Genomic DNA, 56958 nt, shown 5'->3' with positions numbered 1-56958 from the left:
CGGCGTGGGCAAGGGCATCGACCCCGTCGTCTCGGACACCGCCGAGCGCGCGCCCGCGCGCCACGACAGCCACCGTGAGGAGTCACCGGATCCCGGTGAGGGCGGGGAGCGCGCGGGGGAGCATGAATCGGCCCCGGCCGGCGGACTCCAGATATCCGAGGGCGGCTACACCCTCGACCTGCGGACCCCGACCGTCACCGCCGGACAGCGCACCGACCTGCGCTTCGTCATCCGCGACGAGGACGGCCGCGCCGTCACCGCCTACCAGCGCGAGCACGACAAGGAACTCCACCTCATCCTCGCCTCACGCGACCTGGTCACCTACCGCCATCTGCACCCCACCCGCGCCGCCGACGGCACCTGGAGCACCCCCGTCGACCTGCCCGACGCGGGCGGCTACCGCGTCTTCGCCGACTTCACCCCGGCCGGGGAGAACGCCGAGAACCTGACACTCGGCGCCGACCTCGCCGCCTCGGGCACCTACAAGCCGGAGAAGCTCCCGGCGCCGAGCGACACCGCCGAGGTCAACGGCTACGAGGTCGCGCTGGACGGCGGCCTGCGTCCGGGCGCGGCCGGCGAACTCAAGCTCAAGGTCTCCCGCGACGGCCGGCCCGTCACCGACCTCCAGCCCTACCTCGGCGCGTACGGCCACCTGGTCGCCCTGCGCTCCGGCGACCTCGCCTACCTGCACGTCCACCCCAACGGCGAGCCCGGCGACGGCAGGACCGCGCCCGGCCCGGACATCTCCTTCACGGCCACCGCGCCCACCGACGGCACCTACCGCCTCTTCCTCGACTTCAAGCACGAGGGCAAGGTCCACACGGCGGCGTTCACGGTCCGCACCGGTGGCGCCGCCGCATCGGATGAGCCGCACGAGACCGCGCCCGGACATGGCCACTGACCAGCGGCGACACAGCACCCACTGGGCCGCGGGTTCATCACCGTGCGCCCGGCGGAGCGTTCACCACCGGCGGCCGGCGCTCACCCACCCGCGTCGCCCGTTCGAAGGCGTGGCCGGCCTTGAGGACCGACCAGTCCCGCCGGTGCGGGCCGACGATCTGGAGCCCGACCGGCAGACCGCCCGGGGTGAAACCGGCAGGGACGGACAGGGCCGGGCAGCCCGTGACGGAGATCAGGTACGCCGAGCGCATCCAGTCGAGATAGGTCTCCATCGGAGTGCCGTCCACGACCGTCGGATACGCCAGACCGATGTCGAAGGGCGCGACCTGGCTGACCGGCAGCAACAGCAGGTCGTACCGCTCGAAGAACTCGCGGACCCGGTGGAAGAGCGCGCCGTGCAGCGCCTGCGCCCGGCCCAGGTCGGGGCCGCCGAGCCTGCGGCCCTCCTCGATGTTCCAGATCACGTCGGGGGCCAGCAGGTCGCGGTGCTCGTCGAGCAGCGGCCCGTAGGAGAGCTCCACCTGCCAGGCGCGCTGGGCGAGGAACACCTCGTCCGCGCCCCTGAGGTCCGGGCAGGCCTCCTCGACCTCGCAGCCCAGCGCGGCGAACACCTCCGGCGCCGGCCGCAGCGCCTCCCGTACCTCCGGGTCGACGGGCAAGGTACCGCCGAGATCCGGCGACCAGGCCACCCGCAAGCCCCGTAGATTGCCGTCGAGTTGCCAGGCGAAGGTGGAGCCCGGCGTCTGGAGGGAGCGCGGGTCGCGGGGGTCGGGACCGGCCAGCACGGACAGGGCCAGGGCGACGTCCGCCACGGTCCGGGCCATCGGCCCCTTCACCGACAGCTGACCCCAGGGCGCCTTGTCGGGCCAGGACGGCACCCGGCCGGGCGACGGGCGCAGACCGACCACGTTGTTGAAGGAGGCGGGATTGCGCAGCGAACCGCCGGTGTCGCTGCCGTCGGCGAGAGGCTGCATCCCGCAGGCGAGGGCGGCTCCCGCGCCGCCGCTGCTGCCGCCCGCGCTGCGGGAGAGGTCGTAGGGGTTGCGGGTGGCCCCGAAGACGGGGTTGACGGTGTGCGAACCCAGGCCCAGTTCGGGGACGTTGGTCTTGCCGAGGGTGATCGCCCCCGCCTTCCGCAGCCGCTCGACGACCAGATGGTCGTGGCCGGGGACCCGGTCGGCGAAGATCGGCGAACCGGACGTCGTCCGGATGCCCGCCGTGTCGTGCAGGTCCTTGTGCGCGACCGGCAGCCCGTGCAACGGGCCGACAGGCTCCCCGGCCGTCATCCGGTCGTCCGCCTCGGCCGCCTGCTCCAGGGCCCGTTCGGCCACCAGCGTCACGATCGCGTTCACCGCCGGATTGACCCGCTCGATCCGTTCCAGGTGGGCGCTCACCACCTCCCGCGCGGACACCTCACGGCGCGCGAGCGCGACAGCGAGTTCGTACGCGGTCCGGAAGCACAGGTCGTCCGTGGCGTCCACGTCGCCCGTCGGGTTCACGGGGTACGTCGCGGGGTGGTCGACAAGGTCGTTCACGAGGTGGTTCACGCCCCTCCCAGGGAGTCCTTGAGCTGGACGGCCGCGAGCACTCCGAAGAGCACGAAGGAGCCGCCCAGCAGCACGTTCGAGGTGATGCGGTTGCGCAGCGCCGGCTCCACGCTCCGGCGGTTGAGCAGCACCAGCAGCGCGCCGGAGAGCAGCGGCAGGATCAGCGAGCCGACGGCGGCGTAGGTGAGCACCAGGGACACCGGCCGGCCCATGAAGGTGACGGCGACCGAGGTGACGGCGCAGTAGAGGACGAACAGGCGGAACGGACGGCCGTTCTGCGCGATGTGGGGCTCCGCCTCGGCGTCCGGGATGCCGCGCAGCGCCCGCAGCGAGTCGGCGAGCAGGTAACACAGGCCGTTGAAGCCGCCGACCAGCGCGCTCAGCGTCACCAGGAAGAACGTCCCCAGGAACAGCACCCGCGCCACCGAGCCCAGGTCGGCGCCGAGCGGATCGGCGAGCGCGGCGAGCCCGTCGCTGCCGGTGATGCTGCCGCCGGTGCCGTACAGCAGGCCCGTGCCCACCACGGTCGTGCAGAGCACGAACAGCAGGGTGACGCCGTAACTCACCGCCGAGTCCGCCCGCATGATCCGCAGCCGGCTCCGGTCCGCCCAGCCCTTCTCCCGCACCCAGTAGCTGTACGAGGCGATCCCGGCCGTACCGCCCACCCCTCCGATCAACGCCAGCACCGTCACCATGTCGCCCTCCGGCAGTCGCGGGCGCAGCGTGCCGAGCAGGCCGGGCAGATCGTCGGCGGTGGCGAGCGTGGCGACCGCGAGGACGGCCATGCCGAGGAACTTGGCGAGCATGAAGACGCTCATCACCCGCTCGAACACCGCGTACCGCCCGACGTACACGATCGCGGCCGCCGCCAGCGCGATCGCGACGGCGACCGGCCTGACCGGCAGCACGGGGAACAGGGTGGACAGGGCAAGGGACGCCACCGAACCGAGCGCCGCCCCGTACAGCAGCCCGATCACCAGCACGAAGAGCATGAACGCCGCCGGCAGCCAGCGGGCGGCCGACTTCAGGCTCGCGATCACGGTCTGCCCGGTGGCCAGGTACAGCCGGCCCACCGCCTCGGTGAGCGCGTACTTGAGGACGACACCGATGACGATCGCCCACATCAGCGCCATCCCGTACCCGGCGGCGCCCGCGAGTGACGTCACCATGTCGCCCGCGCCCACACTCGCGGCCGCCAGCACCAGACCGGGACCCAGGAGGGCCGGTCGGCCGCGCCCGGTGCCGACGGGCCGGGGGCGCGTCGGTGTGGTGGAGTCGGCGGCCGGGGAGCGTGGGGGACTGCCAGGAGTCACGGTCACGTCAACCATCTCCGTACATCGGGGAGTCACGGGAGTCATGGGTTCGTGCGGCGTGTGCGGGCCTCGGGGGACGGTGGACGCGCCCGCACGGCGGGGAGACCGTGCGGGACCATGCGGTTCCACTTCACGGCAGGCTGGGCCACGGCGACGGAAGGGAACAAGAAGCCCTGCGGAGTTGACGGAATCCGCCATAGTCTGGGGCCGATGGACGCATCGCAGACCGGCCCGGTGACGGATTCGCTGGACCGGCGCATCATCAGCGCGCTGCAGATCGACGGCCGGGCCGCCTGGCACCGCATCGCGGCGGCCCTCGGCGAGCCCGAACGCACCGTCGTCCGCCGCGGCACCCGGCTGATGGAGTCCGGTCTGGTGCGGATCGGGGCCATGGCGATGCGCGGCCGCAGCGTGGTGGTCGGCGTCCGCTGCGCCCCCGGCCGGGCCCGGGTCACCGCGACCGCGCTGGCCCGTCGGCCCGACTGCGTCTTCGTCCACGTCCTGACCGGCACCCCGGACTGCGTCGCGGAACTGCGCTGGCCCCGGGAACGACTGGCGGGCCTCGTCCTGGACGAACTCGCCGGACTGCCGGGCGTGACCGAGACCCGCACCCTCCCCGTGCTGCGTCACGTCCGCACGATCCGTGAGTGGCACGCCGGCCTGCTCACCGAGGCCGAGATCGCCGCGCTGAAGGGTTCGGCCGGCGACGACACCGCGTCGCCGTCGCCCACCGATCGGCCGCAGCTCACCGGCCCCCTGCCGGCCGGTGACACCTCAGCCGAACTCTCCCGCGCCGACCGGCTGTTGCTGCACGCCCTCGCCGAGGACGGGCGCCGCACCTACGACGAACTCGCGCGCGTCGCGGGCGTCTCGGAGGCCACTGCGAGACGCCGCCTCGGTGCGTTACGGCGCGAGGGCAAGGTCCGCATCCGTGCCGTGATCGAACCCGCGGTGCTCGGGCTGCCGGTCGAGGCGGTCCTCTGGGTCCGCACGCCCCCGGCCGAGGCGGACCGCGTGGCGGCGGCCCTCGCCGAGTCGGCCCATGTCCGCTACACCAGCTTCGTCACCGGCGAACGCCAACTTCTCATCCTCACCGCCTTCCCCGACGAAACCGCCCTCCACGACTTCGTGACCCGTCCCCCCTGGCTCCGCGACGTGGCGGCCATCGACGTCTCCCTGGTCCTCACCACCCTGAAGCGCGGCGGGCTGCTCGCCCCTTGGCTGCAGGACTGACCAGCGCCGCAAGGCTCAGACGGCGACGACCCGTACCCCGGCCTCCTCGAACCGCCGTACCGTCTCCGGTGCCGCCGCCGTGTCCGTGACCAGCGTGTCCACGGCCCCGGTCGCGCAGATGCGGGCGAAGGCCCGCCGTCCCAGCTTGCTGGAGTCGGCCGCGACGACGACACGCTCGGCGCGCTCGCACAGCAGCCGGTCCACAGCGGCCTCCGCCTCGTCGTGGGCCGCGGCGCCGTGGACGACGTCGAGGGCGACGACGCCGAGGACGGCCAGGTCCAGGGTGATCTGGCCGAGCACGCCGTCGGCGAGCGGTCCGACGAGTTCGTACGACTGGGCGCGCGCCACCCCGCCGGTCACCACGATCTTGAACTGGGGCCGCACGGCCAGCTCGCTCGCGATGTTGAGCGCGTTGGTGACAACGGTCAGCGCGGGGGCCCCGGACGCCAGATCACCCCGCACGGCCAAGGCCCGCGCCACCTCGGTGGTCGTCGTGCCGCCGGTCAGGCCCACGGCCTCGCCGGGCGCGACGAGATCCGCCACCGCCTTCGCGATGCGCTGCTTCTCGGTCGCGTGACGGGCCGTCTTGTAGCGGAGCGGCAACTCGTACGAGACGCCGTGCACGACCGCGCCGCCCCGCGTGCGGACGAGCATCTGCTGCTCCGCGAGCTGATCGAAGTCGCGCCGGATCGTCGCGGCGGACACCCTCAGCTTGGCGGCCACCTCCTCGACGTCCAGCCGACCCCGCTCGACGAGCAGTTCGAGCAGCGTCTGCCAACGGGCGTCGCGGGACATGCGTCCTCCTCTTGCTTGAAGATGCTCGAAAGCTGACTATATCTTGCATAAACAAGCATCACCCCTGTCTCTTCTGGGGAGAGTGGCCGCATGACCCACGTCGAGGACGAGCTGAACAGCCAGCCCGAGTGCTGGACCCGAGTCGCCGCCGAGGCGGTGAAGCACGCGGGAGCCCTGCCGTCGCCGGGGGAGCGGGTGGCCCTCGTCGGCTGCGGGACGTCGTACTTCATGGCACAGGCCGTCGCCGCGCTGCGCGAGCGGGCCGCACAGGGCGAGACGGACGCCTTCGCGGCCTCGGAGTTCCCCCACGGCCGCGCCTACGACCGCGTCGTCGCCCTCACCCGCTCCGGCACCACCACCGAGGTGCTGGAACTGCTGGGCGCGCTCCGGGGCCGTACGCCTACGACGGCGATCACCGCGGACCCGCACACCCCCGTGATGACGGTCGCGGACGACGTCGTGGTGCTGGACTTCGCCGACGAGGAGTCCGTCGTCCAGACCCGCTTCGCCACCACCGCCCTCACCCTCCTCCGTGCCCACCTCGGGCTGCACACCGAGGCGGCCGTCGCCGACGCGCGCACCGCGCTGCAGCAGCCGCTGCCCGAAGGGCTCGTCGACAGCGTCCAGTTCACCTTCCTCGGCCGGGGCTGGACCGTGGGCCTCGCCAACGAGGCCGCGCTGAAGATGCGCGAGGCCGCGCTGGCGTGGAGCGAGGCCTACCCGGCGATGGAGTACCGGCACGGCCCGATCAGCGTCACCACCCGGGGCACGGCGACCTGGATGCTGGGCGAGGCGCCCGAGGGGCTGGCCGAACAGGTGTGGGAGACCGGCGGCACCTGGGTGGCCGGCGGGCTCGATCCGCTCGCCGAACTGGTCCGGGCCCAGCGGCTCGCCGTCGCCGTGGCCGCCGCCCGCGGCCTCGACCCCGACCGGCCGCGCCACCTCACGCGCTCGGTGATCCTCGACACGAACGACCGCTGAGGCAGGAGGAGTCGTGCCGCTCACGACGACCGGTGAACTGATCACCGGGGCCGCCGCCGCGCACCTGGCGGTCGTCGCGTTCAACGTCATCACCCTGGAGCATGTCGAGGCGGTCGTCGCGGGCGCCGAGTCCGTCGGCGCGCCGGTCGTCCTGCAGGTCAGCGAGAACGCGGTCAGGTTCCACGACGGGGATCCGCTGCCGCTGGCGCGTGCCGCCACCGCCGCCGCCGAGCGGGCGGCCGTGCCCGTCGGGCTCCACCTCGACCACATCCGGAGCGACGACCTGCTGCGCCGGGCCGCCGACGCCGGGTTCAGCTCCGTGATGTACGACGCCTCGCATCTGCCGTACCTGGACAACCTCGCCGCGACCCACGCCGCCGTGGAGTGGGCGCACGGTCAAGGGCTGTGGATCGAGGCCGAGTTGGGGCGTGTGGGCGGGAAGGAGGCCGACCGGGTGGACGGGAGGGACGCGGGCGGCGGGCCCGGCGCGTCCTTCGACGCGCACGCGCCCGGCGCCCGCACCGACCCCGACGAGGCGCGGGCCTTCGTGGCCGATTCCGGCGTGGACGCCCTCGCCGTCGCCATCGGCAGCGCGCACGCCATGACCACCCGGACCGCCGTGCTCGACCACACCCTCCTGAAACGGCTGGCCGACGCCCTGGACGTCCCCCTCGTCCTGCACGGCTCCTCCGGTGTGCCCGACGACGAACTGCGGACGGCCGTCGCGGGCGGCATCGCCAAGGTCAACATCGGCACCGCCCTCAACATCGCCCTGACCGGCGCGATCCGGGAGTTCCTCACCGCCCGTCCCGAGGTGGTGGACCCACGTAAGTACCTGACGGCGGGCCGTGCGGCGATGGTGGAGACGGTGGCCCGGCTCATCCGCGTCCTGCGCACGGACAGTGAGTGTGATGCCCGTCACTGATACTTTTCGGTCATGCGGGAGACGGAGATCCACCTGGGTGAGCCACCTGTCGTCGCCCTCACCGGTGTCGGCGTCCACGGCGTCGCGAGCCGCACGGACGTGTTCCGGCTGCCGGAGCTGTGGCAACTGCACCTCTACCAGTACGAGGCCGAGCTGACCGTCGACGGCACGGCCCACACCATCCGCCCCGGCCGGGTCAGCCTCGTACCGCCCGGCACCACCGTCCGCTACCGCTACCGGGGCCGCTCCGAACACCTCTTCGCCCATCTGCGCATCGCCCCGGCCGGAGCGCCCCGCACGGTTTCGGTCATGCAGGACGCCGGCCCCGAACTCCCCACACTCACCGGACTGTTGCTCCAGGCGATGGCCGCCGCCCCCAGCGAGCCCGATCGCACCCGGGCCGAGATCTGGACCGCCCTGTGGCGCGTCGCGCATCTGACCCCGCCCGCCGCGTCCGGCCCCGGCCCGCACCCGGCGGTCACCACCGCCATCGCCCATATCGAGGCCCATCTCGCCGCCCCGCTCGCCGTCCCGGAGGTGGCCCGCGTGGCCGGCGTCTCCCACAACCATCTGACCCGGCTCTTCCACGCCGAGACGGGCGGCACGGTCGTCGCCTACATCCGCCGCCGCAGACTCGAACGCGCCCACCACCTGCTGCGCGCCACGACCCTCTCCATCCCCGCCGTCGCCGCCTCCGTGGGCATCCCCGACCTCCAGGCCTTCAACAAGGCCTGCCGCCGCGAACTGGGCGCCTCGCCCCGGGCCCTGCGCGGGGCCGGCCCCTGACGTACTTCCGGACGTCCTTCAGCACCACACCTGCTTCCGGACGGCCTTCAGCACCACGAACTTCGCGTCGCTCGCGACGAGTTCGCTGTTGCCGAAGATCCGCCGCAGCGTTATGTGGTAGCCCAGATGACGATTGCCGACCACCCACAGCTCGCCGCCCGGCCGCAGCGCCCGGCGTGCCCCGGTGAACATCCGCCGGGCCGTGGCGTCGGTGGTCGCCTGGTGGGAGTGGAACGGCGGGTTGTTGAGGACGAGATCCACACTCTCCGGAGCGAATCCCTCCAGTCCGTCGCCGACCCTGAACTCCGCCGTGCCCTCGACGCTCGGCCGGTTCGCCCGGTATGTCGCCTCCGCCGAGGCCACCGCCTGGTACGACTCGTCGACGAACACCACCTCGGCGTCCGGATCGGCCAGCGCGACCGCCGTACCGACCACACCGTTGCCGCACCCGAGATCGACGACCCGCCCGCCGCCCCGGCCGCCCGGCAGATGCCGCAGGAAGAACCGGGTGCCGATGTCGAGCCGGTCGGCGCAGAAGACGCCCGCGTGGTTGACGACGGTACGCCCGGCCAACAGGCCGATGCCGTCGGGGAGTCGATAGGTGTACGGCCACGGATCGTTCCCCCGCGACCGCAGGGTCCCCGCGTCCGGCGTGCAGAAGATCAGCCGCGCCTTCTGCTGGGCGAGCGAGGTGCGGGTCGGGCCGAGGATCCGCTCGAAGAGCCTCAGCGTCGAGGTGTGGATCTCCTTGACCATCCCGGTGCCGATCACGACCGTGCCCTCGTGCAGGGCGGGCGCGAGTCGGTGCAGCTGGTCCTCCAGGAGCGCGAGGCTCTTGGGGACGCGGACGAGGAGCACGTCCACCCGTTCCGGTGGCGGGTCCTGGGTGGTGAGCAGCCGTACCGCGTCCGCCTCGACGCCGCCCCGTGCCAGGTTCGCCCGCGTCGCCTCCCGGCTCAGGAACGAGTCGGTGATCTGCGTCGGCCGGTGCCCGGCGAGCGCGGTGGTCAGCGCGCCCCAGCGGTCACCGACGATCACGACCGCCCCGTCCAACGGCGTCCCGCTCTCCGCGAGATGGCGCAGCAGATACGCGTCCGACGCGTCCCAGGCGCGCAGCCGGTCACGGGGGTCCTCGGGAAAGCGGGCCAGGGCGTACTCGCCCCAGGGCGCGGTCATACGGTCGCTCATCGTGCGCCCAGGCTAACCGAGCCCCAGCTCAGCCCCTGCTGCGAGCGACGGTGCGCGACCATGGGACCCATGGACGCCGAACTGTTCCCCCGCCACCGTACGGAGATCGCGCCCGGCGCCGTCCACGTACCGGACTGGCTGGACGGGGAACAGCAGCGCCGGCTCCTGGACGCCTGTCGGGGGTGGGCCCGGCCGCCCGCCGGGCTGCGCACGGTCCGTACCCCGGGCGGCGGCACGATGACCGCCCGGCAGGTCTGCCTCGGCTGGCACTGGTACCCGTACGCGTACGCCCGCACGGTCGTCGACGGCGACGGCGCGCCCGTGAAGCCGTTCCCGGACTGGCTCGGCGGGCTGGGCCGGCGCGCGGTCGCGGACGCCCTAGGCGACGGGGAGGCTGCGGCCCCGTACGACATCGCTCTGATCAACTTCTACGACGGCGACGCCCGTATGGGCATGCACCGCGACAGCGACGAGAAGTCCGACGCGCCGGTGGTGTCGATGAGCCTCGGCGACACCTGTGTCTTCCGCTTCGGGAACACGCGGACGCGGGCGCGGCCGTACACGGACGTGGAGCTGCGCAGCGGTGATCTCTTCGTGTTCGCCGGGGCGTCCCGGCAGGCCTACCACGGAGTGCCACGGGTGCACACGGGGACGGCGCCGCCCGGGCTGGGGCTGTCGGGACGGCTGAACGTCACCCTGCGGGTCAGCGGCTTCGACGTGGGCTGAAGCCCGTCGGGCGGGGTTCGCGGTCGTGCGGATCATGGGAGACTCGCCCTCATGGACGGGAAGGCGGCCCCCAAGGCGGCGGGCGAAGGGACGACGACACGCACTCGGCTGGACCGGGGGAGGGGCGCGCTCGGTCCGGCGCTGGAACTCGTGCACACCGGGCGGGCGCCCACCCGGGCCGTGCTCACCGCCGAACTGGGCGTCACCCGGGCCACGGCGGGCGCCGTCGCCGCCGAGCTGGAGGCGCTGGGGCTGATCCGGGTCGACGCGCACCCGGGAGCCGCCGCCGGTTCGCAGGGCCGGCCCTCGCACCGCCTCGAAGTCGCCGAGGACGGGCCCGTCGCGCTCGCCGCCCAGGTGCACGCGGACGGCTGGCGTGCCGCGCTGGTCGGCCTCGGCGGACGGATCGTCGCCACCGCGCCCGCCTGCGAGATCGTGGACGCGGACCCGGCGAAGGTGCTCGGCTCGGTCGTCGACGCGGGCGCCGAGCTGCTGCGTGAGACCGGCCGGCGGTGCGTGGGCGCGGGTCTCGCCGTACCGTCCGCGGTCGCCGAACCGGCGGGGCTGGCGCTGAACCCGCTGCACCTGGCCTGGCCCGCCGGAGCGCCCGTCCGGGAGATCTTCGCCGAGCGGGTCAGCGCGGCCGGCATCGAGGGGCCCGCGTTCGCGGCCAACGACGTCAACCTCGCCGCCCTCGCCGAACACCGGCACGGCGCCGGGCGCGGCTCCCGCGACCTGCTGTGCGTGGCGACCGGGCACCGGGGCGTCGGCGGTGCGCTGGTCCTCGACGGCCGCCTGCACTCGGGGAGTTCGGGCCTCGCCCTCGAAGTAGGTCATCTCACCGTCAACCCCGAGGGCCGCCCCTGCCACTGCGGCAGTCGCGGCTGCCTCGACGTCGAGGCCGACCCGAGGGCCTTCCTCACCGCCGTGGGCCGCGACCCCGGACCCGAGGGTTCACTGCTCCAGCAGGCCAACGAACTGATCCGCACCCAGTACGCCGACCCGGTCGTCCGCGGGGCCACCGAGGCCATCATCGACCGCCTGGGCCTCGGGCTCGCGGGCCTGGTCAACATCCTCAACCCCGACCGCATCATCCTCGGCGGTATGCACCGCGCCCTCCTCGACGCAGACCCGGACCGGCTCCGCGCCGTCGTCGCGGACCGCAGCCTGTGGGGCCGGCAGAGCGGGGTCGCCCCGATCCTGGCCTGCACCCTGGACCACAACAGCCTGGTGGGGGCCGCCGAGCTGGCGTGGCAGCCCGTGCTCGACGACCCCCTGGCCGCGCTGGTCTGACGACCTTCACCGGGCCTGGGAGCCCCGCAGCATGATCATGCGGGAGACCACGAACGTCACCGGAATCGCCGCCCCCGACGCGAGCAAGGGGGCGAACCGGTTGCCCGCGTGCAGGACGTCCACGATCACATACACACCTGCCGTCGTGATCAGGAAATTGGTGGCATTGGTCAGCGGGAACAACAGGAATTTTCGCCAGGTCGGACGGGTGCGGTAGGTGAATCGCGCGTTGAGGAAAAAAGATCCCGTCATACTCAGGGCAAAAGCGAGAATGTGCGCGGCGAGATAGGGAAGCCAATTGAGGAACAACAGGTAAAGGCCGTAATAGGTCAGCGTGTTGACCACGCCGACCAGGGCGAAGGTGATGATCTGTCCCGATATCCGGCGCTCCGGCACCGGAGGGGCCTCGGGGAGCGTCTCCGTACGCGTCGCCGTCCGCATCAGCGAATGAGGTCCTTCGTCGTGCCGCACGCCGCGTGCCCCTCCGTCTGCTCCACATTGGACGCCTTCACCAGGAAGTGCGGGCGCCCCTTCACCTCGTAGTAGATCCGGCCGGTGTACTCGCCGATCACTCCGAGCATGATCATCTGCACGCCGGCGAGGGCGGTCACGGCCGTGACGATGGTGACATAACCCGGCGTCTCCACGCCGTTGACGAGTGCGGCGCCCACGATCCACGCCGTGTAGAGCCCCGCGCACACGAGCAGGCACAGACCGAGGTGGAGGGCGGCGCGCAGCGGCCGGTTGTTGAAGGAGAGGAGCCCGTCGATGCCGTAGTTGAGCAGGGACCGGAAACTCCAGGAGCTGCGGCCGTGTTCCCGTACGGCGTTCTCGTACTCGAAGGTCGTGCCCGGGAACCCGACCCACGCGAAGAGGCCCTTGGAGAAGCGGTTGTACTCGGTGAGGTCGAGGACCGCGTCGACGACCCGGCGGGACAGCAGTCGGAAGTCCCCCACGCCGTCGGCGAGTTCGACGTCGACGAGACGGTTGACCAGCCGGTAGTACAGGCGGGCGGTGGCGGTGCGCATGAGGCCGTCGCCGGTGCGGGTGCGGCGGGCGATGACCTGGTCGTAGCCCTGTTCGCGCAGGCCGACCATGCGGCGGATCAGTTCCGGCGGGTGCTGGAGGTCGGCGTCCATGACGATCACGGAGTCACCGGAGGCGTGCCGCAGACCCGCGAGCAGCGCCGCCTCCTTGCCGAAGTTGCGGCTGAACGAGACGTACCGCACGCGCGCGTCGAGCTCGGCCAACTCCTTCACGACGGCGAGCGTCCGGTCACGGCTGCCGTCGTCGACGTACACGAACTCCATGTCGTGGCCGAGCGGGAGCAGTTCCTCCGCGACCTTCTGGACCTCCTCGTGGAAGCGCGCGAGGACGGCTTCCTCGTTGTAGCAGGGTGCGACGATCGAGATGAGCATGGTTCTCCCCCAGGGGTGCTGTTCACAGAGCGGTGGTCACGGGCTCGCGTGCGGTCGGGTCGTCGGGCGCGGGTCGGGTGGTGGCCGGGGACACGGGTACGGGTGTCGCCGGGGTCCGACGGCGGCGGAGCAGGCCTGCCGCCCCGATCAGGAGCAGGGCGGTGAGCGAGACGGCCCCGACCGCCGTGCCCAGACGCAGCCCCGGTGGATGGAAGGTGCAGGTCACGCTGCTCGCGGAGCCGTACAGGGGCACGGCGATCAGCCCGTAGTAGTCCTTGGCGGGTACGGCGGGAGCGTTGTCGGCGGCACAGCGCCAACCGGAGATCCGGGGCGCCGCGACGACCGCGACGCCCGTGCTGTGGGCGGGCAGCTCGGCCCGGACGGTCCCGTCGGAGACGCTCACGCTCGTGGCGCCGGTGGCCTTCAGCCCCTCGACGGCGGTGCGCAGACGTCCGGTGTCCAGGCAGCCGATCGCACCGTCCGGGACGAGGCTGGTCCTGTTGGGCGACAGGTCGATCCGGAACCGTCCGGAGTCCCCGACCGTGCCCAGCCGCTGCATGGGTGCGATCTTGGTGACGGGCTGGTCGGACCGGAACCGCCCGGTCAGGGCCTCACCGGAGACAGCACCCTCGGCGAGCCGCGCGGTGCCCGAGAAGTGCGGCGCCCACAGGTACAGCTCGGATCCCGCCGGGCAACTGCCCGTGATCGTCGGCTTCTGCGGCACGCTCGCATACGGCAGCGGGCCCACCCGCACCCCCGGCCGCTCGTCGTCGCTGGGGGACGGTGGCTTCCCGGCGGCGGTGCGCACGGTGAACCGGGGCACGGTGTACACCCGGGCGCCCAGCAGCAGCTCCTGGTTGCGGTAGGGCGACGGTCCGAAGGCGGAGAGGTCCGTACGGCCGTCCGCCCGGTCGGCGGGCGGCCGTACCGTCACCAGCGGCGGCACGTCCTGCCGGGTCACGGACACCTCGCCGCCGTCCTGCGGGAACCAGTTCTGGTGCGGGTCCGGCGGGGAGTGCACCCGGGCGCCGACGGAGAAGAGGACGTCCGTGACGGCGTTGTCCATGCTCTGTACGTTGCGGCCGCGCGAGGTCCAGCCGTCACCGAGAGCGGTGAGCGTACGGCTGAGGACGTCGGAGGTGAGGCTGCTGTAGTACTGGGCGCCCTGACCGCCGACCAGCAGCGGGTCGTTGCCGACGGTCTGCTCCCTGCCCGGGTCGGTCCGATGGCGGGGCCAGCCGTCGGCCCCGGCGATCGCCTCCGCCTGGTCCCGCTGCCGGGCACCCCAGGGCGCGTAGTCGTCCATGTGCCCGAGCCGCAGCCGGGTGTCGGCGGCGGAGGTGACGGCCGTCTCGCCGAACTGCGTGCACACCAGCAGCGCCACGGCGAGGAGGGCGAGGGGCCTGCCGTCCCGGCGTGTGAGCCCGAGCAGGATCAGACCGCCCAGCGCGCCGGCGGCGGCCAGCAGGGCGAGCGGGAGGCTGAAGGCGTGCAGCGTCCGCTCACTGCCGCTCGCCAGGACGATCACCAGCGCGAGCAGCGCGCCCGCCGCGCTCAGCGCACGCGGCTTCGGGGCGCCGTACGACAGGGTGTGCCAGGCGGCGATCACCAGCAGCGCGCAGAGCACGAAGGTCTGGCGGTAGGAGCTGCCCTGCGGGGTGGCGAAGGCGTGCCAGAGCAGATGTGTCGGCTCCCACTGCATCGACAGGGTCACGGCCACCACCAGCAGTGTCCATCCGGCGCGCACCCGCGCCGGAGCCGCCCGGTGGAAGGGCAGGGCGAGCGCGAGCAGCAGCGCGGTGGTGCCCACGAACACGGCCGGCGTGCCGAAGCTGTAGGTCCCCGGCAGCAGCCGGGCGATCAGGTCCTCGGTGGGCACGGGCACGAACTGCCGGACCCGGCCCGGATAGGCGTGCTCGGTGCCGAAATAGACGACCGCGACGAGAGGGGCGGCCAGGCCCATGCCGAGGACGGTGATCAGGGCGGCGCGGCCCGCCGCCCAGAGGCGCTGCCGGCGCGAGAGGTCGCCGAGCCAGAGCCGGAGCAGCAGCACCAGGCCGGCGGCGAGGGTGGCCATGTACGCGGTGTAGAAGTTGGCGATCCAGGCGAGCGCCACGATCAGCACGCCGAGGAGAGGGCGCCGCCCCCGTCGCGCCCATTCGCCGACCAGGCACAGCAGCGGCAGGAAGACCAGGCCGTCGAGCCACATGGGGTTGTAGACCGCGTCCGCCAGGGTCCAGCCGCACAGCGCGTACGACGAGCCGAGCAGACCCGCCGCCCACCAGCGGCCGGGGCGCAGGGCGAGCAGCAGCCAGGCCATCGCGGCGGCCGCCGAGGCCACCTTCAGCAAGGTGATCACATAGACCGCGAGGTCGATCTCGTCCCTCGGGAACACCGCCACGAGCGGGGCGAACGGGCTGCTGAGGTACGTGCCGAGGTCGGGCAGGAAGCTGGAGCCGAACCCCGACTGCCAGTTGACGTACAGCCCACCGTCGGCCCTGCCGTGCAGCAGGTCCCACAGGTGCGCGTGGAACGGCACGTACTGGTTGCCCAGGTCGTTGACGCTCCGGGTGCGCGGTCCGAACGGATAGCTGCGGGCGACGACATCGGCGGCGCAGAGCACGGCCACGGTGAACGCGGCGGCGAACAGCGCGGCTTTTCCTTGCGGCCGGAGTGCCGCCGCGGAACGGGTTGTCGGTTTCACACCCGGTCCCTGTCCGCTCGGCGCACCCAGTTCCGTTGAGCGACCCACTGCATTTTTCGGCGACCCCCACATTCGATTCGTCGAATTAGAGGCTCATGGCTCGTTGAAGGTTGTGCCGCCGACGAAAAGTGAAAGGAATAGTTCCGAATACTGTGGGGAATGGGGAATGGACTATTGATTTCGAGGGTACGGGAGCTGTCCCTAAAGTGATCGGCGGGTTAACTCCGCCGTGAGACTCCACAGCGCCGCCACCAGCGGCCGCCGCAGATCGGCCCGCCGCACGCACAGCCCGATCGGGAACGGCTCCGGAGGTGTCTCGGTGGTGATCGCCGTGAGCCGGTCGCGTACGGCGCTGTGGTCGAGCACCAGCCGGGGGACCACACCGGTGCCGCAGCCCAGCGCCACGAGGGTCAACAGCGCCTCGTGGCCCTCCGGCTCGGCCGCCAGGTCGGGTGAGCCGCCGTGGGCGCGGAACCAGCGGTCGGCGGCGTCCCGGACCAGACCCCGGTGGGGGAGGACGAAAGGGCCGCCGAGCCCGGGGTCCGGGCGGTCGCGCGCGGTCACGAACACCAGGTCCGTCGTCGCGACCGTCCGGCTCACCAGCGCCTCCGGCAGCCGTGCCGGGACGCCCGCGACCGCCACGTCCACCTCGCCCTCGTCCAGACGGGCCAGCGCGGCGGCCGCGTCGCCGGTGCGCAGATCGAGGCGGACCTGGGGATGGGCCGCGCGGAACGGCGCCAACAGACCCGGCAGCAGCGCCTGACATGCCGTCACCGTCGCGAACACGGCCAGCCGCCCGGTGAGTTCGGCCGGGTCCGGGTGCTCCTCGCGGTACGCACGCCACAACTCCAGCGCCTGGCCGGCATATTCACGGAAGCGATGCCCCTCGGCCGTCAACGAGACGCCTCGCGGCCCGCGATCGAACAGGCGATGCCCCAGGTCGGACTCCAGCCGCTGCACGGTACGGGTCAGGGTCGCCGGGCTGACATGGCAGTCCAGGCTGGTCCGGCCGAAGTTCAGCGTCCGGGCCAGATGCAGGAACAACCGAAGCTCGCGATGATCGTCCCGCACGTCTGCCCACCTGGCTCTTTCATCATCTGCAACACCCCGCTGTAAAGGTTGCGCTTGTCGCAACACTCGCCCGGACCCTACAACTCGTCCATGACCACCTCCACTGTCTTCCCCCTCGAAACCATGGACGTGCCCGGCGGCACCGAGACCATCCTGCGCGGCGGCCGCCACCTCTTCCCGCTGCTTCCGCGGGCCCTCGCCGGGGTGCGCCGTATCGGGGTCGTCGGCTGGGGGCCGCAGGGCCGGGCCCAGGCCCGCAACCTGCGTGACTCCCTCTCCGGCACCGGCATCACGGTCGCCGTGGGCCTGCGCCCCGGCTCCGCCTCGGCCGCCGACGCCCGTGCCCATGGCTTCACCGAGGCGGACGGCACCCTCGGCGACTGGCTCGCCGTCACCGCCGAGAGCGACCTCGTCATCCTGCTGATCGCGGACGCGGCGCTCGCCGCCCACCACGAGGTGATCTTCGCCGCCCTGAAGCCCGGCGCCACCATCGGCCTCTCCCACGGCTTCCTCCTCGGCCATCTCAGGCAGACCGGCGGCGACTTCCCGCCCGGCCACGGAGTCGTCGCCGTCTGCCCTAAGGGCATGGGCGACTCGGTCCGCCGCCTCTACGAGCAGGGCGCCGAGGTCAACGGCGCCGGAATCAACAGCAGTCACGCCGTGCACGCCGACCCCGACGGCAACGCGACCGACCGCGCGCTCGCCTGGTCGGTCGCCCTCGGCTCCCCGTACACCTTCCGGACCACCCTGGAGAGCGAGTACCTCTCCGACATCGTCGGCGAGCGCGCCATCCTGCTCGGCGCCGTCCACGGCATCGTCGAGAGCCTGTACACCCGCTACCGGCTCGCCGGGGACGACGAGCCCACCGCCTACGAGCGCTCCTGCGAGAACGTCACGGGCCCGATCGCCCGCACCATCTCCCGCGCCGGGCTCCGCGCGGTCCGCGAGGGCCTCGACGTGGCCGGCCGGGACGTGTTCGACCGTGCCTACACCGCCACGTACGGGCCCGCCCGGGAGATCGTCGCGGAGATCTACGACGAGGTCGCCGACGGCACCGAGCTGCGCAGCGTGATCCTGGCCGAACGACGGCTCGGCGCGCGTCCGCTGAGCGAGATCGGCGGCTCACCGATGTGGTCCGTGAGCGACCGCGTGCGTGTCCGCCGGGACGCACGCGACCTGCCCGTCGACCCGTTCACCGCCGGGGTCTTCGTCGCCACCATGACCGCCCAGATCGACGAGTTCGCCGAGCGCGGTCACCCCTGGTCGGAGATCGTCAACGAGTCCGTCATCGAGGCCGTCGACTCGCTCCTGCCCTACATGCACGCCCGCGACGTGGCGCACATGGTCGACCACTGCTCCCGCACGGCCCGTCTCGGCGCCCGCCGCTGGGGTCCTCGCTTCCAAAGCGCCTACGAACAGATCGCCTACCCGGCCGCCGAACGCCCCGCCGACCAGGCCCTGTTGGCCTCCTTCGACACGCACCCCGTCCACGAGGCCCTGGCCGCCGCGGCGAAGCTCCGGCCGGCGGTGGACATCTCCGTGGCCTGACGCCTACGCGGCCGCCCGGCGGCGAGGCCTGGCCACCAACTCCCCGCCGCAATTGGGGCAGGTCTCGCGCATGGCCTCGCCGCAGGGCACACAGAACGTGCACTCGTACGAGCAGATGCGGGCCGGGGCGTCGACGGGAAGGGGCGTCGTCTCACAGCGCTCGCAGCGGTCGCGCATCTCCAGTGCCATGGGCGGGCCTTTCCTCGGTCAGGGGTGCCGTGATCTGCCACCTCCCATCCTCGATACGCCAGGCGTGGCCGAAAGCCGTCGGCTGGTCAGAGATCAACACGATCGGGCCATCGGGGGCGTCACCACTGCCGGCCCCGTGGCAGCCGGTCGCGTTCGGGAGTGCTCAGGCGCAGCACCTGGAAGACGTCGCCGTCGGCCTTGGGTGTGTCGTGGTCCCAGACCGAGAAGTGGACGATCTCCCAACGGCTGGTGTCCACGGCCGCCGCCGCGAGCACCGCCCCGTCCAGCGAGGCGAGCCGCCCGGTCTCGCGCACCGCGTCCTCGACGACCTCGCCCACCGGCATCCCGGCCGGCACCTGCCGCCGTCTGCGAACCGCCACCGGCGCGGGAGAGCCGACGCCGCCTCCCGCCTCGTACGCCAGCCCCGTCCACTGGCGGGCCGACGGACGCCCGAAGTCGTCGACGATGCCCTGGAAACCGCCACCCCAGAGGAAGGAGTTCATGCCCTCCACGCTGTTCCACAGGTAGAACGGCGCGTACTGGTTCACGGGCGAGCCGTGCACACCCCGCTCACGCATCAGGTACGCCTTGAGGCCGAGGCCTGCCCAGGCGTCGAGCGCGTGCCCGCGAGTCGCCACGCGGTGACGGATGACCTCCATGTCGTAGTCGGCGGGCAGGGTGATCTCGTACTGCATGGCGTGCATCAGGCCTCCACACGGCTGTCGGGCGAACGCGGGGCCTGCCGCGCGGGCCGGAGAAGCGCGAGCAGCCCCCGCACACCGGCGTCGAAGGCCGCCGGTGATCCGGACGCGCGGGCCAGGACGTAACCGCCCTGCACGGTCGCCACGATCGTCGCGGCGATCTCCTCCGCGTCCAGCTCCGGCGCGAACTCGCCCTGCTCCTTGCCCTCTTCGACGAGTCCGGCCAGGCGTTCACGCAGCTGGTCGAGCGTCTCGTCCACCGGCGCCCGAAGTTCGTCGCTCGCGATCACGTCCGGGTCCATCGTGAGCCGGCCGACCGGGCAGCCGCGCAGAACATCGCGCTCGCGCCGCAGATACGCCTCGACGCGTTCGAGGGGAGAGCCCGGCCCGTCGAGTACTCCCTCGGCGGTGGCCCGCATCTCCTCGGCGGTCCGGCGGATCGCGGCGAGGGCCAGGTCCGGCTTCCCCTTGAAGTGGTGGTACATGCTGCCCTGCCCGGCGCCGGAGCGCTCCAGGATGGCCTTGGGGCTGGTGCCCACGTAACCGCGCTCCCACAACAGCTCACGCGTGGACTCGATCAGACGCTCGGGGGTGCTCATGGCCCTACTGTACATACTAGTAGTTACAGAGCGCATCCTCCGATGTGCAGGGCCAGGTGTGACGGTGAAGGGTCAGGTGCGACCAGCGGGTCACCGCCCGGTCAGCCTGCGACGGCCGACCGGGCGGGAGCATGTTCGGACCTGCGGCCACGCGCGGCGGGCCTGCGTCCGGTCTCGTACGTCTGTCCGGTGTCGTGCGGCCGGCCCGCGTCGAACGGCGAGATCTTCGGTACCGCGGCCGAGGACGCCGGCAGGGTGAACCACACGACCTTCCCCGACTCGCCGTGCGGCCGCACACCCCAGCTCTCGCTCACCGCGGCGACCATCGCGAGGCCGCGGCCACTGGTGGCGAAGAGTTCCGCGTCCTGGACGACGGGGAGGCGGGGGTCGTTGTCGTGCACCGAGACCGTGAGCCGGCCGAGGAGCAACTCCATCTCCACGGTGCACATCTTGTCCGGCTCCGCGTGCCGGTGGACGTTGGACAGCAGCTCGGTGACACCGAGTACGGCCCGCTCGATCAAGGGATCCAGATGCCAGTAGCGCAATTGCGCAGATACGATTCTGCGGACCTGGCCGATCCGCGACGGCAGGGCTTGGAGCTCCACCGTGCAGTGCCTGCTTTGCTGGCTGATCACGGCTGCGACTCCCCGAATTGAGTCCGGAAGAAGATCGGAGTACGGATCCAGCGAGGTGGCTGGGCGAAAAACGCCGCCTGCTGTGGTGCGGCCGCCTACGACTGCCGCCTGATGGCGGAAGCCGGGGCTGCCGCCTGCTCGTGGGGTGGCTGCGTACAACCGCCGCCCGCTGACGTGGCCGGCGGGCTGGTTCGCAGCGTTATCGCCGGTAAACCCAGAGTGACGTGAGACCAGAGTGGCTCAGGGGATCCGGTCCCGCAACTCGCGGTTCGTCAGCCGCTGCGCCCCGCCGCCCTGCGCACCGCCTCTATGAACCGGCGCGCCGAGGGCGGCCCGGGCTTGCCCGGAGCCGGGTCGTGCTCGTTCAAGGTGAGCGTGTAGCGGGTGCCGTTGACATCGGCCAACGCCCGGTCCTCGTTGGCGAACCAGGGCTTCGAGGCGCGCACCGCCTGCACCGGGGCGCTGTCGATCTCGCTGCCGTAACTGGTGAGCAACTGCAGCCGGCCGTCCTCGATCCGGACCTGTCCGGCCCGGGTGAGCTGCCGCAGCCTCTTTCCGATCCGCACGCCCGTGGCCGTGAACTCCGGCTCCGCCATGTGCCCCGCCCCCTAGTGCGCTTCGCTGTCCTCTGTCGTGATCCGTATCCGGCGGACCGTGATCCAGTGTGCCCGAGGTCGCCGTCCCCTGGGTGACCCCCCTGGCATCGACCCGGCCCCTGCGGTGAAGTCTGCACGTCCCCCGCGTCGAGCACCAGTGCGCACGGTTGGTCGGGAGCGGGGTTCCGGCGCATGCGCGGCATGCGCCCCCCATGCGCCCCGCGCACCGCTGCCACAGGAGTGTCTTTGAGGTGCTCAAAGGCATGTTTATGCAGGTGAGAAGCGTGCGGAAGGTGTTTATCATCGGGATGTCCGACGCCGCGATCCGCCGTCGGCGCGATGCGTGAGGAGCACGCCGTGAGCACCCCCCACCCCACCTGTCCGGGCGCGACCCTCGACGTCGATCGCAGCGACACCGCGTACCGGACCTGGCTCAAAGAAGCCGTCCGCAAGGTCCAGGCCGACGCAAACCGCTCCGCCGACACCCATCTGCTGCGCTTCCCGCTCCCCGAGAGATGGGGCATCGACCTGTATTTGAAGGACGAGTCGACCCACCCCACCGGCAGCCTCAAGCACCGCCTCGCCCGCTCCCTCTTCCTCTACGGCCTGTGCAACGGCTGGATCCGGCCGGGCCGTCCCGTCATCGAGGCGTCCAGCGGCTCCACGGCCGTCTCCGAGGCGTACTTCGCGAAACTGATCGGCGTCCCCTTCATCGCCGTCATGCCCCGCACGACCAGCGCCGAGAAGATCCGCCTGATCGAGTTCCACGGCGGCCGCTGTCACTTCGTGGACGACTCACGGAAGATGTACGAGGAGTCGGCGCGCCTCGCGGTGGAGAGCGGCGGTCACTACATGGACCAGTTCACCTACGCCGAGCGGGCCACGGACTGGCGCGGCAACAACAACATCGCCGAATCCGTCTTCCGCCAGCTCGGGTTGGAGCGCTTCCCCGAGCCCGCCTGGATCGTCGCCACCGCCGGCACCGGAGGCACCTCAGCGACCATCGCCCGCTACGTCCACTACATGCAGTACGACACCCGCATCTGTGTCGCCGACCCCGAGAACTCCTGCTTCTTCGAGGGCTGGACCACCGGCTCCCCCGACGTCACCTGCGACTGCGGCTCCCGAATCGAGGGCATCGGCCGCCCCCGGATGGAGCCCAGCTTCGTCCCCGGCGCCGTCGACCGCATGATGAAGGTCCCCGACGCGGCCAGCGTCGCCGCCGTACGAGCGCTGGAACGGGCCATCGGCCGCAAGGCGGGCGGATCGACGGGAACGGGCCTGTGGAGTGCGCTGAAGATCATCGCCGAGATGGTCGCGGAGGGCCGCCACGGCAGCGTGGTGACCCTCCTGTGCGACCCGGGCGACCGCTACCTCGACAAGTACTACTCGGACGAGTGGCTGGCGGAGCAGGGCCTGGACATCGCGCCGTACGCGGCGGCCATCGAGGTGTTGCTGGAGACGGGCGTCTGGACGGACTGAGGAGATCCGCGCCCCTCAGAGCTCGGCGTCGTCTTCGTCCTCGCCGGCCACCACCAGCCGTCGCAAGTGCTCCGAGATCTCGGCCCGCGCCTGCGCGGCCAGCCCCGCATCGGTCACCAACGTGTCCACCTGCTCCAACGCGGCGAACGAACTCAACCCCACCGTCCCCCACTTGGTGTGATCGGCCACCACCACGACCCGCCGCGCCGACTGCACGAGCCGCCGATTCGTCTCGGCCTCCGCCAGGTTCGGCGTCGACAGCCCCGCCTCGACCGATATCCCGTGCACACCCAGGAACAGCACATCGAAGTGGAGCGCCGCGATCGCCTGATCCGCGACCGGCCCCACCAACGAGTCGGACGGCGTCCGCACCCCACCCGTGAGCACGACGGTCGCCGCACCCTGCCGGGGGCCGGTCGTGCGCTGGGCGACATGGAAGACGTCGGCGACCCGCACCGAGTTGGTGACCACGGTCAGATCCGGCACGTCCACCAGCCGATGCGCCAGCGCGTACGTCGTCGTACCGCCCGAAAGAGCGATCGCCGAACCCGGCGCGACCAGCTCGGCCGCCGCCCGCGCGATGTCCTCCTTGGCGCTCAGCTCCAGCCCGGACTTCGCCTCGAAACCCGGCTCGTGCGTGCTCGCCTCGGCCACCGGCACCGCACCGCCGTGCACCTTCTCCACCACGCCCTGCCGGGCGAGCGCGTCCAGATCGCGGCGCACCGTCATGTCCGACACACCGAGTTTGCGCGTCAGCTCATTGACCCGGACCCCGCCCCGCCGTCGCACCTCGTCGAGGATCAGGGCACGGCGCTGCTCCGCGAGGAGGTTCTGGTTCTCACTCACGCCCGCTCCGGTCCTCTCGCCCCATCACGCCCGACACGCTCCCATACCCCCTCCGACGAGGACATTCCCCCGTCCCCGGTCCCGAGGACGTCCCATATTCGCACGCCCCACCACCGGTGACGCCACTACCTGCACAGTCGCGTGCACCTCACGGTCCGTTCCGCGCGCCCGTCACTATCACACGGATCGGGGAGATTCCGTGACCACAGGTGTACGAATCCCGCTCAGCGGCGATCATCAGTGCCTGCACATCACATCTGACTTGCGACGCATCACGGGGGAAGCGGAACAGTGGATCGTGCGAGGGAACATACGACACATACGGAACCGAGGGAACATTCGGAACCCGCCGGGGCGGGGGAGCACCGGGACTCCGGCCGCACCACGGCGGACGGAACGGCCCTCGAACTCCTCGTCCACGGAGTAGGCGGCACCACACCCGAACGCATGCTGGACGATCCCCGCACGGTCCGGATCACCGGCGACGACACGGCCGCCGTCTTCCGGCGCATCGACGACGCCGACGCGGAGAGACGACCCGCCGACTACCGAGGCAAACCCGTCCCCGAGGCCTATGTATGGTGCAACCTCACCTCGGGCAACGGCTCCCGCGCCCTGTGGCTGCTGCTCCTGCCGTTCATGGTCGTCAACCTGGCCCACTGGATGCGCCCCACCACCCGGGACCGCCGTCGTACGGTGCGCCTCTACGGCCTCCTCGTCCGCCTGGCCGGCCTGACCCTGACCGTCCTGCTCGTCGCAGCCGCCTGCGAGGTCGCCCTCGACCTGACCGCCTGGCAGTGCGCCGGCACACGCGCGTGCGCCGAGGAGCACACCTGGCTCGGCTTTCTCTCCCCGGCGGTCTCCGACGACGGCTGGTGGAGCCTCCCCGGCCGCCGCCTCGCCCTGGCCTGTCTGGTGCCCACCGCGCTGACCGCCCTCCTCTGGTACCTCTCCCACCGCACCTGGAGCGCGTACGAGTCCCAGCGCCCCATGGACCGCGACGACGCCGAACCCGATGCCGCCGAGGCGGCCGGCGTCGCCCCCGAGGTCGAGGACACGGCACGGGTCGCTCTCGGCCGGCCCGGCTTCTGGTACGGGCGCCGACTGGTGGCCCGGCTGCGCGCGGCCCACGCGGCGGCCGGTTTCCTGACGGTCGCGGCGGCCGTCGGCACGTCCGCGGCCCGCCACGACCGCCGAGCGGGAGGCCCCGCCGTCCTGGAACTCCTGGGCTGGTTGCTGAATGCGGCACTCGTCCTCCTCGCGGTGATCGTGGTCTGGGTGGTGTGCCGCCGGGGCCGCAGCGAGAGGCGTCTCGACAAGGAACTGGACGAGTCCCTGGTACGTCGCCTGCCCGCCTGTTCCCTGGCGCTGCTGAGCCTCGCGATGGTGTACGCGGGATGGTCGCGCCCCGGCTGGAGGTCGGCGGGGCGGCTGCCGGGAGACATGACCTTCGGCGGGATCACCCTGGTCCAGGGCCTGCTCGTCATCGCACTCGGCGTGGTCGCGCACACCCTGTACCGCTCCCGCCCCGACCCGCGCACCGCCATGTACGGCCTGGCCGGCCCCGCCGTCGCGATGCTCGCCTGCGCCCTCGGCGGCGTGATGTCCGCGGGCGTCGCCCAACGCGTCGCGGACTGGCTGGGCGGAACCGACGAGGCCCTGCCCGGCCCACCCGTCCTCCTCACCTGGCAGGCCTCCGTCATCCCGCCCCTCCTCCTGGTCGTCCTCGGCCTCCTCGGCTGGCTGGCCCGCCGGACACGGGTGCTGCGGCGCGCGGAGATGGCCGCGGTGGAGCGCGAGTACGACCTGACGGACGGCCGACCCCACGGGGCGGAGCGACCGGAGGAGGAACGCGAGTCCCAGGACGCCGGCCGCACCCGCCGTATCGCGCGCACCCGAGCCATGGCCGCCCTCACCGACCGGGCGCCCCGCATCGTCGGCATCACCTCGACCGTGACGCTGCTCCTCGGCGCCGGCGCGCTGGCCGGGGCCCTGCTGACGCGCGAGACACCGGCGCAGGCCGCGCACGACTCGTACGACTTCGTCGCGGGTGCCGCCGAGACCGCGCAGGCGCTGGGGTCCTGGCTGATCGGGGTGGGCTTCCTGCTGTTCGTCACCTGGGGCCGCCGGGCCTACAAGGACGCCTCCGCGCGCCGCACGATCGGCATCCTCTGGGACGTGGGCACGTTCTGGCCCCGCGCCGCACACCCGTTCGCGCCGCCTTGCTACGCCGAGCGGGCCGTGCCCGACCTGACCTGGCGCATGGCCACGTGGACCCGCACCACGGGCGGCCGTCTCGTCATCTCCGGCCACTCCCAGGGCAGCGTCCTCGCGGCGGCCGCCGCCTGGCAGCTGACCCCGTCGGTCCGCAAGCGGGTCGCGCTGCTCACCTACGGTTCACCGCTGGAGCGGCTGTACGGGCGCTGGTTCCCCGCCCACTTCGGCCCGGAGCCGCTCGCCTCCCTGCACCGCGAGGTCGACTGCTGGCGCAACCTGTACCGCCTCACCGATCCCATCGGCGGCCCCGTACACCTGACGAGCCGATCCGGGGCGCGGGTCGACGCGGAGCCCTTCACGGACCCGCTCGCCTACGGCCGCACCGGCGCCCACCCGCTGCCCGCCCCGATCCTCGGCCACTCCGACTACCAGGCGGACCCGGCCTTCGTCGAGGAACGCAAGCAGCTGCTGGATCGGCTGGGCACCGAGCTGCCGGGACCACGGACGCCCTAGCCCGGGCAGGGCCCCAGCCCCCGGGCGGAGACACCCTGCCCGGGGGTGCTCCCCGCTCTCCTCGCCCAGCGCACGCCGGAACCGCGCCACGTTCTCGGTGAGGCCGCCGTCCGGCGCCGGCCAGGACCGGAGGGCCTACGGCAGCTCCGGCAGGTCGGCCGCGTACAGCAACGTCAGGTCGTCCGTGTTCGGTTCGTCGACCTGGGCCACCCGGCTCGCGTGCCGCTCCACCATCGCCTCGAACGTCTGCCGCGCGGTACGGCCGTTGCCGAAGGCCGGGCCCTTCGGGAGCGCCGTGAAGTACTGCAGCAGCGCGTCGCCCGCGCCCGGCGCCAGCCGGTACTCGTGCTCCTCGGCCTGCTGCTCCACGATGCGCAACAGCTCGTCCGGGACGTAGTCGTCGAAGGTGATGGTCCGTGAGAAACGGGACGCCACACCGGGGTTGACGGTGAGGAAGCGCTCCATCTCGGCCGTGTAGCCCGCGACGATCACCACGACCGCGTCCCGGTGGTCCTCCATCAGCTTCACCAGCGTGTCGATGGACTCCTTGCCGAAGTCCCTCCCCGAGTCCTCCGGTGACAGCGCGTACGCCTCGTCGATGAACAGCACACCGCCGTGGGCCCGTTGGAACGCCTCCTGGGTGCGGATCGCCGTGGAGCCGATGTGCTCGCCGACCAGATCCACCCGGGACACCTCGACGAGATGGCCCTTCTCCAGGACGCCGAGCGAGGCCAGGATCTCGCCGTAGAGGCGGGCGACCGTGGTCTTGCCGGTGCCGGGGGAGCCCGTGAACACCAGGTGCCGTTTGACCGAGGCCGCCTTGAGGCCGGCCTGCTGGCGGCGGCGACCCACCTCGATCATGTCGGTGAGGGCACGGACCTCGCGCTTGACGCTGTCCAGGCCGACCAGCGCGTCGAGTTCGCCGAGCACGGCCTTCGAGGTCCGCGCCGGCTCGGGCTCCGCCACGGGAGCTGCGGCGACCGGCGGCTGCTCGGTGGTGCGCTGGCCCGGGATCGAGCCCAGCAGGCCGGGCGACGGGGCCGTCGTCTGTGTGGCGGTCTCCTGCAGGGCGGGGGGCCGGACGCCCGCGCTCTCGTCGCTGGTGCAGTCCTCCACGACGGGGCCACCGCCCGCGGCGCCGGGGCCACCGTCCGCGAACTCGTAACCACCGCGCGCGCAACGCTCCGTACGGCACTTGCGCAGCGTCGCCCGGCAGCCGTCGATGATGTGGAAGCCGTAGCCGCCGCTGCCCGTCACCCGGCAGTTGAGGAAGCTGCCGCGGCCCTCGGCGGAGACATAGAAGCCCGCCTCGGCGGGCGAGGACACCGTGCAGCGCTCGATGGTCGGATCGGCGCCCTTGGTGACGATGACGCCGGTCTGTGTGCCGTCGATCGTGCAGCCGTTGAGGGTGCCGCCGCTGCCGTGGTCACGGAACCAGGCGCCCGTGGCGGCGTCCCGGATCCGGCAGTCGTCGAGCTGCGCGGTCGCCCCGTCGCTCACCGACACGGCCGTGTTCCGCACCTGCGACAGGTCACTGTCGACGACGTCCGCGCGCGAGCCGCGGTCCAGCACGAACAGCGCGTCCGGCACATCGTGCACCCGGCACGACTCCAGCACCGCCGTGGCGCCGTCGCTGACCCAGACGGCCGGATAGTCGCCCGTGCTGTCGAAGATCTCGCACTGGTTGGCGTCCACGCGCGTGCCCGGGTCCCACACCGACAGACCGTTGCGCCCGAACTGCCGTACCGACGTGCGGGTCAGGGTGAGGACGGAGCGCGAGCGGAGATCCACCGCGTTCTCCGGGATGTCGTGGATACGGCAGTCCGCCAGGGTGAGCACGGCGTCCGTGTCGAGCGTGACCCCGTCGGCCGTCGTGCGGTGCACATCGCAGTCGGTGAGATGGGCCGTGGCCCGCCCGGTGATCTGTACGCCACTGCCACGGACCTCGTAGATCTCGCAACCGACCGCTTCCAGCGCGGAGCTCTCCCCGGTCGCCGTCAGTCCCGAACCGGCGGTGTGGTGCACACGGCAGCGCTCCAGGCGGGGGTGGCCGCCGCCGCGTACCGCGACACCGGCCTGACCGGCCGCGACGACCTCGCACTCCTCGAACACGCCACCGCCGCCGTCGACCACGGCGATACCGATACCGGCCGGGTTGTCGACCGTGCAGCGTCGGACCGTCGGGCGGGCGCCGCCGCGCACCTCGATGCCGGCCGCGGACCGTGTGACGATCCGCAGGTCCAGGAGCTCGGGTGTGCCGTCCTCGACGAGCAGCGCGGGCGCCGCCGCGTCCTGGCCCTCCACGTGCAGGTCCTGCACGACGGCCGAGGCGGACACCGTCAGCGGCACCCCGTCCACGGGAGCGATGCGAACCGAGCCGGGCGAGCCCTCCGGGCCGCGCAGCGTGACCCCCCGCTGCACGACGAGGTTCTCCCGGTACGTGCCGGGAGCGACGATGAGCACATCGCCGTCACTCGCGGCCTCCAGGGCCGCGGCGAGCGATGTGTACTCGCCTGTGCGGCGCCGCCACCGCGATGTACCGGTGTGCGTCACCTGGACCGTGCCCTGTGCCATGGCGTTGCTGTGCCCCCACCTCGTGGAACGCGGGTCGATGCCGAACAGTTCGGCTGGTCGGTCCACCGTAGCGTGCGCGGGCAGGGGGAGTTGACCGGAGTGGGAAGGCCGTCAGCTGCCGGTGCCCGTCCTGCCCCAGTCCGGCCCCGCCTTGTCCCACGCCTGGTCCCAACGGGTGTACCGGCGGCGGACCATGCGCCAGACGATCAGCCGTCGGCCCCCCTCGACGAGCCCCGCCGCGAGCATGGTGGCACCGAATCCGGCCAGCACGGCGTGGGTCGTCGCGGTGGCGGTGTCCAGGGGGCGGCCCACCGTTCGGCCCTGGCCGTCCGTCCACAGCGTGAAGTGGTCGCCGGGCTCTGGGGTCTTGAGGTTCGCCATGACCGTGCCGTGCCGGTCGGTGCCGTCCGGGCCGGTCCAGTCGGCGACCACCCGGCTCTGCCGGTCGCGGGTGGTGGCGGTCTCCGGGTCAGGGTCCAGCGGGGAGCCGTCGACCTTCCTGACGACGGTGGCCGTCACCAGGTGCCGGCTCTCGCGCTGGTCCCGCACGGACTGCTGCAGGGCGCCCTGGGCGGTCAGGCCGACGACGGCACCGACGAGGGGCGCGGCGACGAGGATCAGCAGGAGGGCCGCGAACGCCAGCCAGGCCTCGACGAGATCCGTCGTCCGCCGCAGCGGATTGTGCCGCCAACGCCACAGCCCGCCGAACGCCCGTAGCCCACCGATTGCCCGCACTGCCCCACACCCCCTTCCGCGTCCGTGATAACCCCGGCCGGGGCCGTCCACGCGCGGTCCCGGTCGAAGAGAGAGCGAAATCACCCTCCGGCCGGCCTTCTCCTGAACTTCTCGCAAAGCCTCAACGGTTGGGTCCGGGGCCTGTGTTCCCTGCACACGAACCGAATCATTGGAACTTGAATTCTCAAGGGGGAGAGGGGTGCCCGGGATTCCCTCAGGACCGCGCAGACCTCATCGAGTGCGTACGCCCTATTCGAGCACCCGCACCGGATCGCCGACCCGAACCGTGCCCCCGGATTCCGGAACGAGGTTCTGCCCGAAGACGAGCTTGTCGCCGAAACGGCGGTGGCGGGCGAGTGTGCGCAGCGGTTCCCGCCCCCGCTCGGCGGTGTCCTGGTCGGTGGTGGTCACCACGCACCGCCCGCACATCTTGGCGACCCGGAAGGTGACCTCGCCCAGGGCGACGCGCCGCCAGCCGTCCTCGGCCCAGGCGTCCGTGCCGTCGACGACCACGTTCGGCCGGAAGCGGCTCATGGGCAGCGGGCCCTCTTCGGGGTGGTCGCCCCGTGCGATCAGGGAGTTGAGTGCGTCGAGCGAGGCCAGGGTGGTGACCAGCAGCGGGTAGCCGTCGGCGAAGCTGACGGTCTCGCCGGGGCGGGCGTACTCGGGATCGATCGGGCGGCGGGTCGCCGGGTCGTCGAGGTGCACGAGCCGCACGGCGACGCCCAGGTACGCGCTGAACCAGGCGTGTGCGGCGGTGTCGGCGGGGACGCCTTCCACCTTGTCGCGCCAGAGCTCCACCATGGTCGTCCCCGTGGGCTCGGGCACGGGGACGGTGAGCGGCTCCAGGCCGGGCGCGGACAGCAAGAGACCGCCGCCGGGCAGCAGCCCGGCGGCGGCCAACGCCATCCGCGGATGAGGACGTTGAGTGATGACCTTGCCCGAGTCGTCGACCAGCACCCAACGGCGGTCGCCCGCCAGCCCCCAGGGCTCCACGACGGCCTCGTCGGGGGAGAAACCCCGGGCCGCCTTCAGCGGGTGGACATGGATCGAGTGCAGTGACGGATTCCCCATGGGGTCATCCTGCCAGCAGGCTGTGACAACCCCACGCGGAATATTTCAACCGGCTCAGTACCCGCGGTACTGCTGGCCGTTGTACGGCTCCTGCTGGTAGGGGGCCGCGGCCTGGGGCGGGCGCGGTGCCGCCGGGCGCATGGCCTCGTAGCCGGTGTTGCCGGCCATCGGACGTTGCTGCTGCGGCTGCTGGGCGCCCGGGTAGCCACGCGGGCCCGCGGCCTGCTGCGGGATGTACGCGTTCGGCGCCTGCTGCAGCGGTGAGGGCTGTTGGGCCTGCGGATAACCGTAGGCGGGGGACGGCTGGGAGGGGCCCGCCGGCAGTGCGGGAAGCGCCGACGGGAGCGCGGGCAGATTACTGCCCGGCACGTCGTACGCGGCGGGTACTCGGATCGGGGCGATCTGAGGGGTTCCCCGCTCGGCGACCAGGGAGTCGTAGATCGGGGTGTCCGCGAAGGACGAGGCGGAGTAGTAACCGCCGCCGTAGGTGGAGCGGGGGGAGGTCATGGCACATAAGTTAAGCCCACGATGTGCTGGTTGGGGAGACCGATAAGAGGGTTGTTTTCCGTGTCGGCAGTGACGCTGGATCCCCAATGCGAGCGAACTCGGCGAAAAAGGGCAGCAAGGTGCGTTCTGATCGTGTAAAGGGCGAGTTCACGGCGGGTTACCGAAGGTTGGCCAGGGATCTTTCGTACGGGTTCTGGGGGTTCCGGGGCCCGGGGGAATAGGTTTGGCGCCGACAACGGATCCCGTCGGATCCGACGGACGCGTGGGACGCGGCCCGGCGACGACCTTCTGGGTGACCTTCTGATGGGGGCGGACATGTCAATGCCGAAAGGATCGAACACCGCGGTGCCGACCACCGCGCTGCGCGTGGAACTGGGCTGGCGTTCCGGACCGGGCGTGCCAGACACGGACGCCTCGGCGCTGTTGCTGGTCGGCGGAAGGGTGCGCTCCGACGCCGACTTCGTCTTCTACAACCAGCCCGCGCACTCCTCCGGCGCGGTCCGGCACGAGGGCAAACGGGACGCGGGCGGCCAGGTGACCGACTCGATGCTCGTCGACCTCGCGCGCGTGGAGCCCGCCATCGAGACCGTGGTGCTCGCCGCCTCCGCGGACGGCGGCACCTTCGGGCAGGTGCCCGGGCTGTACATCCGTGTGCTGGACGAGCGGGCGGGCACCGAGGTCGCGCGCTTCGACAGCGCGGACGCCGGTGTCGAAACCGCTTTCGTGCTCGGGGAGTTCTACCGCCGTCAGGGTGCCTGGAAGTTCCGTGCCGTCGGCCAGGGCTACAGCAAGGGCCTGGAGGGCCTCGCCACCGACTTCGGTATCACCGTGGACGAACCGCAGCACACGGCCGCGCCCGCCCCCGTGGCCGCGCCCGCACCCGTCGCTCCGCCGGTCACCGTGCCGCCGCCGGTGACGGCCGCCCCGCCCCCGCCGCCCGTGTCGGCGCCCACCCCGGTCCGCCTCACCAAGGTGACACTCACCAAGGAGGCCCCGGCGGTCTCCCTCACCAAGCAGGGCGGTACCTCCGGCGCCCTGCGCGTGAACCTCAACTGGGAGGTGCGCAAGCAGTTCACCGGGTGGGGCAGCAAGCTGGGGCGGGCCGTCGCCAACCACGCGGACCTCGACCTCGACCTGTGCGCCCTGTTCGAACTGTCCGACGGCAGCAAGGGCGTCGTCCAGGCGCTAGGCAACGCTTTCGGTTCGCTGCGCCAGCCGCCGTTCATCCACCTCGACGGCGACGACCGCACCGGTGCGGTGAGCAGAGGCGAGAACCTCACCGTCAACCTCGACCACAGGCAGGCCTTCCGGCGCATCCTCATCTTCGTCACCATCTACGAGGGCGCCCGCTCCTTCGCCGACCTGCACGCGACGGTCACCCTCCACCCCCAGCACGGCGCCCCCGTCGACTTCTCCCTCGACGAGTGCACCGTCCCCTCCACCGTCTGCGCCCTCGCCCTCATCACCAACCAGGGCGGCGACCTCGTCGTCCAGCGCGAGGCCCGCTACCTCGTCCCCGAGCGCGGCGTGAGCCCGCAGCGTACGGTCGACTACGCCTACGGGTGGGGGATGAACTGGACCCCCGGCAGGAAATAGGGACCCGTACACCACAAGGGCCCCGGTACGGGGCTAGCCCTCGTCCGGGACCGACTCCGGGCGGGCGTAGGTGCGGCCCTTCCAGGCCGCCCCGCGTCCTCGGTGGTGCCGGGCCGCGGAGTCGACCGTCATCAGCAGGTACAGGAACGCGGTGAACGGGAGAAGGGGAGCGAGCCACGGCGGTTGTCCGTAGTAGCGGAGCATCGGCAGGTACGTCGCCGTCATCAGCAGCCAGGCCGACCCGCCCAGAAGAGCGGCCGGGAGGTCTCCGGTGGCGAGGCCCACCAGGAGCGCGACGGGCGGTACGAGATAGACCAACGCCAGGCCGACGACCGTGCCGGCGAGCAGCAGCGGGTTGTGCAGCAGCTGGGCGTAGGCGCTGCGCGCGACCATGTGCCACAGGTCGTGCAGCCGGGGGTAGGGCCGCACACTGTCCACCCGCTCGGCCAGCCCCAGCCAGATGTGGCCGCCGCTTCGCTTGACCGCCCGGGCCAGCGCCACGTCGTCGATGACCGCCTGCCGGATCGCGTCCGGGACGCGCGCCCGCTCGGCGGCCTCGGCCCGCAGCAGCACGCAGCCTCCCGCCGCGGCGGCTGTGCGCGAACCCCGGACGCCGATCCGGCGGAACGGATACAGCTGGGCGAAGAAGTAGACGAAGGCGGGCACGACGAGTCGCTCCCACACGCTCTCCGCGCGCAGCCGCGCCATCTGGGACACGAGGTCGAAGCCCCCGGTGCGCGCCGCCGCCACCAACGTGCGCAGGCTGTCCGGCCCGTGGGCGATGTCCGCGTCCGTCAGCAGCAGGAACTCGGGCCCACGCGCGCGTGCCAGCCCCATTCCGTGCCGTACGGCCCAGAGCTTGCCCGTCCAGCCGGCGGGCGGCTCACCGGGGGAGGACACGGTCAGGGGCAGCCCGCCGTGCCGTCGCGAAAGCTCGCGGGCCAGCTCACCGGTGCCGTCCGAGCTGCCGTCGTCGACGAGGAAGACCTCCGCCCGGCCGGGATAGTCCTGGGCCAGCAGCGACGGCAGGCTCTCGGGCAGAACGGCGGCCTCGTCGCGCGCGGGGACGACGACGCAGACGTACGGCCAGTCGTCGGGATCCCGGCGGGACGGCAGGCGTACGTCCGTGCGCCAGAAGAAGCCCTGGCCGAGCAGCAGCCACAGCCAGGCGGCGAGGGATCCGGCGGCAATCCACGCGATGGCGCTCACGCTCGCAGTCTGCCCCACCCGAACGGCCCGACCGAGGCCATCGTCTATCGTGGCCGGGTGAAGATCGCGCTCATGGACTCCGGTATCGGTCTGCTCCCCGCCGCCGTCGCGGTACGGCGGCTGAGGCCCGACGCGGACCTCGTGATCTCCTCCGACCCCGACGGCATGCCGTGGGGTCCGCGCACTCCCCAGGACCTGACGGAGCGTGCCATCGCCGTCGCCGAGGCGGCTGCCGCACACCGGCCCGACGCGCTGATCGTCGGCTGCAACACCGCCTCCGTGCACGCCCTGCCCGCCCTGCGCGGCCTCCTAGAACCGGGACTGCCGGTCATCGGCACGGTCCCGGCGATCAAACCCGCCGCGTCCGGCGGCGGCCCCTTCACCATCTGGGCCACGCCCGCCACCACCGGCAGCCCCTACCAGCGCGGCCTCATCGAGGAGTTCGCCGACGGCGTGGCGGTCACCGAAGTGCCCTGCTGGGGGCTGGCCGAAGCGGTGGAGCACGCCGACGACGCCGCGATCGACGCCGCGATCGCCGCGGCAGCCGCGTTGACCCCCGACGATGTGACGACCGTCGTCCTGGGCTGCACCCATTACGAACTCGTCGCCGAACGCATCCGCGAGGCCGTCCAGAAGCCCGGCCGGCCGCCGCTCGTCCTGCACGGTTCCGCCGACGCCGTGGCCGCCCAGGCGCTGCGCCGCATCGGCGAGCTGCCGAAGCCCGAGGCCGACTGGACCGAGTCGACGCTGACGGTCATCCTCAGCGGACGCGAGGGCTCGCTGCCCGCCCCGGCGCTGGCCTACGAGGAGGGCAGGCTGCTCCGGACGGCCGGTCCCGCACTGGTGGCCCGCCCGGAGCAGTGACGTTCCGCAACCAGGTGCCCGCGCTGTGGAACCTGAGTACTCTCAAAGCCATGAAGGACCACCCCCACGGCGAGACGGGCACCCCCGAAGGCCCGCACCCCGAGGTCTGGACAGGCCGCGCGACCAACCGCGGCCAGTGGCTGCTCGCACTCGGCGGCGCAGCCTGTATGGCACTGGGCGTCGAACTCGCGGTCGACTCCGCGTGGACGTCCGGTGTCGCCCCGCTCGTCATGTCGGTCGTCGGCTGCATCGCGGCCGGTCTGCTCGTCCTCTTCGGCACGCTCGCGTTCGTGCATGTCTCCGTGAAGGTCGACAACGACTGCCTCGAGGTCCGCTGCGGCCACATCGGCGTGCCGCGCCGCCGCATCCCCCTGTCCCAGGTCGCCGACGCGGTCTTCGCGCCGTGCGTCACCCCCCACCAGTGGGGCGGCTGGGGCTACCGCTGGCGACCCGAGAAGGGCACCGCCGTCGTCGTACGGCGGGGTGAGGGCGTGGTCCTGAGCCTCTGGGACGGCCACACGTTCACGATCACCGTGGACAACGCCGAGACCGCCGTACGTGTCATCCGTGCCCGGCTGACCCCGAAGGCGTTGCCCGGCTGACCCCGGAAGGCGTTCGGCGCCGCGCGCTGACGCCCTTCGTCCTGGCTGGGCCCTTCGTCGCGGCCGACGTCTCGTCCTCGTCTAACGGCCGTCGAGGTCCTCGTCTAGCGGCCGTCGAGGTCGGGCGCCCCGACGTCGCCCCCTTCGTCCGTCAGGGGCCGGGCCGTCGCCATTCCGGCGAGCAGGCCCGCACCAGCCGTCACCGTCGTGAAGCTCAGCGCGTTGCCGACCGCCGCGATCGCGGCCAGCGCGGTCAGGGCCGCGGCCGCCGTGAGGACGACCGGAGTGGGGCGCGGGGCCCGCCACAGGACGTACAGGACCCAGCCGAACACCACGGCGAGCAGGGCGACACCGATCAGCCCCTGCTCGGCCGCCAGCTGCAACGGTGCCGAGTGTGGTTTGTCGTCGGGGGCGACCGACAGGGCCAGCGTCGGGCTGAGCTCCCCGAAGCGGCCCGGTCCGGCGCCCAGCAGCGGCTCGTCGCGGACCAGGCCGAGCGCGTCCTGCCACAGCAGGACCCGGTGCGGGGTGAGCTGCCCCTCCAGCGCGTCGGTCAGACCGGCGGGCAGCACGTCCTCGGCGATCGCCCAGACCGTCCCCGTCACCAGGGCCGTGCCGAGCGCGAGCCCCGCGAGTCCCGGGCCCCGGCCCATACGGGCCGCCGCGAGCGAGCACAACAGCACCCCGGCGCACGCGGCGAAGCCGGTGGTCGAGCCGAGCACGGCAGCGGTCACCGCCACTCCGCAGGCCAGCAGGCGCAGGGCCAGCCGGAGCCCCGGCGAGCGGGCCGCCCAGGCGGAGCAGCAGGCGGCGCCGGCGGACAGGGCCAGCAGCGCGGCGGTTGCACCCGTGTGGCCGAGCGGCGAGACGAGCGGTGAGCCCGTCATGGTGTGCGGGGCGGTGACCGCCAGACCGACACCGGCGAGCGCTCCGGCGGACGGTGCCACCACCGGCAGCAGGGCTCCGCAGATCCGGCCCGCCGCATAGCCGGCCGCCACCGCGAGCACGGCGAGCAGTACCCCCTCCGGGCGGCCGCCTCGCGCGGCCGCCGTGATCAACGCCCAGGCCGCGCACGCCCCGAGCAGGAGCACACCCGTGACATCAGAAACGTTCCGTCTCTCATCCGAGGCCGACGCTCCGGCCGCGGACTCCGTCCCCGTGGACCCCAACCCGTCGCCCCCCGACTGTGCCGGGCCCCGACCGCCCGGCCGTATCCGGCCGCACGTCAGAGGCTCGCGCACACCGTAACGGGTGATGCGCCGGTTTGTGGATGAGTTGCGCAGGAACGTTGCGGCAGAGAGGCGACACATGCCTCAGCCGGGACGCTCGGGCCGCGCTGTCAAGGCCGGGGTGACGCGCCGTACACTCCCCGAGTGACCGTCACCGCCGCTCCCGTAGACGAGCCAGCACAGCCCGAACGCCAGGCCAGGCCCAAGTTCCGGGCGTTGCTCCCGGCCGTCGCCGCGGCGCTTTCCGGGGTGCTGCTCTATGTCAGCTTCCCGCCCCGGACCCTGTGGTGGCTGGCGCTGCCGGCCTTCGCGGTCTTCGCGTGGGTGCTGCGCGGACGCGGGTGGAAGGCGGGCCTCGGTCTCGGCTATCTCTTCGGCCTCGGATTCCTGCTGCCGCTGCTGGTGTGGACCGGCGTGGAGGTCGGCCCCGGACCGTGGCTCGCGCTCGCCGTGATCGAGGCGGTGTTCGTGGCGCTCGTCGGCGCGGGCGTCGCCGTGGTGTCGAAGCTGCCCGGCTGGCCGGTGTGGGCCGCCGCGGTGTGGGTCGCCGGTGAGGCGGCACGCGCGCGTGCCCCGTTCAGCGGCTTCCCCTGGGGCAAGATCGCCTTCGGTCAGGCGGACGGCGTCTTCCTGCCGCTGGCCGCGCTGGGCGGTACACCGGTGCTCGGCTTCGCGATCGTCCTCTGCGGGTTCGGTCTGTACGAGGTGGTGCGGCTGGTGGTCGAGAGCCGGCGCACCGGCGAGGCCGTGCGACGGGGCACCGCGGCCGTCGCGGCACTGTCCGTGGCCGTCCCTCTGGTGGGTGCCTTCGCGTCCCGTGCCCTGGTGAGCGACAAGGCCGAGGACGGCACCGCGACCGTGGCGGTCATCCAGGGCAACGTCCCGCGCCTGGGACTCGACTTCAACGCCCAGCGGCGGGCCGTGCTCGACTACCACGCCAGGGAGACCGAGCGCCTGGCCGCCGAGGTCGACGCCGGCAAGGTCGCCCAGCCCGACTTCGTGCTCTGGCCGGAGAACTCCTCCGACATCGACCCCTTCGCCAACTCCGACGCCCGCGCGGTGATCGAGCGGGCGGCCACCGCCATCGGCGCCCCCATCTCCGTCGGCGGCGTGGTCGAGCGGGACGGCAAGCTCTACAACGAGCAGATCCTGTGGGACCCGGTGAAGGGTCCCGTCGACACCTACGACAAGCGGCAGATCCAGCCGTTCGGCGAGTATCTGCCTCTGCGGTCGCTCGTCGGCGCCATCAACAGCGAGTGGACGTCCATGGTCCGCAGGGACTTCAGCCGGGGCAGCGAGCCCGGTGTGTTCACCATGGACGGCGCCAAGGTCGGTCTCGTCACCTGCTACGAGGCGGCATTCGACTGGGCCGTGCGCTCCGAGGTCACCGACGGCGCACAGCTGATCTCGGTGCCGAGCAACAACGCGACCTTCGACCGCAGCGAGATGACGTACCAGCAGCTCGCCATGTCCCGCGTCCGTGCCGTCGAGCACAGCCGCACCGTCACCGTGCCGGTGACCAGCGGCGTCAGTGCGATCATCATGCCGGACGGCAGGATCACGCAGAAGACCGGCATGTTCGTCCCCGACTCGCTGGTCCAGAAGGTGCCGCTGCGCTCCTCGGAGACACCCGCCACCAGGCTCGGCATCGCGCCCGAGGTGCTTGTGGTGCTGGTCGCGGCCGGTGGGCTCGGCTGGGCGATCGGGGCCGGCGTGCGCGGGAGGCGCGCCGGTGGCGTGTAGCCGTACGCCTCTCGTGCGCATCCTGGGAAGCGACGGGATGACGGAACGGGCCCGTTAGGGTCGGCTCCATGGCTACCCCTGATTTCATCCGCACACTCCGTGCTTCCGCCGGCCACCAGCTGCTCTGGCTCCCCGGAGTCACCGCCCTCGTCTTCGACGACGAGGGCAGAGTGCTGCTGAACCGCCGGTCCGACAACGGCAAGTGGTCGCTGATCGGCGGCATCCCGGACCCGGGGGAGCAGCCGGCGGCCTGCGCGGTGCGGGAGGTCTACGAGGAGACGGCGGTGCGGTGCGTGGCCGAACGCATCGTCCTCGTCCAGGCGTTGGACCCGGTGCGGTACGACAACGGGGACGTCTGCCAGTACATGGACACCACGTTCCACTGCCGTGCCGTCGGAGGCGAGGCGCGTGTCAACGACGACGAGTCCCTGGAGGTCGGCTGGTTCTCGCTGGACGCCCTGCCGGACCTGGGCGAGTTCGCGCTCCTGCGCATCAAGCAGGCTTTGTCCGACGCGCCCGCGTGGTTCGACCCCGCGGTCTGAGCCGGACAACTCGAACCGCTGCACGCGCGGGACGGCGACGGCGCTCCGGTGTGCCGCCACCCGCAGCCGGAGCCGCCGTTTGTTCTGACGCCGTGTTCGCGAGCCACGCGCCGCCACCCCGTCGCGGTACGACCGCTAGGGCTGGGCGGAAGCCGTCGTGTCGGGCGTCCTCGTGGGCTCCGCCGGCTCCGTGCGGGCCACTGCCACCCGGAGCGTCAGGGCGGTCGCGACGCCCGCCAGCAGGCCCCAGGTCAGGGCGGCCGGGACTCCGCCGCCGAGGCTGGCGGCCACGTACAGGTCCCAGCGCAGCTGCGCCCCTTCCAGCAGCATCCGCAGCAGCTGGCTCGTCAGCAGTCCGAGCACGGTCGCGCAGACCGCGCCGACCGCCAGGGCCGGGACGGTGGCCCGGGTGAGCAGGCCGGGCAGCAGGCGCAGGGCCCACCAGACCACGGCGAGCAGCAGGACGTCGATGGCGCGGTACAGGAGCCAGTCGCCGAGCGAGGCGCCCGCCGGGCCCGACCAGCCGCCGAGCAGCAGCCACGTGCGCAGGAGGTCGCCCGGTTCGGACAGCAGGCCGCCACCCGAGAAGGCCGTCTGGATCGAGGCGGCGACCGACTGGTACGAGAGGACCACCAGGGACAGGGTGATCAGCGCGGTCCCGGCGGTGGCGGCCAGCCGGGCGGCGCGCGCCGGGACGACCTCCTGCGGCAGCGGACCCGCGCCCTTGACCGTGGCCCGCGCGATGAGCACCGTCACCACGGCGGCGAGCAGCGCCGTGCCCACCAGGACCTGCCGTCCGGAGGAGATCACGGCCGCCAGCTGGGGCAGGAAGCGGTAACTGCCGTGACCCTGCGCGGCGATGAGCCATGGCGCGGAGACGGTGACCGCCAGTGTGCCGGCCACCAGACCCCACGCCCACACCGCGAGCAGCGCCGCCGCCGTCCGGCCGCGCACCGGCGGCAGCCTGCGGACCAGGAGCACCGCTCCGGGCACGAAGAAGGCGAAGACCGCGGCGAACCGGATCTGCAGCGCGGTCTCGTACAGCGCGAGGTACCGGCTGCTGTCGCTCCGCGCCGTGTCCCCGATCCCACCCGACACCGCCGCCCCGACCTGCGCCGAGGCCGGAGGGGCGTACGACCACGGGGCGAGCCAGCGTTCCAGGTCGGCCGCGGCCTGGGCGCCCAACACGTCGATGGCGCCCGGCAGCCGCAGCGCGCTCTCGCTCGCGCCCGCCCACCACAGCAGCGCCGTGAGCAGCAGCCCCCCGACCACCGCCGGTATCGCCGCACGCCGATATGTCATGTGCTGTCCCCCGTTTGGCCGCGCATCCCGAGAACTCCTGGTCGAGGGGAGACTACGGGCCGGTGATCACATGGGCATCACGGCGGTGCGTACGCTTACCCAGTCCTTCCCTGCACCGCTCGTTGATCTATGGCGATCGTTATAAGTCGAGGTCGCGCTAGACTATGACGAGCGCTATAGGCAGAGGGGAGCACGGTCTTGGCCAGTGGCGGCACGCCGTCCCGGGAACGCATCGTGGCCGGGGCGGCCGACCTGATCAGCAGGCGTGGTCTGAACGCGGCGAGCATCCGGAACCTGGCGAAACACGCCAAGGCGCCGCTCGGCTCGACGTACCACTACTTCCCCGACGGCAAGCAGCAGTTGGCCACCGAGGCGGTGCGGTACGCGGACACGGCCGTCGTCCGCATCCTGCGCGAGGAGCTGACGGCGGGTCCGGTCGCCGGGCTGCGCGCCTTCCTGGCCCTGTGGCGCGGGATCGTCCTCGACAGCGGGTTCCGGGCCGGCTGCCCCGTGCTGGCCGTCTCGGTGGAGGAACCGCCGGCGGACGAGATCCCCCCGGCCCTCGCCGCGGCCGCCGAAGCCTTCGGCCACTGGGAGCAGCTGCTCACCGACTCGTTGTGCGACCACGGCGCCGACCCGGAGCGGGCCCCCGCGCTCGCCGCACTCGTCGTGGCCTCGGTCGAAGGGGCCATCGCCATGTGCCGCGCCAAGCGCGGCATCCGGCCGCTCGATCAGGTGGCGGGAGAGCTGGAAGCCCTGATCGCGGGGGCCGTCGACCGCCGGGCCTGAGGGCGGACGATCGCCTGACCTGCTGGTCGAGATGGTCGGCCGGGCCACCCGGAGTGTGCGGGCTGCCGACGGTGCGTTGCCTGCCCCTCGTTCTCAGTCGGTGCGCCCCAGCACCGTCTCGACCAGCTCGCGCCGATACGTCGTGTACGCCTCGCGCAGCTCGGGTCCCGGCCAGCGCTCCGGAAGGAGTCGCGGGGGTAGGACGGGGTCGGCCAGCAGGTGCCGTACGGCGGCCGCGAGCGCGGTGAAGCGTTCGGCGGGCTGCCGGGTCCGGTCGATATGGGCGAGCAACGCCTCGGCGGTGGCGGCCCACGCGTCCAGCGGCCACAGGCTCGCCGCCAAGTCCCTGCTCGCGCATTCGTCGGCCGCGCGTTCCTTGCTCGCCGTCTCCTCGGTCGCGTACTCCTTGCTCGCGCTCTCCTCGGTCGCGCGTTCCTGCGTCGTTGTGTCCGTGGCCGGCACGTTCTCGGCCGCGACGCTCTCGGCGGGCCTGTCGCCGGCGGTCGTACCCCCGGCTGTCCTGTTGTCGGCGGGCCGGTCGAGGCGGGTGGTGAAGTGCCGGACCGCCGGGCCGAAGGCCGCCGGCAGCGGGCGGCGCAGGTTGGCTGGGCGCAGCCAGACGCCTTCCCGTAGCTCGGCGAGTCGCAGAGCCGTCAGCCGGGCCCGCAGCTCGGCGCGTTCGGCGGGCTGCCGGCCCGTCGCGGTGACCACGACCATCTCCCAGTCGCCGTCCCAGGGACGGGTCTGCGGATGCACCGACTCGTCCTGGCGGCGCCGGCGTTCCAGCAGCCGGTCGCTGAGGCGGTAGACCGCGTCCGTGCGCCGCAGGTCCCCGGCCGACACCATCCGGCTGAGCGCGGCCCGCAGCGTGGACCCGGCGACACCGAAGGCCTCCACATGGCGCACCAGATCCTTCACGGGCAGCTCGGGCGGATGCGTGCCCAGCAGCAGGCTCAGGACGACGGATCGCGCGGACAGCGGCCGCAGTTCGAGCTCGGTGGGCCGCCCCGACACGTTCGTCTGCATGCCCCGTACTGTACGTGTCGCATCTTCGGTGTTACGCCATGGATGCGACCGCAGGAGTAATGTAATACTCGCGCCATGGCCCAGATACTCGCGCACACGCAGCCGCAGTACGCCACCCACGACGTCACCAACCAGCCCCCGCCCCTCGCCCCCTACGACGCCTCCGAGGACGTCGCCCTGCTGGAGGGGCTGCGCAGGGAGGGCGCCGAGTGGGCCGAGAAGGACGTCCGGCGTCTGGGCCTGACGGCCGGTGGCGCAGAGGCGCAGGAGTGGGCCGAGCAGGCCAACCGGTACGCACCGGAGCTGCGCACCCACGACCGCTACGGCAACCGCGTCGACGAGGCCCACTTCCACCCCAGCTGGCACCACCTGATGCGGACCGCCGTGAACGAGGGACTGGCGGGCGCGGCCTGGGCGGACGACCGTCCCGGCGCGCATGTCGCACGTATCGCCGGGGGACTGGTGTGGGGGCACACCGAGGCCGGGCACACCTGCCCGACGTCGATGACGTACGCCGTAGTGCCCGCGCTGCGCCGGCAGCCGGAACTGGCGGCCGTGTACGAACCGCTGCTGACCGGCCGGGAGTACGACCCGGGCCTGCGGGTGCCCACCGAGAAGCGCGGACTGCTCGCCGGGATGGGCATGACCGAGAAGCAGGGCGGCAGTGACGTACGGGCGAACAGCACGACGGCTACGCCCAGTGCCGAGCCCGGTGTGTACAGCCTGCGCGGACACAAGTGGTTCACCTCGGCGCCGATGTGCGACCTGTTCCTCGTGCTCGCCCAGGCGCCGGACGGGCTGACCTGTTTCCTGGTGCCGCGCGTCCTGCCCGACGGCAGCCGCAACACCTTCCGCATCCAGCGGCTGAAGGACAAGCTGGGCAACCGCTCCAACGCCTCCTCGGAGCCGGAGTTCGACGGGACCGTCGCCTGGCGGGTCGGGCCCGAGGGACAGGGCGTGAAGACCATCATCGAGATGGTCAACTGCACCCGGCTCGACTGTGTGATGGGCTCGGCGATCCTGATGCGCAAGACGCTCGTCGAGGCGGGCCACCATGCCCGGTACCGCCGCGCGTTCGGCGCGCCACTGCTGGACCAGCCCCTGATGCGCAACGTCCTGGCCGATCTCGCGCTGGAGTCCGAGGCGGCCACCACCCTCACCCTGCGGCTGGCCGGCGCGGCCGACCGTTCGGTGCGCGGGGACGAGGGCGAGCGGATGTTCCGCCGGATCGCCACCGCCGTCGGCAAGTACTGGGTGACCAAGCGGGGCCCCGCCTTCACCGCCGAGGCCCTGGAGTGCCTGGGCGGCAACGGCTACGTCGAGGACTCGGGGATGCCCCGCCACTACCGGGAGGCGCCCCTGCTGTCGATCTGGGAAGGCTCGGGCAACGTCAACGCCCTCGACGTACTACGGGCGTTGACCCGCACGCCCGGGACCGCGGACGCCCTGTTCGCCGAACTCGCCCTGGCCCATGGCGCGGACGCCCGGCTCGACACGGCCGTGGCCCGTCTGAAGGACGCGATGCGCGAGGCCGACCAGACCGGAGCCCGGCGCCTGGTGGAGCGGATGGCCCTGAGCCTGCAGGCCTCCCTGCTGGTCCGCCACGCCCCGCCCGCGCTCGCCGACGCCTTCTGCGCGACCCGGCTCGACGGCGACTGGGGGCACGCCTACGGCACCCTCCCGAACTCCGCCGACCTGGACACGATCCTGCGGCGAGCCCTGCCGACCGGCTGACCCGACGGCCGCCCGGGCACCACCGCACCGGCGTCCCGGCCGAAGGCAGCGGGGCGCCGGCCCGGCCTCAGGCACCCACAGCCGCACGGATCGCCTTGACCTTCTCCTCGGTACACCGTCGAGGCTGTGCTCGGCCCACCTCACCATCTCGTAGCGCGGGATGCACCGGCACCTCGCAGGCCCCGCTCACGGCGCGCGCCGGGCCGGCATGTCCGCCAGCACCTCGGGCGCCCCGCGGACGACGTTCCCCAGCAGGACACGGATCGCGTTGGGGAGGACATTGTCCGAAGCCGCCGATTGATACAACTGCCCCGCGTTCGGGGGTCGGGGGCCGCCGGATAGCATCGCGGCGTGAGCACCTACTGGCACGTCGTTCTGCCGCCTCTCTGCGCCTGACCGGGCGCAGCAGACACTGACGCGGTTTGATTCCCGGTCCCGACCGGCCCGCAGGGCGGTCAGGGGTTGTTGTCGTGCGCCCGTTTCGGATCGAGTCCCAGACGCATTCGACGACGGAAGAACACGACTGTGCCGAACCGCACTTCCCTCTTGTCTCCCACGCGCCCGGCCGCCGCCGGTCCGCGCCGTACCCGCATCGGTTTCCCCGGCGGTCCCGCGCCCATCCTCACCTCGGCCGTGCTGTGGGGCACGACCGGCGCCGCCAGTTCCCTGGCCCCGGCCGACGCACCGGCGGCGGCCATCGGCTGCGCGGGTCTCACCCTCGGCGGCATCCTGCTGTTCCTCAGCGCTCGCGGCGCCCGCGCGCTGCCCGCCGCCGGCACCCGCCGCGAGCGACGGCTGCTCGTCCTGGGCGCACTGGCGGTGGCCGGATACCCGATCACCTTCTACCCCGCCGTCGCCAGGAGCGGAGTGGCCGTGGCCACCGTGATCGCGCTGGGGAGCGCCCCGGTCTTCGCCGGGCTGCTGTCATGGATCATCGGACAGTCCCGGCCGACCGCACGCTGGACCGGTGCCACCGTGGCCGCCGTACTGGGCTGCGCTCTTCTGGTGCTGGGCCCCGGGCTCACCGGGCACACCACACCGATCGACCTGACGGGCGTGGCGCTCGCAGGCTCCGCCGGACTGTCCTACGCCGTGTACGCGCTGATCGGTGGCAGGCTCATCACGCGCGGACACCCGTCCGGGGCGGTGATGGGTGTGCTGTTCGGGGCGGCCGGGCTGCTCGTCCTGCCGCTCGTGCTGTTCCTCGACACGCACTGGCTCACCACCACGCGCGGCGCGGCGGTGGTCGTGTACCTCGCCCTGTTCACCGTCTTCCTGGCCTACCGGCTGTTCGGGTACGGACTGCGCAGCACCTCCGCGTCACTGGCCACGTCACTGACCCTCGGCGAACCCGCCGTCGCGGCGGTTCTGGGTGTCACCGTCCTCGGTGAAAGGCTTCCGGCCGTCTCCTGGAGCGGGCTGGCCGTTCTCGGCCTGGGGCTGATCCTCCTGACCTCCCCCGGCGGGACCGGCAGCGCGAGGCGGTAGCGGTCGACCTGGTGGCGGTACCCGATCAGCCGGCGCAGCCGGTTCTGGCGGCGCACGGCGTCCAGCAGGAACGGGTTGCCCGAGCAGCCGACAGGGTCCGCTCCCCGAGGCCGGCGGGGGCCTCGGGGCGGCCGGGCCGACCCGTACGAGGCGTGCACGGTCGGCCTCGTCGAGCCGGGCTGCACCTCATTCGTTGTGCAGCACCTCCGCGATCGTCAGTCGGGCGGCTCGGCGTGCCGGGACGTACGCGCCCAGGACGGCGATGGCGAGACCCGCGCAGGCCAGGCCGGCCAGGGCCGGGGCGTGCCAGACGTCCGTCATGGACGCGGGCAGGGTGATGTCCACGGCATCCGCCATGCGCGGGACGACCAGGTGGTGGCCGGCCATACCGAGCGGGATGCCGAGGAACGAGCCGAGGGCGCCGAGCAGTGCCATCGACGCCACCGTCATCACCGTGACCTGCCGTGGGGTCATGCCGATGGACTTGAGCATGCCCAGGTCGCGGCGGCGGTCGCGGGTGTTGAGGACCACGGTGTTGAAGACGCCGAGGGCCGCGACGACCGCGAGGAGGAGGGTGAGCGCGGTGGCGGAGCCGATGATGGTTTGAGTGACGGAGTTGGAGCCGGTGGGCGAAGGGCTGAGTCCCGGATCGGCGGCACCGGCGGCCCGCGCGTACGCGTTCGGGTCGGCGCCGTCGCGGAGCTTGACGTGGTAGGCGATGGGCTTCTCCAGTGGAGCCAGGGCCCGCATCGTCGACCAGTCCGCGACGACCACCCGCGCGTTGCTCTCCATGAACTCGCCTACCACGACCAGGTCTCGCGTGCGGTCGCCCTTCTCCACGCGGAGGCGGTCGCCGACGCTCAGCCCGTTCCGGCGGAGGAACGCCGATCCCGCCACGACCTCACCGGAGCCTTGGATCCACCGGCCGTCCGTGAGCACGCTGCCCAGTCGGAGCCGATCGCCTCGACGGGCTTCGAGCCACAGCTTCTCCGTCGAACCCACTAGGCGGGCTTCGGTGTTGGCCCTGGCCGTGACCTCGCGGGCGTCGGGCAGTGAGCGCAGCAGGGAGTGCAGTTCGAGGTCGTCGTGTTCCGGCTTCGTCTCCTTGCCGTTGTGGAACGCCCCCACATAAACGGTGACCTGGTAGGCGTCGCGGCCCGCGTTGCCGAACCGGTCCATCGTCGTGGCCAGGCCGGTCGCGAACGTCACGGTGGTCACGCCGAGGACCACGGCGGCGAGCGTGAGGGCGCTGCGGCCCGGCCGGGCGAACGGCAGACCCAGCCCCAGACTCACCGAGCGCGGCAGCCGGCTGCCCGCCAGTCGGCGCTGGACACCGAGCGCCCGCCCGGCGCGCGGCGCGCTGCCGGCGCTGATCGCCCGCGCGGCGGACATCCGGTGGGCCCGCACCGCCGGAGCGAGCGCGGCGAGGAGGCACACGGCGGGCATGCCGAGCAGGGCGAGCAGGTGCACCCAGGGCGCGAGCGCGACGCTGTCGTGGAAGACCCCCGCGTCCGGCCCCATGAACACGAAGCGGAGCAAGGGCCGTGCGGCCAGGTTCCCCGCGACGGTTCCGAGCACGCAGCCGAGCACCGCGGGGACGGAGATCATCACTAGATAGACGGCCACCACCTGCCCCGGTGTGAAGCCCAGCGCCTTGAGGATGCCGATGTGCCGGAAGCCGGAGATCACCGCGCCGCTGACCACGTTGGCGACGATGAGCACGGCCACCACGATGCCGAGGACGCCGAAGGCGAGCAGATAGGGGGCGTAGGCCCGGGCGGAACTGCCTATCTGTTCCTTCAGGGTGAGGTACGACCGTGAGCCGGCCAGCGCGCCCGTGGGCAGCGCCTCGGTCACCGTGGCCAGGTGCGCGCGCAGCCGGCTCTCCGACGAGGCATCCGTGAAGCGGAGGAGCAGCTGGCTGGTCGTGGGGTTCAGCGCCTCGATCTGTGCGGGTGCGACCCAGGCGTCCGCCGTCCGGCTCAGATCGAAGGCGAAACCGACGACGGTGAGGGCGGGGCCCGAGGGCACCTGAAGCTTCTTGCCCAGGTCGTCCGCCGTCCAGTCGGGCTGCCGGTTGAGGACGACCTCACCGGGCCCGGTCGCCCAGCGGCCCGCCCACAGGTCCAACCGGCCCACCGGGCCGCCGGGATCGGTGCGCCCCACGACGGTGAGCTCACTGCCGAGGCCGTAGTCCATGGCCTCCCTCGGCAGTTCGACCGAGGCCTGCGCGAAGGGCCCGGCGCTCGCCGCCACACCGGACTGCCGTACCGCACGCGTCAGTTGACCGTCGGAGACCTTCGCGGGATCGAACGCGGCGACGACATGCGGTCCCCGCTGCGCGCCGAAGGCCTTGTCGAACGGGGAGGAGGCCGCGTCGACCAGGCCGAGCGCCACCACGATCGCCGTCGTCGAGGTGAGCGTGACCAGAGCGATCACCCAGGTCTGCAGCCTGCGCCGCCGTACCGCCGCGCGGGCGGCCCGCCACACGGCCCTCATGCGGACGGCTCCAGCGTGTGCTCACCGGTCACCCTGCCGTCGGCGAACTCGACGAGACGGCTGGCGCAGCGCCGGGCCAGGTGCTCGTCGTGTGTCACCAGGATCAGCGTCTGGCCGATCTGATTGAGGTCGAGCAGCAGGTCCATCACCTGCTCGCCCGACCGGCTGTCCAGCGCGCCGGTCGGTTCGTCGGCCAGCAGCAGGGCCGGCCGGTTCATCAACGCCCGTGCCACCGCCACGCGTTGGCGCTCGCCGCCGCTGAGCACCGCCGGGTAGGCGTTGCGCCGGTCGGCGATGCCGAGTTCGTCGAACAGCTCCAGCGCGCGTCGGCGGGCCTGCCGGGCAGGGGTGCCGGTCAACTGGGCGGCCAGCGCCACGTTGTCGAGGGCCGACAGATCGTCGATGAGATTGAAGAACTGGAAGATCATGCCGATGCGGCGCCGCCGGTACAGCGCGAGCCCCTTCTCGCTCAGTTCCCCCACGCTCTCGCCGTGCACGACGACCGTGCCGCCCGTCGGACGGTCCAGACCGGCGATCATGTTGAGCAGCGTGGACTTGCCGCACCCCGAGGGGCCCATCACCGCGACCGCCTCCCCGGCCCGGATCTCCAACGACACCCCGTCCAGCGCCGTCGTCTCGCCGTACTCCTTGCGTACGCCGTCGAGCCGTACGACGGCTTCTCCCCTGTTGTTCTCAGTGACCATGCACCGGACGCTAGGCGAGGAGCGCGGCCGGGACATCCCTCCCGGGATGGCACCGGGGGCCCGCATCTCATCCCGGGGATGCAGGGACCCGCATCCCCGGGATGATGCGCGGCGGGAGGCCGTTCTGCGAAGGTGAACCCCGTGTGGGAGTGGGGGTCGAACGGCGTGACGGCGGCGTTGGGGGTGGCGTGTGCGGCCGTGGCATGGCTGGCGGTGGCGCTGGTGCGCACGCGGCGCCGGTGGCGGACGGCCGTGGGCGAGCGCGGCTGGTTGCTCGAACGGGAGCGGGAGAGTGCCGCCCGTGCCGCCGTCGCGGCCGAACGCGACCGTATCGCCCGGGAGTTGCACGACATCGTCAGCCACAACGTCAGCCTCATGGTGGTCCAGGCGGGAGCCGCCCGCGAGGTGATGGGCACCATGCCGGACGAGGCCGCGGCGGCCCTGCTGGCCGTGGAGGACGCGGGACGCGGCGCGATGACCGACCTGCGCCATCTGCTCGGCCTGCTCGCGCCCGCACAGAACGGCGAGGACGGCGACGGGGACGCGCACGGGGACGCGGACTTGGGCCCCGGCGCGGTCCGAGTCGGGGGCGCTACGGCCGAGTTGGCACCGCAGCCCGGCCTGGACCGGCTGGGCCCCCTCGTCGACCGGGTCTCCTTCGCCGGCCTGCCCGTCGAGGTGCGGATCTCCGGGGAGCCGCGCCCGTTGCCGCAGGGCATCGACGTGACCGCGTACCGGATCGTCCAGGAGGCGCTGACCAACGCGCTCAGACACGGTGACGGCGGCAAGGCCGAGGTCACCGTGCGGTACGCCGACCACGCGCTGCGCGTGGAGGTGCTCAACACCGGTCCCAGCGTGCTGACCGGCGGTAACGCCTCCCCCTCACGTCCCGCGCGGCCCATCTCGCGGCATCGCGACGGCGCGGGACGGGGGTTGCTGGGCCTGCGCGAGCGCGTAGCCGTGTACGGCGGAGACCTGGACGCCCGCCGCCGCCTCGGCGGCGGCTACCGGGTCCGGGCACGCATTCCGCTGGACCGGCTGTGACGGGGGCGGGGGTGAACGAATGACCGGGAGGGAGCCGGTGGACGGGGTGGACCGACGGCCGGGAGCCGGTCGGTGGACGGGGGAGGGACGGATGACCGGGAGCGGGTCGGTGGGCGGGGGCGGGAGCGGATCGGCGGCCGGAGGTGGGCCGACGGCCCGGGGTGGATCGGACGGCGGGGGTGGGGGCGGATCGGTGGCCGGAGGTGGGCCGACGGCCCGGGGTGGATCGGGCGGCTGGGGTGGGCCGGTGGCGGCCGGGGCTGAAGCGGCGCCCCGCGTGCTTGTCGTCGATGACCAGACGCTGATCCGGACCGGCTTCCGGCTGATCCTCACCGCCCGGGGCATCGAGGTCGTGGGTGAGGCGGCCGACGGCGCGGAAGCCGTCGCGATGGCCCGCGAGCTGGAACCGGACGTCGTACTGATGGACATCCGCATGCCCACCATGGACGGCCTGGAGGCCACCCGCCGCATCCTGGACCGGGCCCCGGGCTGCCGGGTGCTCATGCTCACCACCTTCGACCTCGACCGTTACGTCTACACGGCCCTGTCGATCGGAGCCAGCGGCTTCCTCCTGAAGGACGTCACCCCGCAGCACCTGGCGGCGGCCGTACGACTGGTCGACACCGGCGACGCCCTGCTGGCCCCCTCCATCACCCGGCGGCTGGTGGAACGCTTCGCCACGGACGCCGCCCACCCACCCGCCGCGCACGCCGACCTCCAGGCCCTGACACCCCGCGAACTGGAGGTCCTGACCCTGCTCGGCCGAGGCCTGTCCAACACCGAACTGGCCGCCGAGCTCACCCTCAGCGAAGCCACGGTGAAGTCCCACGTGGCCCGCATCTTCTCCAAGCTCGACCTTCGCGACCGCGCCCAGGCCGTGGTGATCGCGTACGAGAAGGGGCTGGTCAGGCCGAGCGCCTGAGCGTTGTGGCGGTCAGGTGTCGGCGGCCTGTGGCTGCCAGGTGGTGCGGATCAGGGCGCTTTCGGTCGCGGCCAGGTACACGGCGGTGGCGAGCCAGCCTCGCGCGTACCGGTCCGGGTCGGGGTCGGTGATGCGGCCGAAGACGTCGCGGGAGCGGCGGTCGGCCTCGGCGGTGAGGGTGGCGGCCAGGCCGGCGGCCGTGTGGAATCCGCTGCGCCGCAGGGCCGCTCGGCCCCCGTTGCGGTCACCGTCGCGGGCGGGTTCGGCGACCGCGCGGCGGCCTCCGGAGACGGCGACCTCGACCAGTCGGCGCAGCCGCCACAACGGTGCCTCGGCGAGGGGATCGGCAGGGGCGCCGACGAGGCCGTCCACGGGGGGGCAGGGCGTCCGGTGGTGGGAAGTGGGCGCCCTGGAGACGGTCGTAGCCCAGGTCGGCGTGCCCCTGCCAGTCGTCGGGGAGCCGCAGGGTCGCTTCGCCGTCCGGGACCGGGCTGATCGCGAGGGGGCGGAGTGTGGCGGCGCGGTCGGGGTCGAGGCGGCCGATCACACGCAGTCTCAGCCCGAGCCGGGAGGCGAGCTGACGGAAATTGGCGGTGTGGGCGAGGTCGGGGTGGCCGTTGGCAGGGGTCAGCCGGACCAGGAGATCACTCGCGGACGCTTGCCCGGTGGGGGACAGTTCACGAGCGAGCAGGTGGTCGCCCGCCGCGCCGACCACGACCAGGTCGCAGCCGATCAGTCGGCGTGCAGTCTGCTCGGCCTGCTCGGGGTCGGCTCCCGGGGCGCCCATGAGCCGTTCGGCGACGGCCTCGGCCAAGGGGCGCCGGAAGAGGGCGGCGAGCGGACCCGACGTCCAGGACAGACCGGTGAGAGGAGTGGCTCGTACGCCCTTGCCGGCGCCCAGACGGCCGTCCGGGGAGAGCGTCGCACCGGAGATCAGCAGCCCGCCATGGGCGAGTCGGGCATGGTCGAGCGCACCCGAGCCGAGCGCGACGGTGGCCGTGGCGGCACCCCGGGCACGGGCCGGGCCGCCGGGCTTGACGTCGGCGATGGAGAACCAGCGGCCGTCGTCGGAGACGAGATGGGTGACGACACCGCCGTAACCGGTGGCCGAGATCACCGGCTCCCGGCAGACTCCGTGGACCCGCAGACTGCCGCCCGGCCGGTAAGCACGGCGGGCCGTGCCGACCAGGGCCGGATCCGGGGACGCCGCCGACAGCAGGCCGGTGGTGAGCAGCAGTTCGCGCACACTGGCGGCCGGCTGGCCGACAGCTACCACGCCAGCTTCGACACCCCCGTCGTCACCCTGAGACCGTTCAACACCTTCGGACCCCGCCAGTCGATGCGCGCGGTGATCCCCACAGTCATCGGCCAGGTCGCGGCGGGGGAGCGGACCATCACCCTCGGCGATCTGCGCCCCACCCGGGACTTCACCTTCGTCAAGGACACCGCGAAGGCGTTCCTGGCGGTCGGCACCGCGCCCTCCGGGCAGGTCGTCGGCCGCACCTTCAACGCCGGTACCGGCGGCGAGATCTCCATCGGCGACCTCGTCGCGCTGATCGGCAAGGTCATGGACAGCGAACTCGACGTCCGCGAGGACGAGGCACGCATCCGGCCCGCGGGCTCCGAGGTGTGCGGCTCGTCTGAGCCGAAGCACGATGGTTGTCACATAGGCAAGCTGGTTGTCACCGACGGCGTTGTGGGCCATTGGGCCTGAGCGCGACAGGTCGACAGGTGTGGTCATCCGTGTCCGGCCTCCTACATCCCGCACACGATTCCCGAGCGGACCGACCAGGTCCGCAACCGGGCTCGGCGAGGCAGCACCCGCACTCGGCGCCGCCTCGACATCGGCGGCCTGTCCTGGATCAACGAGCATCCGCAAGGAGCATCGGCCGGTCCCCAGCCGCCGCAGTGATCCACAGGACGGGTTCTGGGCGTCGGTGCCTTTGTCCGGGAGGAGCGCACGGGGGAGCGGCGGTACGGACCGCAATGATCCGGGGCGATGCGGTATGGAGTGCGTCGGGTGCTGGCCCTGTCGGTGAGGGCCCATGTGAGAGGCCCAGTGCCTGTTCGAACCTCGGGCGGGGAGACGGCTGTGACCGGGTGCCGCAGCCGACCAGGGAGTGCCTCAGGTGGCTGTGACCGCCTTTCGTGAGGTTGACGGCCAGTGTGTCGGTGGTCCGTACTTCGTCGGGGCGGTCCTTCGCGTCACCATGGTCGGGACCGATCGGGTCGTCGGTTGATCTCTTCCCGGGCAGAGGGCGCGTATGGACATTCGGCAGCTGGAGTACTTCCTTGCGATTGTTGATCGTGGGGGGTTCAACCGTGCGGCGTCGGCTCTGTACGTGTCGCAGCCGTCGCTGTCGCAGGCCGTGCGGGCGCTGGAGCGTGATCTCGGCTCGGAGCTGTTCCATCGCATCGGGCGCAGGGCAGTCCTGACGGAGGCGGGAAGGGCCCTGATCGAGCCTGCCCGTGAGGCCGTGCGGAGTCTTCAGACGGCGCGGGCGAGTGTTGCGGCGGTGCATGAGCTGCGTGAGGGGCGCCTGGATGTGGCGGCGATGCCGTCGCAGGCGGTGGAGCCGCTGACGAGCTTGGTCAGTGCCTTCAGCCGCCGTTATCCCGGCGTTTCCGTGGCGATCAATGCCGCATTCACGTCGCGTGATGTGATCGACATGGTGCGCACGGGTGCGGTGGAGTTGGGGCTTCTGGCGTCCGCCGGTCCTCTTTCCGACAAGGAGGTCGTCTCCCATGCGCTGGGGCGGCAGCGTTTTGTGCTGGTGGTGCCGGCCGACGGCCCGTTCGCCGGCCGGACGGCGGTGGAGTGCCGGGAGCTTGCGGGACAGCGGCTGATCGTCGGGCAGTCGGGTACCGGGATGCGTGCCTACGTCGACGCGGTGCGGGAGCAGGGCATCGAGTTCGCCGTCGCCGTCGAGACCGAGCACCGGGTGTCGCTGATGCCTCTGGTGCTGGCCGGGGTAGGGCTGGCGGTGGTCACGGATTCCTGGCGGGACCTCGCCGGGCGGCTGGGCGCCCGCGTCCTGGACATCGAGCCGGAGAACACCTTGGACATCGCCCTCGTCGCCCGCCGCGGCATCCTGTCGCCCGCAGCCGCCGCGTTCGTCACGGCCGCGACCTCGGCCACCGACAGCTGATAGGCACCGCTTATAAGACAGATCCGCTTTGCGTCTTGGACGCCTTACGGACCACCCTGCTGCAATCTTCGCCATGACGACGAACCACCGGATCGCCCTGATTCCGGGCGACGGCATCGGCACCGAGGTACTGCCCCCGGCACAGCAGGTGCTCGATGTTCTCGGCCGCCGCCACGGCTTCAGCCTGTCCTACACGTCGTACGACTGGTCATGCGAGCGGTACCTGCGGGAGGGCGCCATGATGCCCGCCGACGGGATCGACCAGCTGCGCGAGGCGGACGCGATCCTGCTGGGCGCGGTGGGATACCCGGGGGTGCCCGACCATGTCTCGCTGTGGGGACTGCTCATCCCGATCCGGCGCAGCTTCCGCCAGTACGTCAACCTCCGGCCCATCCGCGTCTTCGAAGGCATCGACAGCCCGGTGCGCGGCGCACGGCCGGGCGAGGTCGATATCGTCGTCGTGCGCGAGAACACGGAAGGCGAGTACAGCGAGGTCGGCGGCCGGCTCAACAGCGGCTTCCCGGACGAGATCGCCGTGCAGGAGGCCGTGTTCACCCGGGCCGGCGTCACACGCCTGCTGGACTACGCCTTCACGCTCGCCTCCCGGCGCGGCGGCCGCCTGACCTCCGCGACCAAGTCGAACGGCATCATCCACACCATGCCGTTCTGGGACCAGCTCGTCACCGAGCGGGCCGCCTCGTTCCCACAGGTCGCCTGGGACCAGGAGCACATCGACGCGCTCGCGGCCAAGTTCGTCCTCGAACCGGCCCGCTTCGACGTCGTCGTCGCCTCCAACCTCTTCGGCGACATCCTCAGCGACCTCGCGGCCGCCGTCGCCGGATCCATCGGCATCGCCCCGGCGGCCAACCTCAACCCCGAGCGGGACTTCCCCTCGATGTTCGAGCCGGTGCACGGCTCCGCACCCGACATCGCGGGCCAGGGCATCGCCAATCCGCTGGGCGCGATCTGGTCCGCGGCCATGATGCTCGACCACCTCGGCCATCCCGCCGCGGCCAGGGACATCACGGACGCGATCGCCGCGGTCCTGGCCAAGACCGATATCCGCACCCGTGACCTGGGCGGAACCGCGACCACCGCCGAGTTCACCGAAAAGCTGATCGAACTCCTATGAGCCATCTCCCCCTGCCTCAAGGGTGAAGCGAAGTATGGGTTGACCTGCAGGATTCCATGGCCGAAAGTGAGCGCCATTCCAGCGGGGCCTAAACCGGAAGAAAGGAGCGATTTCATGAGCATCCCCAAGCGCGTCGCCGTGATCGGTGCCGGCAGCATGGGCAGCCAGGTCATGTGGCGACTGGCCGCTCGCGGAGCCGAGGTCATCGGCTACGACCGGTACGCACCGGGCCACGACCGCGGCGCGGCGGGGGGCGAGAGCCGCATCTACCGAGCCGCCCACCTCGGCGAGCCCGGGTACGTTCCGCTGCTGCGGCTCGCGGACCGGATGTGGGAGCAGCTCCAGGCGGAGACGGGCCGGTCGCTGCTACGCCGCAGCGGCAGCCTGGTGATGGCAGAGACCGCCTCACCGCCCATGCAACTCCTCCTGTCCACCAGCGCCGCCCAGGGGCTGGATCACGAGGTACTGGACCGGGAGGAACTCGCCCGCCGCTACCCGCAGCACCGGCTCCCGGACGGACACACCGCCGTCCTCGACCGGTTGGGCGCCGTCATCAGACCCGAGGCGTCCATCCAGGCCGCCGCCGCCCGCGCCGAACAGCTGGGCGCCCGGCTGCACCGTTACACCACGGTGCGCGAGGTCGTCCCCGCGGCGGGCGGCGGGGTGCGGGTCGTCACCGACCAGGGCACGGACCATGTGGACGCCGCCGTGGTGACCGTGGGCCCCTGGATCAACACCCTGCTCCCGGACCTCCCGCAGGCCATCGACGTCCGCCGGGTGATCTGCTCGTGGCACCTGCCCACCCGCCACGACTGGTTCGCGGGCGGTGCCCCTCCCTTCGTGCGCGCCACACCCCACGACTGCTTCGGAATCCCGTCGCCCGACGGCATCTCCGTCAAGCTCGGTCTCTCCTTCAAATACCATGCGCCGGTGCCCGAGCCCGAACGGCTCGACCGCACGGTCCCCCCCGAGGAACTCGGCATTTTCCGCGAGCTCATCGGTGAACTCATGCCCGACCTGAACCCCGACCCCATCAGGGTGTCGGCCTACATGGAGGGCTACACCAAGTCCGGAAACCCGCTCGTCGGCCATCTCCCCGGCGAGGACGACATCATCGTCATGGCGGGATTCTCCGGCAGCGGCTTCAAGCTCTCGCCCGCGATGGGCGAGATCGCCGCCGACCTGGCGCTCGACGGCACCACGGAGCACCCCGTCGACTTCCTCGCCCCGGCAGGAGTCGACGCCACCTGACCCGGGGCGAGCGTCGACGACATCACCCCGCACCCCCACACCCCGCACCCCATCCCGACATCTCTGTCATGGGCATGCCCGAAATCGGGTTGCCGCAACCAGTTCCCGCAGCAAGAAAGTGAGCACTCCCATGCCCATTCCCTCGTTCCAGTGGCGCCCGAAGTACGTCTCGTTCGACTGCTACGGCACGTTGATCGACTGGCCGATGAACCCCATCACGCGTGAGCTCGTCGGCGACCAGATCCCGGCCGAGCACTGGGACCAGTTCGTCAAGGAGTTCCGCGGCTACCGCTACGACTCGGTCTGCGGCGAGTACAAGCCCTACGAGCAGACTCTGCAGGACGCCTTCGAGGGCGTCTGCCGCAAGTGGGGCATCAAGGCCGCCCCGGACGCCGGCAAGCGGCTCGGCGACGGCGTCCGCAGCTGGGGCCCGCGCGCCGATGTGCCGGAACCGCTGAAGAAGATGGGCGAGAACTACAAGCTGGTGATCCTCTCCAACGCCGACAACGCCTTCCTCGAGGAGAGCGTGCCCCGGCTCGGAGCTGACTTCCACGCGGTCTTCACCGCGGAGCAGGCCGGCTGCTACAAGCCCCGCTACGCCGCGTTCGAGTACATGCTCGACCAGCTCGACGCGTCCCCCGAGGACTTCGTGCACGTCTCCTCGCACACCCGCTACGATCTGCTGCCGATGCACGACATGGGCTTCCGCAACCTCGTCCTCCTGGACCGCGGCAGTGACCCCGTCACCCACGGCTACGACTACGTGACGGTGAAGTCCCTGGACGAGCTCAACACCATGCTCGGCATCTGACCCGCGACGCACACCGTCCCGCACCGACACCTTGAAGGACCCGCAGTCCATGTCGGCGACGCCCGCGTAGAACTCGCAGTACCGGGTCGAGGGCGACGTCCTCCGCCGCATCCTCGACCCGGGCGCCCGCGGGGGGGGCGCCGGGCCCCCCGGGGGGCCGGGGGGGGGGCGCCGACGGCGGGGCACGGGGCACCCTCCCCCCCCCCGGAAATGGCCCCCCCGCCCC

Annotated in this window: 50 protein-coding genes and 1 pseudogene (1 of these 51 only partly in view); 25 read left to right on the top strand and 26 right to left on the bottom strand. The window is 72.3% G+C overall.

Going from position 1 to position 56958, the window contains the following annotated elements; translation table 11 throughout:
* Nucleotides 1-901, top strand: partial view of a hypothetical protein gene (locus ACWD26_RS27685; protein ID WP_451274608.1) — the 3' portion only. It extends 65 nt beyond the left edge of the window; only the last 901 of its 966 coding nucleotides appear in the window; the start codon falls outside the window, past its left edge; it ends in the stop codon at nucleotides 899-901.
* Nucleotides 902-938: 37 nt separating this feature from the next.
* Here ACWD26_RS27685 and ACWD26_RS27680 read toward each other — a convergent pair whose 3' ends face one another.
* Both ACWD26_RS27680 and ACWD26_RS27675 read right to left on the bottom strand, forming a co-directional pair.
* Entirely contained in the window at nucleotides 939-2447 is a 1509-nt protein-coding gene (locus ACWD26_RS27680) for an amidase (RefSeq protein WP_451274606.1), read from the bottom strand.
* Entirely contained in the window at nucleotides 2444-3775 is a 1332-nt protein-coding gene (locus ACWD26_RS27675) for an Nramp family divalent metal transporter (protein ID WP_451274604.1), read from the bottom strand. The genes ACWD26_RS27680 and ACWD26_RS27675 overlap by 4 nt, the downstream gene beginning before the upstream one ends.
* A gap of 195 nt (nucleotides 3776-3970) precedes the next feature.
* Here ACWD26_RS27675 and ACWD26_RS27670 point away from each other — a divergent pair, with 195 nt between their 5' ends.
* Nucleotides 3971-4993 carry an Lrp/AsnC family transcriptional regulator gene (locus tag ACWD26_RS27670; RefSeq protein ID WP_451274602.1) on the top strand — a complete coding sequence of 341 codons (1023 nt, stop codon included), beginning with the start codon at nucleotides 3971-3973 and terminating at the stop codon, nucleotides 4991-4993.
* Nucleotides 4994-5008: 15 nt separating this feature from the next.
* On the opposite strand, the gene ACWD26_RS27665 is transcribed toward ACWD26_RS27670, so the two are convergent.
* A complete protein-coding gene (locus ACWD26_RS27665) occupies nucleotides 5009-5788 on the bottom strand; it encodes a DeoR/GlpR family DNA-binding transcription regulator (RefSeq protein WP_451274600.1) in 780 nt (259 codons plus the stop codon).
* Between the two features lie 90 nt (nucleotides 5789-5878).
* On the opposite strand from ACWD26_RS27665, the gene ACWD26_RS27660 reads away from it, so the two are divergent.
* The 3 genes from ACWD26_RS27660 to ACWD26_RS27650 are packed head-to-tail and all read left to right on the top strand — an operon-like array spanning nucleotide 5879 to nucleotide 8480.
* Nucleotides 5879-6769, top strand: coding sequence for an SIS domain-containing protein (locus ACWD26_RS27660; protein ID WP_451274598.1), 891 nt, complete (start codon nucleotides 5879-5881; stop codon nucleotides 6767-6769).
* Between the two features lie 13 nt (nucleotides 6770-6782).
* Nucleotides 6783-7694 carry a class II fructose-bisphosphate aldolase gene (locus ACWD26_RS27655; protein ID WP_451274596.1) on the top strand — a complete coding sequence of 304 codons (912 nt, stop codon included), beginning with the start codon at nucleotides 6783-6785 and terminating at the stop codon, nucleotides 7692-7694.
* A gap of 12 nt (nucleotides 7695-7706) precedes the next feature.
* Nucleotides 7707-8480 carry a helix-turn-helix domain-containing protein gene (locus ACWD26_RS27650; RefSeq protein WP_451274594.1) on the top strand — a complete coding sequence of 258 codons (774 nt, stop codon included), beginning with the start codon at nucleotides 7707-7709 and terminating at the stop codon, nucleotides 8478-8480.
* Nucleotides 8481-8498: 18 nt separating this feature from the next.
* Here ACWD26_RS27650 and ACWD26_RS27645 read toward each other — a convergent pair whose 3' ends face one another.
* Nucleotides 8499-9668, bottom strand: coding sequence for a methyltransferase (locus ACWD26_RS27645; RefSeq protein ID WP_451274592.1), 1170 nt, complete (start codon nucleotides 9666-9668; stop codon nucleotides 8499-8501).
* 69 nt (nucleotides 9669-9737) lie between these two features.
* Here ACWD26_RS27645 and ACWD26_RS27640 point away from each other — a divergent pair, with 69 nt between their 5' ends.
* Both ACWD26_RS27640 and ACWD26_RS27635 read left to right on the top strand, forming a co-directional pair.
* Nucleotides 9738-10394, top strand: coding sequence for an alpha-ketoglutarate-dependent dioxygenase AlkB family protein (locus ACWD26_RS27640; protein WP_451274590.1), 657 nt, complete (start codon nucleotides 9738-9740; stop codon nucleotides 10392-10394).
* A 51-nt stretch (nucleotides 10395-10445) separates the two neighbouring features.
* A complete protein-coding gene (locus tag ACWD26_RS27635; RefSeq protein ID WP_451274588.1) occupies nucleotides 10446-11687 on the top strand; it encodes an ROK family protein in 1242 nt (413 codons plus the stop codon).
* Nucleotides 11688-11693: 6 nt separating this feature from the next.
* Here the strand turns inward: ACWD26_RS27635 and ACWD26_RS27630 are convergent, their stop codons facing one another.
* The 4 genes from ACWD26_RS27630 to ilvY form a co-directional block, all read right to left on the bottom strand.
* Entirely contained in the window at nucleotides 11694-12128 is a 435-nt protein-coding gene (locus tag ACWD26_RS27630; protein ID WP_451274586.1) for a GtrA family protein, read from the bottom strand.
* Nucleotides 12128-13105, bottom strand: coding sequence for a glycosyltransferase family 2 protein (locus ACWD26_RS27625; RefSeq protein WP_451274584.1), 978 nt, complete (start codon nucleotides 13103-13105; stop codon nucleotides 12128-12130). The genes ACWD26_RS27630 and ACWD26_RS27625 overlap by 1 nt, the downstream gene beginning before the upstream one ends.
* Before the next feature lie 22 nt (nucleotides 13106-13127).
* Nucleotides 13128-15881, bottom strand: a complete 2754-nt coding sequence (locus ACWD26_RS27620; protein WP_451274582.1) for a YfhO family protein — start codon at nucleotides 15879-15881, stop codon at nucleotides 13128-13130.
* Between the two features lie 129 nt (nucleotides 15882-16010).
* Complete coding sequence (gene ilvY / locus ACWD26_RS27615) at nucleotides 16011-16880, bottom strand: HTH-type transcriptional activator IlvY (protein ID WP_451274580.1); 870 nt, start codon at nucleotides 16878-16880, stop codon at nucleotides 16011-16013.
* Between the two features lie 90 nt (nucleotides 16881-16970).
* On the opposite strand from ilvY, the gene ACWD26_RS27610 reads away from it, so the two are divergent.
* Complete coding sequence (locus ACWD26_RS27610) at nucleotides 16971-18428, top strand: ketol-acid reductoisomerase (RefSeq protein ID WP_451274578.1); 1458 nt, start codon at nucleotides 16971-16973, stop codon at nucleotides 18426-18428.
* A 3-nt stretch (nucleotides 18429-18431) separates the two neighbouring features.
* On the opposite strand, the gene ACWD26_RS27605 is transcribed toward ACWD26_RS27610, so the two are convergent.
* From ACWD26_RS27605 to ACWD26_RS27585, 5 genes are all read right to left on the bottom strand, one after another.
* Nucleotides 18432-18617, bottom strand: a complete 186-nt coding sequence (locus tag ACWD26_RS27605; protein WP_451274576.1) for a DUF1272 domain-containing protein — start codon at nucleotides 18615-18617, stop codon at nucleotides 18432-18434.
* 119 nt (nucleotides 18618-18736) lie between these two features.
* Complete coding sequence (locus ACWD26_RS27600; RefSeq protein ID WP_451274575.1) at nucleotides 18737-19321, bottom strand: DUF4865 family protein; 585 nt, start codon at nucleotides 19319-19321, stop codon at nucleotides 18737-18739.
* Nucleotides 19321-19932, bottom strand: a complete 612-nt coding sequence (locus ACWD26_RS27595; RefSeq protein ID WP_451274573.1) for a TetR/AcrR family transcriptional regulator — start codon at nucleotides 19930-19932, stop codon at nucleotides 19321-19323. Before ACWD26_RS27595 ends, ACWD26_RS27600 begins: the two co-directional genes overlap by 1 nt.
* 86 nt (nucleotides 19933-20018) lie before the next feature.
* Nucleotides 20019-20552 carry an ATP-binding protein gene (locus tag ACWD26_RS27590; protein WP_451274571.1) on the bottom strand — a complete coding sequence of 178 codons (534 nt, stop codon included), beginning with the start codon at nucleotides 20550-20552 and terminating at the stop codon, nucleotides 20019-20021.
* A 272-nt stretch (nucleotides 20553-20824) separates the two neighbouring features.
* A complete protein-coding gene (locus ACWD26_RS27585; RefSeq protein WP_184898104.1) occupies nucleotides 20825-21148 on the bottom strand; it encodes a hypothetical protein in 324 nt (107 codons plus the stop codon).
* 357 nt (nucleotides 21149-21505) lie between these two features.
* On the opposite strand from ACWD26_RS27585, the gene ACWD26_RS27580 reads away from it, so the two are divergent.
* Entirely contained in the window at nucleotides 21506-22630 is a 1125-nt protein-coding gene (locus ACWD26_RS27580) for a PLP-dependent cysteine synthase family protein (RefSeq protein ID WP_451274569.1), read from the top strand.
* Nucleotides 22631-22645: 15 nt separating this feature from the next.
* Here the strand turns inward: ACWD26_RS27580 and ACWD26_RS27575 are convergent, their stop codons facing one another.
* The gene (locus ACWD26_RS27575; RefSeq protein WP_451274567.1) at nucleotides 22646-23476 is read right to left on the bottom strand and encodes a DeoR/GlpR family DNA-binding transcription regulator; all 831 of its coding nucleotides are present in this window, start codon (nucleotides 23474-23476) and stop codon (nucleotides 22646-22648) included.
* Nucleotides 23477-23767: 291 nt separating this feature from the next.
* Between ACWD26_RS27575 and ACWD26_RS27570 the strand changes: the two genes are divergently transcribed.
* The gene (locus tag ACWD26_RS27570) at nucleotides 23768-26206 is read left to right on the top strand and encodes a hypothetical protein (RefSeq protein ID WP_451274565.1); all 2439 of its coding nucleotides are present in this window, start codon (nucleotides 23768-23770) and stop codon (nucleotides 26204-26206) included.
* A 135-nt stretch (nucleotides 26207-26341) separates the two neighbouring features.
* Here ACWD26_RS27570 and ACWD26_RS27565 read toward each other — a convergent pair whose 3' ends face one another.
* From ACWD26_RS27565 to ACWD26_RS27550, 4 genes are all read right to left on the bottom strand, one after another.
* The gene (locus ACWD26_RS27565) at nucleotides 26342-28780 is read right to left on the bottom strand and encodes a right-handed parallel beta-helix repeat-containing protein (protein WP_451274563.1); all 2439 of its coding nucleotides are present in this window, start codon (nucleotides 28778-28780) and stop codon (nucleotides 26342-26344) included.
* 111 nt (nucleotides 28781-28891) lie between these two features.
* A complete protein-coding gene (locus ACWD26_RS27560) occupies nucleotides 28892-29515 on the bottom strand; it encodes an Rv1733c family protein (protein ID WP_451274561.1) in 624 nt (207 codons plus the stop codon).
* Nucleotides 29516-29764: 249 nt separating this feature from the next.
* Nucleotides 29765-30589, bottom strand: a complete 825-nt coding sequence (locus ACWD26_RS27555) for an MOSC domain-containing protein (protein ID WP_451274559.1) — start codon at nucleotides 30587-30589, stop codon at nucleotides 29765-29767.
* Between the two features lie 54 nt (nucleotides 30590-30643).
* Nucleotides 30644-31096 carry a DUF6643 family protein gene (locus tag ACWD26_RS27550; RefSeq protein WP_451274557.1) on the bottom strand — a complete coding sequence of 151 codons (453 nt, stop codon included), beginning with the start codon at nucleotides 31094-31096 and terminating at the stop codon, nucleotides 30644-30646.
* Nucleotides 31097-31399: 303 nt separating this feature from the next.
* Here ACWD26_RS27550 and ACWD26_RS27545 point away from each other — a divergent pair, with 303 nt between their 5' ends.
* Nucleotides 31400-32692 carry a TerD family protein gene (locus tag ACWD26_RS27545; protein ID WP_451274555.1) on the top strand — a complete coding sequence of 431 codons (1293 nt, stop codon included), beginning with the start codon at nucleotides 31400-31402 and terminating at the stop codon, nucleotides 32690-32692.
* A 33-nt stretch (nucleotides 32693-32725) separates the two neighbouring features.
* Here ACWD26_RS27545 and ACWD26_RS27540 read toward each other — a convergent pair whose 3' ends face one another.
* The gene (locus ACWD26_RS27540) at nucleotides 32726-33901 is read right to left on the bottom strand and encodes a glycosyltransferase (protein WP_451274553.1); all 1176 of its coding nucleotides are present in this window, start codon (nucleotides 33899-33901) and stop codon (nucleotides 32726-32728) included.
* 57 nt (nucleotides 33902-33958) lie between these two features.
* On the opposite strand from ACWD26_RS27540, the gene ACWD26_RS27535 reads away from it, so the two are divergent.
* On the top strand, nucleotides 33959-34765 hold the full coding sequence (locus tag ACWD26_RS27535; RefSeq protein ID WP_451274551.1) for a glutamate racemase: 807 nt from the start codon (nucleotides 33959-33961) through the stop codon (nucleotides 34763-34765).
* Nucleotides 34766-34815: 50 nt separating this feature from the next.
* Nucleotides 34816-35367, top strand: coding sequence for a hypothetical protein (locus tag ACWD26_RS27530; protein ID WP_451274549.1), 552 nt, complete (start codon nucleotides 34816-34818; stop codon nucleotides 35365-35367).
* A 104-nt stretch (nucleotides 35368-35471) separates the two neighbouring features.
* Here ACWD26_RS27530 and ACWD26_RS27525 read toward each other — a convergent pair whose 3' ends face one another.
* Entirely contained in the window at nucleotides 35472-36458 is a 987-nt protein-coding gene (locus tag ACWD26_RS27525; RefSeq protein ID WP_451274547.1) for an O-antigen ligase family protein, read from the bottom strand.
* Between the two features lie 282 nt (nucleotides 36459-36740).
* Between ACWD26_RS27525 and lnt the strand changes: the two genes are divergently transcribed.
* Nucleotides 36741-38339: an apolipoprotein N-acyltransferase gene (gene lnt, locus ACWD26_RS27520; RefSeq protein WP_451274545.1), complete on the top strand. Its 1599-nt coding sequence runs from the start codon at nucleotides 36741-36743 to the stop codon at nucleotides 38337-38339.
* Nucleotides 38340-38407: 68 nt separating this feature from the next.
* Complete coding sequence (locus ACWD26_RS27515) at nucleotides 38408-38881, top strand: NUDIX hydrolase (RefSeq protein WP_451274543.1); 474 nt, start codon at nucleotides 38408-38410, stop codon at nucleotides 38879-38881.
* Between the two features lie 135 nt (nucleotides 38882-39016).
* On the opposite strand, the gene ACWD26_RS27510 is transcribed toward ACWD26_RS27515, so the two are convergent.
* A complete protein-coding gene (locus ACWD26_RS27510; RefSeq protein WP_451274541.1) occupies nucleotides 39017-40183 on the bottom strand; it encodes a hypothetical protein in 1167 nt (388 codons plus the stop codon).
* Nucleotides 40184-40381: 198 nt separating this feature from the next.
* Here ACWD26_RS27510 and ACWD26_RS27505 point away from each other — a divergent pair, with 198 nt between their 5' ends.
* Nucleotides 40382-40972, top strand: a complete 591-nt coding sequence (locus tag ACWD26_RS27505) for a TetR/AcrR family transcriptional regulator (protein WP_451274539.1) — start codon at nucleotides 40382-40384, stop codon at nucleotides 40970-40972.
* Nucleotides 40973-41065: 93 nt separating this feature from the next.
* On the opposite strand, the gene ACWD26_RS27500 is transcribed toward ACWD26_RS27505, so the two are convergent.
* Nucleotides 41066-41998, bottom strand: coding sequence for a PaaX family transcriptional regulator C-terminal domain-containing protein (locus tag ACWD26_RS27500; RefSeq protein WP_451274538.1), 933 nt, complete (start codon nucleotides 41996-41998; stop codon nucleotides 41066-41068).
* A 75-nt stretch (nucleotides 41999-42073) separates the two neighbouring features.
* Between ACWD26_RS27500 and ACWD26_RS27495 the strand changes: the two genes are divergently transcribed.
* The gene (locus ACWD26_RS27495) at nucleotides 42074-43732 is read left to right on the top strand and encodes an acyl-CoA dehydrogenase family protein (protein WP_451274536.1); all 1659 of its coding nucleotides are present in this window, start codon (nucleotides 42074-42076) and stop codon (nucleotides 43730-43732) included.
* A 546-nt stretch (nucleotides 43733-44278) separates the two neighbouring features.
* The gene (locus tag ACWD26_RS27490; RefSeq protein ID WP_451274534.1) at nucleotides 44279-45220 is read left to right on the top strand and encodes a DMT family transporter; all 942 of its coding nucleotides are present in this window, start codon (nucleotides 44279-44281) and stop codon (nucleotides 45218-45220) included.
* Nucleotides 45221-45406: 186 nt separating this feature from the next.
* Here ACWD26_RS27490 and ACWD26_RS27485 read toward each other — a convergent pair whose 3' ends face one another.
* The gene (locus tag ACWD26_RS27485; protein WP_451274532.1) at nucleotides 45407-47719 is read right to left on the bottom strand and encodes an ABC transporter permease; all 2313 of its coding nucleotides are present in this window, start codon (nucleotides 47717-47719) and stop codon (nucleotides 45407-45409) included.
* Nucleotides 47716-48423 (bottom strand): ABC transporter ATP-binding protein, encoded by a 708-nt coding sequence (locus ACWD26_RS27480; protein WP_451274530.1) that lies wholly within the window; start codon nucleotides 48421-48423, stop codon nucleotides 47716-47718. Before ACWD26_RS27480 ends, ACWD26_RS27485 begins: the two co-directional genes overlap by 4 nt.
* 141 nt (nucleotides 48424-48564) lie before the next feature.
* Between ACWD26_RS27480 and ACWD26_RS27475 the strand changes: the two genes are divergently transcribed.
* Nucleotides 48565-49467 (top strand): sensor histidine kinase, encoded by a 903-nt coding sequence (locus tag ACWD26_RS27475; protein ID WP_451274528.1) that lies wholly within the window; start codon nucleotides 48565-48567, stop codon nucleotides 49465-49467.
* 277 nt (nucleotides 49468-49744) lie between these two features.
* Nucleotides 49745-50389 carry a response regulator gene (locus tag ACWD26_RS27470; RefSeq protein WP_451274526.1) on the top strand — a complete coding sequence of 215 codons (645 nt, stop codon included), beginning with the start codon at nucleotides 49745-49747 and terminating at the stop codon, nucleotides 50387-50389.
* 12 nt (nucleotides 50390-50401) lie between these two features.
* On the opposite strand, the gene ACWD26_RS27465 is transcribed toward ACWD26_RS27470, so the two are convergent.
* Together ACWD26_RS27465 and ACWD26_RS27460 are read right to left on the bottom strand one after the other, a co-directional pair.
* Nucleotides 50402-50713: a hypothetical protein gene (locus ACWD26_RS27465; RefSeq protein WP_451274524.1), complete on the bottom strand. Its 312-nt coding sequence runs from the start codon at nucleotides 50711-50713 to the stop codon at nucleotides 50402-50404.
* Nucleotides 50634-51665 carry a hypothetical protein gene (locus ACWD26_RS27460; RefSeq protein WP_451274772.1) on the bottom strand — a complete coding sequence of 344 codons (1032 nt, stop codon included), beginning with the start codon at nucleotides 51663-51665 and terminating at the stop codon, nucleotides 50634-50636. The genes ACWD26_RS27465 and ACWD26_RS27460 overlap by 80 nt, the downstream gene beginning before the upstream one ends.
* On the opposite strand from ACWD26_RS27460, the pseudogene ACWD26_RS27455 reads away from it, so the two are divergent.
* From ACWD26_RS27455 to ACWD26_RS27435, 5 genes and pseudogenes are all read left to right on the top strand, one after another.
* Nucleotides 51639-52019: pseudogene (locus tag ACWD26_RS27455) on the top strand (NAD-dependent epimerase/dehydratase family protein); the annotation flags it as partial. The gene ACWD26_RS27460 and the pseudogene ACWD26_RS27455 overlap by 27 nt on opposite strands.
* Before the next feature lie 634 nt (nucleotides 52020-52653).
* Complete coding sequence (locus ACWD26_RS27450) at nucleotides 52654-53538, top strand: LysR family transcriptional regulator (RefSeq protein ID WP_451274522.1); 885 nt, start codon at nucleotides 52654-52656, stop codon at nucleotides 53536-53538.
* A 73-nt stretch (nucleotides 53539-53611) separates the two neighbouring features.
* Nucleotides 53612-54670 (top strand): tartrate dehydrogenase, encoded by a 1059-nt coding sequence (locus tag ACWD26_RS27445; RefSeq protein ID WP_451274520.1) that lies wholly within the window; start codon nucleotides 53612-53614, stop codon nucleotides 54668-54670.
* Nucleotides 54671-54784: 114 nt separating this feature from the next.
* Nucleotides 54785-55921 carry an N-methyl-L-tryptophan oxidase gene (gene solA, locus ACWD26_RS27440; RefSeq protein WP_451274518.1) on the top strand — a complete coding sequence of 379 codons (1137 nt, stop codon included), beginning with the start codon at nucleotides 54785-54787 and terminating at the stop codon, nucleotides 55919-55921.
* 130 nt (nucleotides 55922-56051) lie between these two features.
* Complete coding sequence (locus ACWD26_RS27435; RefSeq protein ID WP_451274516.1) at nucleotides 56052-56732, top strand: haloacid dehalogenase type II; 681 nt, start codon at nucleotides 56052-56054, stop codon at nucleotides 56730-56732.
* Nucleotides 56733-56958: the final 226 nt, after the last annotated feature.

The sequence above is a fragment of the Streptomyces sp. NPDC002787 genome, from assembly GCF_053592095.1.
Note: the sequence above shows the minus strand (reverse complement) of the source record. Positions and strands in the feature narration are given on the sequence as shown.

Excerpts from the sequence above, each read along its gene's own strand:
- ACWD26_RS27595 (WP_451274573.1), bottom strand. The coding sequence starts at position 19,932 with ATGTACAGTAGGGCCATGAGCACCCCCGAGCGTCTGATCGAGTCCACG.
- ACWD26_RS27625 (WP_451274584.1), bottom strand. The coding sequence starts at position 13,105 with ATGCTCATCTCGATCGTCGCACCCTGCTACAACGAGGAAGCCGTCCTC.
- ACWD26_RS27600 (WP_451274575.1), bottom strand. The coding sequence starts at position 19,321 with ATGCACGCCATGCAGTACGAGATCACCCTGCCCGCCGACTACGACATG.
- ACWD26_RS27445 (WP_451274520.1), top strand. The coding sequence starts at position 53,612 with ATGACGACGAACCACCGGATCGCCCTGATTCCGGGCGACGGCATCGGC.
- ACWD26_RS27670 (WP_451274602.1), top strand. The coding sequence starts at position 3,971 with ATGGACGCATCGCAGACCGGCCCGGTGACGGATTCGCTGGACCGGCGC.
- ACWD26_RS27665 (WP_451274600.1), bottom strand. The coding sequence starts at position 5,788 with ATGTCCCGCGACGCCCGTTGGCAGACGCTGCTCGAACTGCTCGTCGAG.
- ACWD26_RS27610 (WP_451274578.1), top strand. The coding sequence starts at position 16,971 with ATGACCACCTCCACTGTCTTCCCCCTCGAAACCATGGACGTGCCCGGC.
- ACWD26_RS27480 (WP_451274530.1), bottom strand. The coding sequence starts at position 48,423 with ATGGTCACTGAGAACAACAGGGGAGAAGCCGTCGTACGGCTCGACGGC.
- ACWD26_RS27545 (WP_451274555.1), top strand. The coding sequence starts at position 31,400 with ATGGGGGCGGACATGTCAATGCCGAAAGGATCGAACACCGCGGTGCCG.
- ACWD26_RS27500 (WP_451274538.1), bottom strand. The coding sequence starts at position 41,998 with ATGCAGACGAACGTGTCGGGGCGGCCCACCGAGCTCGAACTGCGGCCG.
- ACWD26_RS27640 (WP_451274590.1), top strand. The coding sequence starts at position 9,738 with ATGGACGCCGAACTGTTCCCCCGCCACCGTACGGAGATCGCGCCCGGC.
- ACWD26_RS27450 (WP_451274522.1), top strand. The coding sequence starts at position 52,654 with ATGGACATTCGGCAGCTGGAGTACTTCCTTGCGATTGTTGATCGTGGG.
- ACWD26_RS27435 (WP_451274516.1), top strand. The coding sequence starts at position 56,052 with ATGCCCATTCCCTCGTTCCAGTGGCGCCCGAAGTACGTCTCGTTCGAC.
- ACWD26_RS27485 (WP_451274532.1), bottom strand. The coding sequence starts at position 47,719 with ATGAGGGCCGTGTGGCGGGCCGCCCGCGCGGCGGTACGGCGGCGCAGG.
- ACWD26_RS27585 (WP_184898104.1), bottom strand. The coding sequence starts at position 21,148 with ATGGCGGAGCCGGAGTTCACGGCCACGGGCGTGCGGATCGGAAAGAGG.
- ACWD26_RS27605 (WP_451274576.1), bottom strand. The coding sequence starts at position 18,617 with ATGGCACTGGAGATGCGCGACCGCTGCGAGCGCTGTGAGACGACGCCC.
- ACWD26_RS27645 (WP_451274592.1), bottom strand. The coding sequence starts at position 9,668 with ATGAGCGACCGTATGACCGCGCCCTGGGGCGAGTACGCCCTGGCCCGC.
- ACWD26_RS27675 (WP_451274604.1), bottom strand. The coding sequence starts at position 3,775 with ATGGTTGACGTGACCGTGACTCCTGGCAGTCCCCCACGCTCCCCGGCC.
- ACWD26_RS27510 (WP_451274541.1), bottom strand. The coding sequence starts at position 40,183 with ATGACATATCGGCGTGCGGCGATACCGGCGGTGGTCGGGGGGCTGCTG.
- solA (WP_451274518.1), top strand. The coding sequence starts at position 54,785 with ATGAGCATCCCCAAGCGCGTCGCCGTGATCGGTGCCGGCAGCATGGGC.
- ACWD26_RS27555 (WP_451274559.1), bottom strand. The coding sequence starts at position 30,589 with ATGGGGAATCCGTCACTGCACTCGATCCATGTCCACCCGCTGAAGGCG.
- ACWD26_RS27630 (WP_451274586.1), bottom strand. The coding sequence starts at position 12,128 with ATGCGGACGGCGACGCGTACGGAGACGCTCCCCGAGGCCCCTCCGGTG.
- ACWD26_RS27660 (WP_451274598.1), top strand. The coding sequence starts at position 5,879 with ATGACCCACGTCGAGGACGAGCTGAACAGCCAGCCCGAGTGCTGGACC.
- ACWD26_RS27530 (WP_451274549.1), top strand. The coding sequence starts at position 34,816 with ATGAAGGACCACCCCCACGGCGAGACGGGCACCCCCGAAGGCCCGCAC.
- ACWD26_RS27495 (WP_451274536.1), top strand. The coding sequence starts at position 42,074 with ATGGCCCAGATACTCGCGCACACGCAGCCGCAGTACGCCACCCACGAC.
- ACWD26_RS27565 (WP_451274563.1), bottom strand. The coding sequence starts at position 28,780 with ATGGCACAGGGCACGGTCCAGGTGACGCACACCGGTACATCGCGGTGG.
- ACWD26_RS27550 (WP_451274557.1), bottom strand. The coding sequence starts at position 31,096 with ATGACCTCCCCCCGCTCCACCTACGGCGGCGGTTACTACTCCGCCTCG.
- ACWD26_RS27650 (WP_451274594.1), top strand. The coding sequence starts at position 7,707 with ATGCGGGAGACGGAGATCCACCTGGGTGAGCCACCTGTCGTCGCCCTC.
- ACWD26_RS27635 (WP_451274588.1), top strand. The coding sequence starts at position 10,446 with ATGGACGGGAAGGCGGCCCCCAAGGCGGCGGGCGAAGGGACGACGACA.
- ACWD26_RS27620 (WP_451274582.1), bottom strand. The coding sequence starts at position 15,881 with ATGTGGGGGTCGCCGAAAAATGCAGTGGGTCGCTCAACGGAACTGGGT.
- ACWD26_RS27515 (WP_451274543.1), top strand. The coding sequence starts at position 38,408 with ATGGCTACCCCTGATTTCATCCGCACACTCCGTGCTTCCGCCGGCCAC.